Annotated in this window: 51 protein-coding genes and 2 pseudogenes; 34 read left to right on the top strand and 19 right to left on the bottom strand. The window is 36.9% G+C overall.

Annotated elements, in window-relative coordinates; all coding sequences use genetic code 11:
• Positions 1 to 143: 143 nt before the first annotated feature.
• Positions 144 to 779, bottom strand: coding sequence for a PAQR family membrane homeostasis protein TrhA (gene trhA / locus ACP3VS_RS17230; RefSeq protein WP_031418145.1), 636 nt, complete (start codon positions 777 to 779; stop codon positions 144 to 146).
• Between the two features lie 274 nt (positions 780 to 1,053).
• On the opposite strand from trhA, the gene ACP3VS_RS17225 reads away from it, so the two are divergent.
• From ACP3VS_RS17225 to msrB, 5 genes are all read left to right on the top strand, one after another.
• Entirely contained in the window at positions 1,054 to 1,896 is an 843-nt protein-coding gene (locus ACP3VS_RS17225) for a DegV family protein (protein WP_031418146.1), read from the top strand.
• A 198-nt stretch (positions 1,897 to 2,094) separates the two neighbouring features.
• The gene (locus ACP3VS_RS17220; protein ID WP_227256843.1) at positions 2,095 to 3,024 is read left to right on the top strand and encodes a GDSL-type esterase/lipase family protein; all 930 of its coding nucleotides are present in this window, start codon (positions 2,095 to 2,097) and stop codon (positions 3,022 to 3,024) included.
• A gap of 4 nt (positions 3,025 to 3,028) precedes the next feature.
• Positions 3,029 to 3,610 carry a YpmS family protein gene (locus ACP3VS_RS17215; RefSeq protein ID WP_012294355.1) on the top strand — a complete coding sequence of 194 codons (582 nt, stop codon included), beginning with the start codon at positions 3,029 to 3,031 and terminating at the stop codon, positions 3,608 to 3,610.
• A gap of 12 nt (positions 3,611 to 3,622) precedes the next feature.
• Positions 3,623 to 4,156: a peptide-methionine (S)-S-oxide reductase MsrA gene (gene msrA / locus ACP3VS_RS17210; RefSeq protein ID WP_012294356.1), complete on the top strand. Its 534-nt coding sequence runs from the start codon at positions 3,623 to 3,625 to the stop codon at positions 4,154 to 4,156.
• Positions 4,149 to 4,577, top strand: coding sequence for a peptide-methionine (R)-S-oxide reductase MsrB (gene msrB, locus ACP3VS_RS17205; RefSeq protein WP_012294357.1), 429 nt, complete (start codon positions 4,149 to 4,151; stop codon positions 4,575 to 4,577). Before msrA ends, msrB begins: the two co-directional genes overlap by 8 nt.
• Positions 4,578 to 4,795: 218 nt before the next feature.
• Here the strand turns inward: msrB and ACP3VS_RS17200 are convergent, their stop codons facing one another.
• On the bottom strand, positions 4,796 to 6,637 hold the full coding sequence (locus ACP3VS_RS17200; protein ID WP_031418148.1) for a methyl-accepting chemotaxis protein: 1,842 nt from the start codon (positions 6,635 to 6,637) through the stop codon (positions 4,796 to 4,798).
• A gap of 247 nt (positions 6,638 to 6,884) precedes the next feature.
• On the opposite strand from ACP3VS_RS17200, the gene ACP3VS_RS17195 reads away from it, so the two are divergent.
• From ACP3VS_RS17195 to ACP3VS_RS17170, 6 genes and pseudogenes are all read left to right on the top strand, one after another.
• Complete coding sequence (locus ACP3VS_RS17195) at positions 6,885 to 7,103, top strand: YozE family protein (protein WP_031418149.1); 219 nt, start codon at positions 6,885 to 6,887, stop codon at positions 7,101 to 7,103.
• A 111-nt stretch (positions 7,104 to 7,214) separates the two neighbouring features.
• A complete protein-coding gene (deoD, locus tag ACP3VS_RS17190) occupies positions 7,215 to 7,922 on the top strand; it encodes a purine-nucleoside phosphorylase (protein WP_031418150.1) in 708 nt (235 codons plus the stop codon).
• Between the two features lie 550 nt (positions 7,923 to 8,472).
• Positions 8,473 to 8,712 carry a hypothetical protein gene (locus ACP3VS_RS17185; RefSeq protein WP_036161585.1) on the top strand — a complete coding sequence of 80 codons (240 nt, stop codon included), beginning with the start codon at positions 8,473 to 8,475 and terminating at the stop codon, positions 8,710 to 8,712.
• A 632-nt stretch (positions 8,713 to 9,344) separates the two neighbouring features.
• Positions 9,345 to 9,866 carry a hypothetical protein gene (locus ACP3VS_RS17180; protein ID WP_426389343.1) on the top strand — a complete coding sequence of 174 codons (522 nt, stop codon included), beginning with the start codon at positions 9,345 to 9,347 and terminating at the stop codon, positions 9,864 to 9,866.
• A 288-nt stretch (positions 9,867 to 10,154) separates the two neighbouring features.
• Positions 10,155 to 10,403 (top strand): annotated as a pseudogene (locus ACP3VS_RS17175) (CPCC family cysteine-rich protein); the annotation flags it as partial.
• A 476-nt stretch (positions 10,404 to 10,879) separates the two neighbouring features.
• On the top strand, positions 10,880 to 12,133 hold the full coding sequence (locus ACP3VS_RS17170; protein ID WP_426389342.1) for an S-layer homology domain-containing protein: 1,254 nt from the start codon (positions 10,880 to 10,882) through the stop codon (positions 12,131 to 12,133).
• 467 nt (positions 12,134 to 12,600) lie between these two features.
• Here the strand turns inward: ACP3VS_RS17170 and ACP3VS_RS17165 are convergent, their stop codons facing one another.
• From ACP3VS_RS17165 to ACP3VS_RS17150, 4 genes are all read right to left on the bottom strand, one after another.
• Positions 12,601 to 12,825, bottom strand: coding sequence for a hypothetical protein (locus ACP3VS_RS17165; protein WP_031418151.1), 225 nt, complete (start codon positions 12,823 to 12,825; stop codon positions 12,601 to 12,603).
• A 445-nt stretch (positions 12,826 to 13,270) separates the two neighbouring features.
• Positions 13,271 to 13,612, bottom strand: a complete 342-nt coding sequence (locus ACP3VS_RS17160) for a hypothetical protein (protein WP_031418152.1) — start codon at positions 13,610 to 13,612, stop codon at positions 13,271 to 13,273.
• Positions 13,613 to 13,933: 321 nt separating this feature from the next.
• Positions 13,934 to 14,056, bottom strand: coding sequence for a hypothetical protein (locus ACP3VS_RS17155; protein WP_257216131.1), 123 nt, complete (start codon positions 14,054 to 14,056; stop codon positions 13,934 to 13,936).
• Between the two features lie 706 nt (positions 14,057 to 14,762).
• On the bottom strand, positions 14,763 to 14,972 hold the full coding sequence (locus ACP3VS_RS17150; RefSeq protein WP_031418153.1) for a YjcZ family sporulation protein: 210 nt from the start codon (positions 14,970 to 14,972) through the stop codon (positions 14,763 to 14,765).
• A gap of 184 nt (positions 14,973 to 15,156) precedes the next feature.
• Here ACP3VS_RS17150 and ACP3VS_RS17145 point away from each other — a divergent pair, with 184 nt between their 5' ends.
• Positions 15,157 to 15,627, top strand: a complete 471-nt coding sequence (locus ACP3VS_RS17145; protein ID WP_036161589.1) for a GNAT family N-acetyltransferase — start codon at positions 15,157 to 15,159, stop codon at positions 15,625 to 15,627.
• A 62-nt stretch (positions 15,628 to 15,689) separates the two neighbouring features.
• On the opposite strand, the gene ACP3VS_RS17140 is transcribed toward ACP3VS_RS17145, so the two are convergent.
• Positions 15,690 to 15,962, bottom strand: a complete 273-nt coding sequence (locus tag ACP3VS_RS17140) for a hypothetical protein (protein WP_036168217.1) — start codon at positions 15,960 to 15,962, stop codon at positions 15,690 to 15,692.
• Between the two features lie 51 nt (positions 15,963 to 16,013).
• Complete coding sequence (locus tag ACP3VS_RS17135) at positions 16,014 to 16,547, bottom strand: GNAT family N-acetyltransferase (protein ID WP_230584402.1); 534 nt, start codon at positions 16,545 to 16,547, stop codon at positions 16,014 to 16,016.
• A 183-nt stretch (positions 16,548 to 16,730) separates the two neighbouring features.
• On the opposite strand from ACP3VS_RS17135, the gene ACP3VS_RS17130 reads away from it, so the two are divergent.
• The 3 genes and pseudogenes from ACP3VS_RS17130 (at position 16,731) to ACP3VS_RS17120 (ending at position 18,643) form a co-directional block, all read left to right on the top strand.
• Positions 16,731 to 16,865 carry a hypothetical protein gene (locus tag ACP3VS_RS17130; protein ID WP_257216129.1) on the top strand — a complete coding sequence of 45 codons (135 nt, stop codon included), beginning with the start codon at positions 16,731 to 16,733 and terminating at the stop codon, positions 16,863 to 16,865.
• A gap of 200 nt (positions 16,866 to 17,065) precedes the next feature.
• A complete protein-coding gene (locus tag ACP3VS_RS17125) occupies positions 17,066 to 17,395 on the top strand; it encodes a GNAT family N-acetyltransferase (RefSeq protein WP_426389340.1) in 330 nt (109 codons plus the stop codon).
• Between the two features lie 217 nt (positions 17,396 to 17,612).
• Positions 17,613 to 18,643 (top strand): annotated as a pseudogene (locus tag ACP3VS_RS17120) (serine hydrolase domain-containing protein).
• A 32-nt stretch (positions 18,644 to 18,675) separates the two neighbouring features.
• On the opposite strand, the gene ACP3VS_RS17115 reads toward ACP3VS_RS17120, so the two are convergent.
• Positions 18,676 to 18,981, bottom strand: a complete 306-nt coding sequence (locus ACP3VS_RS17115; RefSeq protein WP_012294372.1) for a hypothetical protein — start codon at positions 18,979 to 18,981, stop codon at positions 18,676 to 18,678.
• A 96-nt stretch (positions 18,982 to 19,077) separates the two neighbouring features.
• On the opposite strand from ACP3VS_RS17115, the gene ACP3VS_RS17110 reads away from it, so the two are divergent.
• Positions 19,078 to 19,638, top strand: a complete 561-nt coding sequence (locus ACP3VS_RS17110) for an AAA family ATPase (protein ID WP_197149017.1) — start codon at positions 19,078 to 19,080, stop codon at positions 19,636 to 19,638.
• Positions 19,639 to 19,665: 27 nt separating this feature from the next.
• Here the strand turns inward: ACP3VS_RS17110 and ACP3VS_RS17105 are convergent, their stop codons facing one another.
• From ACP3VS_RS17105 to ACP3VS_RS17095, 3 genes are all read right to left on the bottom strand, one after another.
• Positions 19,666 to 20,844, bottom strand: coding sequence for a Ger(x)C family spore germination protein (locus tag ACP3VS_RS17105; RefSeq protein WP_012294374.1), 1,179 nt, complete (start codon positions 20,842 to 20,844; stop codon positions 19,666 to 19,668).
• A gap of 323 nt (positions 20,845 to 21,167) precedes the next feature.
• Positions 21,168 to 22,547 (bottom strand): MATE family efflux transporter, encoded by a 1,380-nt coding sequence (locus tag ACP3VS_RS17100; protein WP_012294375.1) that lies wholly within the window; start codon positions 22,545 to 22,547, stop codon positions 21,168 to 21,170.
• Between the two features lie 17 nt (positions 22,548 to 22,564).
• Entirely contained in the window at positions 22,565 to 23,044 is a 480-nt protein-coding gene (locus tag ACP3VS_RS17095) for a DUF6530 family protein (protein WP_012294376.1), read from the bottom strand.
• Between the two features lie 672 nt (positions 23,045 to 23,716).
• Here ACP3VS_RS17095 and ACP3VS_RS17090 point away from each other — a divergent pair.
• The 5 genes from ACP3VS_RS17090 to ACP3VS_RS17070 all read left to right on the top strand — a co-directional run bounded on the left by ACP3VS_RS17090 (position 23,717) and on the right by ACP3VS_RS17070 (position 28,440).
• Positions 23,717 to 24,187 carry a peptide-methionine (S)-S-oxide reductase gene (locus ACP3VS_RS17090; RefSeq protein WP_036161596.1) on the top strand — a complete coding sequence of 157 codons (471 nt, stop codon included), beginning with the start codon at positions 23,717 to 23,719 and terminating at the stop codon, positions 24,185 to 24,187.
• A 28-nt stretch (positions 24,188 to 24,215) separates the two neighbouring features.
• Positions 24,216 to 24,719, top strand: a complete 504-nt coding sequence (locus ACP3VS_RS17085; RefSeq protein ID WP_198695970.1) for an NUDIX hydrolase — start codon at positions 24,216 to 24,218, stop codon at positions 24,717 to 24,719.
• 165 nt (positions 24,720 to 24,884) lie between these two features.
• Positions 24,885 to 25,223: a hypothetical protein gene (locus ACP3VS_RS17080; protein WP_036161603.1), complete on the top strand. Its 339-nt coding sequence runs from the start codon at positions 24,885 to 24,887 to the stop codon at positions 25,221 to 25,223.
• Between the two features lie 152 nt (positions 25,224 to 25,375).
• Positions 25,376 to 26,923 carry a histidine kinase dimerization/phospho-acceptor domain-containing protein gene (locus ACP3VS_RS17075; protein ID WP_426389336.1) on the top strand — a complete coding sequence of 516 codons (1,548 nt, stop codon included), beginning with the start codon at positions 25,376 to 25,378 and terminating at the stop codon, positions 26,921 to 26,923.
• A complete protein-coding gene (locus ACP3VS_RS17070; protein ID WP_426389335.1) occupies positions 26,920 to 28,440 on the top strand; it encodes an ATP-binding response regulator in 1,521 nt (506 codons plus the stop codon). The genes ACP3VS_RS17075 and ACP3VS_RS17070 overlap by 4 nt, the downstream gene beginning before the upstream one ends.
• Positions 28,441 to 28,467: 27 nt before the next feature.
• Here ACP3VS_RS17070 and ACP3VS_RS17065 read toward each other — a convergent pair whose 3' ends face one another.
• A complete protein-coding gene (locus ACP3VS_RS17065) occupies positions 28,468 to 29,334 on the bottom strand; it encodes a DMT family transporter (RefSeq protein WP_012294381.1) in 867 nt (288 codons plus the stop codon).
• Between the two features lie 215 nt (positions 29,335 to 29,549).
• Between ACP3VS_RS17065 and ACP3VS_RS17060 the strand changes: the two genes are divergently transcribed.
• From ACP3VS_RS17060 to ACP3VS_RS17050, 3 genes are all read left to right on the top strand, one after another.
• A complete protein-coding gene (locus tag ACP3VS_RS17060; RefSeq protein ID WP_012294382.1) occupies positions 29,550 to 30,020 on the top strand; it encodes an Lrp/AsnC family transcriptional regulator in 471 nt (156 codons plus the stop codon).
• Between the two features lie 575 nt (positions 30,021 to 30,595).
• A complete protein-coding gene (locus tag ACP3VS_RS17055) occupies positions 30,596 to 30,880 on the top strand; it encodes an ArsR/SmtB family transcription factor (protein ID WP_375142630.1) in 285 nt (94 codons plus the stop codon).
• 49 nt (positions 30,881 to 30,929) lie between these two features.
• Positions 30,930 to 31,313, top strand: coding sequence for a VOC family protein (locus tag ACP3VS_RS17050; RefSeq protein WP_012294384.1), 384 nt, complete (start codon positions 30,930 to 30,932; stop codon positions 31,311 to 31,313).
• Positions 31,314 to 31,361: 48 nt separating this feature from the next.
• Here the strand turns inward: ACP3VS_RS17050 and ACP3VS_RS17045 are convergent, their stop codons facing one another.
• Both ACP3VS_RS17045 and ACP3VS_RS17040 read right to left on the bottom strand, forming a co-directional pair.
• Positions 31,362 to 31,541, bottom strand: coding sequence for a hypothetical protein (locus ACP3VS_RS17045; RefSeq protein WP_031418165.1), 180 nt, complete (start codon positions 31,539 to 31,541; stop codon positions 31,362 to 31,364).
• A gap of 82 nt (positions 31,542 to 31,623) precedes the next feature.
• On the bottom strand, positions 31,624 to 32,466 hold the full coding sequence (locus ACP3VS_RS17040; RefSeq protein ID WP_031418166.1) for a copper amine oxidase N-terminal domain-containing protein: 843 nt from the start codon (positions 32,464 to 32,466) through the stop codon (positions 31,624 to 31,626).
• Between the two features lie 141 nt (positions 32,467 to 32,607).
• Here ACP3VS_RS17040 and ACP3VS_RS17035 point away from each other — a divergent pair, with 141 nt between their 5' ends.
• The gene (locus tag ACP3VS_RS17035; RefSeq protein WP_171821090.1) at positions 32,608 to 32,772 is read left to right on the top strand and encodes a hypothetical protein; all 165 of its coding nucleotides are present in this window, start codon (positions 32,608 to 32,610) and stop codon (positions 32,770 to 32,772) included.
• A gap of 130 nt (positions 32,773 to 32,902) precedes the next feature.
• Here the strand turns inward: ACP3VS_RS17035 and ACP3VS_RS17030 are convergent, their stop codons facing one another.
• Positions 32,903 to 33,385, bottom strand: a complete 483-nt coding sequence (locus ACP3VS_RS17030) for a DinB family protein (RefSeq protein WP_012294388.1) — start codon at positions 33,383 to 33,385, stop codon at positions 32,903 to 32,905.
• A gap of 91 nt (positions 33,386 to 33,476) precedes the next feature.
• Positions 33,477 to 34,094, bottom strand: a complete 618-nt coding sequence (locus tag ACP3VS_RS17025; RefSeq protein WP_012294389.1) for a LysE family translocator — start codon at positions 34,092 to 34,094, stop codon at positions 33,477 to 33,479.
• Positions 34,095 to 34,338: 244 nt separating this feature from the next.
• Here ACP3VS_RS17025 and fabZ point away from each other — a divergent pair, with 244 nt between their 5' ends.
• The 3 genes from fabZ (at position 34,339) to ACP3VS_RS17010 (ending at position 36,379) form a co-directional block, all read left to right on the top strand.
• The gene (gene fabZ, locus ACP3VS_RS17020) at positions 34,339 to 34,764 is read left to right on the top strand and encodes a 3-hydroxyacyl-ACP dehydratase FabZ (protein ID WP_031418167.1); all 426 of its coding nucleotides are present in this window, start codon (positions 34,339 to 34,341) and stop codon (positions 34,762 to 34,764) included.
• 140 nt (positions 34,765 to 34,904) lie between these two features.
• Positions 34,905 to 35,237, top strand: coding sequence for a hypothetical protein (locus ACP3VS_RS17015; protein WP_031418168.1), 333 nt, complete (start codon positions 34,905 to 34,907; stop codon positions 35,235 to 35,237).
• A gap of 395 nt (positions 35,238 to 35,632) precedes the next feature.
• Positions 35,633 to 36,379 (top strand): polysaccharide deacetylase family protein, encoded by a 747-nt coding sequence (locus ACP3VS_RS17010; RefSeq protein WP_031418169.1) that lies wholly within the window; start codon positions 35,633 to 35,635, stop codon positions 36,377 to 36,379.
• Between the two features lie 56 nt (positions 36,380 to 36,435).
• On the opposite strand, the gene ACP3VS_RS17005 is transcribed toward ACP3VS_RS17010, so the two are convergent.
• Positions 36,436 to 36,708, bottom strand: a complete 273-nt coding sequence (locus ACP3VS_RS17005; RefSeq protein ID WP_012294394.1) for a hypothetical protein — start codon at positions 36,706 to 36,708, stop codon at positions 36,436 to 36,438.
• A 797-nt stretch (positions 36,709 to 37,505) separates the two neighbouring features.
• Between ACP3VS_RS17005 and ACP3VS_RS17000 the strand changes: the two genes are divergently transcribed.
• The 6 genes from ACP3VS_RS17000 (at position 37,506) to ACP3VS_RS16975 (ending at position 44,875) form a co-directional block, all read left to right on the top strand.
• Positions 37,506 to 39,020 (top strand): S41 family peptidase, encoded by a 1,515-nt coding sequence (locus ACP3VS_RS17000; protein WP_031418171.1) that lies wholly within the window; start codon positions 37,506 to 37,508, stop codon positions 39,018 to 39,020.
• Positions 39,021 to 39,091: 71 nt separating this feature from the next.
• Positions 39,092 to 39,994 carry a CobW family GTP-binding protein gene (locus ACP3VS_RS16995; RefSeq protein WP_031418173.1) on the top strand — a complete coding sequence of 301 codons (903 nt, stop codon included), beginning with the start codon at positions 39,092 to 39,094 and terminating at the stop codon, positions 39,992 to 39,994.
• A gap of 444 nt (positions 39,995 to 40,438) precedes the next feature.
• Positions 40,439 to 41,125 carry a CAP domain-containing protein gene (locus ACP3VS_RS16990; RefSeq protein WP_012294395.1) on the top strand — a complete coding sequence of 229 codons (687 nt, stop codon included), beginning with the start codon at positions 40,439 to 40,441 and terminating at the stop codon, positions 41,123 to 41,125.
• A 222-nt stretch (positions 41,126 to 41,347) separates the two neighbouring features.
• Entirely contained in the window at positions 41,348 to 42,781 is a 1,434-nt protein-coding gene (locus ACP3VS_RS16985) for a spore germination protein (protein WP_426389330.1), read from the top strand.
• Positions 42,778 to 43,806 carry a GerAB/ArcD/ProY family transporter gene (locus ACP3VS_RS16980; RefSeq protein WP_426389328.1) on the top strand — a complete coding sequence of 343 codons (1,029 nt, stop codon included), beginning with the start codon at positions 42,778 to 42,780 and terminating at the stop codon, positions 43,804 to 43,806. The genes ACP3VS_RS16985 and ACP3VS_RS16980 overlap by 4 nt, the downstream gene beginning before the upstream one ends.
• On the top strand, positions 43,796 to 44,875 hold the full coding sequence (locus ACP3VS_RS16975; RefSeq protein WP_426389327.1) for a Ger(x)C family spore germination protein: 1,080 nt from the start codon (positions 43,796 to 43,798) through the stop codon (positions 44,873 to 44,875). Before ACP3VS_RS16980 ends, ACP3VS_RS16975 begins: the two co-directional genes overlap by 11 nt.
• A gap of 40 nt (positions 44,876 to 44,915) precedes the next feature.
• On the opposite strand, the gene ACP3VS_RS16970 is transcribed toward ACP3VS_RS16975, so the two are convergent.
• A complete protein-coding gene (locus ACP3VS_RS16970; RefSeq protein ID WP_099805155.1) occupies positions 44,916 to 46,265 on the bottom strand; it encodes an MATE family efflux transporter in 1,350 nt (449 codons plus the stop codon).
• Between the last annotated feature and the right edge of the window lie 112 nt (positions 46,266 to 46,377).

The following is a 46,377-nucleotide window of genomic DNA, read 5'->3' as shown; positions in this document are numbered from 1 at the left end:
GGCAACAGAAGATCCAGTGAGACAGAAATAAGGCACTTCCTGTTCAAAATTGAACAAGAAGTGCCTTATTTTTATCTTAAAAAGGTTCGCTTTTATGAAAACATAGGTTTTTCAGTGCCCTCTTATGAAGGGAGCGACTTTTTTTATAAATAGAAGTATACACAAGCGTACATGGAAGCACAGCCAGCTAGCACAAAAAGATGCCATATTGCATGGTTATAAGGTAGAGAGCGCCAAGCATAAAAGATGGCACCAATCGTATAAAACAGCCCACCCGCTAGCAATAAAGCAAAGCCGTAAAAGCCTAAGTATAGATAAACGGGCTTAATAGCAAAAATGATTAACCAGCCCATGCCAATATAAAATATTAAAGATAGGACTTCAAAACGATTGATGAAGAAACATTTAAAAAGAACACCTAGGACAGCCAATGTCCAAATAATACATAACAAAGTCAAACCTAATGTGCCACCAACGGCAATTAATAAAAACGGCGTATACGTACCAGCAATTAAAATGTAAATGGACGAGTGGTCCAAAATAGCGAAAAAGTGTTTATATTTTTCTGGCATACTGTGTAGCAGTGTGGACATTAGGAACAGGATGATGACAGAGGTGCCAAAAATACTAAAAGTAGTAATATGTAGAGCATTTCCTGTTTGCACAGCTGTAACCAGTAAAACAACTAGTGCTGGAATACTTGCAAGAAAACCAATACCGTGTGTAATGGCATTCCACAGCTCTTCCTTCCAAGATTTATAGTCAAATGAATCAATCATTTACAACACTCCTTTCGTTCATGTATTTACTATACCCCAATAATTTATATATGAACATTTACATTTGTCATATATTTCATATCAAAAATGTCATAAGGCTGTCATATTCTTTTAGGGGCTTTGATAGACAAGAGTTAAAGGAAACGCTATAGTATCAAAGGTAGCGTTTACATTCTAAAGAAATCAAGGCTTAACCTAATGACAAATGTCATGTTTACATAATGATTCATTAGTCTATATAATAAATTTTAATGAAGTAAAAGGATGTGTCGAAGTGGGACGAATTCATATAGTAACGGACTCAACTTGTGATTTAACTAAAGAAGAAGTAGCACAGCATGGCATACATATCGTGCCATTAACAATTCAAATTGATGGTGAAACATATATAGATGGTGTGGATTTAGAGCCACAACCTTTTTTAGGCTTAATGAAAAATGCTAAAAATTTGCCGAAAAGTTCGCAGCCTGCACCAGGGAAATTTAAGGAATTATATGATGAGTTAGGCAAAGATGGCGATCAAATTATATCCATCCATATGACAGGTGGTATGAGTGGCACGGTGGAGTCAGCACGACAAGCAGCTCAAATGACAGACGCCGATGTGACTGTGATTGACTCACGCTTTATTGCAATTGGTCTAGCTATCCAGCTACGTGAGGCTATAAAAATGCGCGATGCTGGAGCAACGGTTGAGGACATCGTGGCCCGTCTGGATAAAGTACGTGCAAACACACATTTGTATGTGATTGTGGATACCCTTGAGAATCTAATTAAAGGCGGTCGAATTGGTAAAGGAAAGGGCTTTATCGGCTCATTGCTGAACATCAAAGTTATTGCCAACCTAGAGGGTGGCGTTTACAATCCTGTTTCCAAGGTTCGTAGCCATAAACAGGTTGTGAATTACTTATTTAAACAATTCCAAGCAGATACGGCTGGGAAAACAGTTAAAACGGTCGGTATTTCTCATGCAGATGGCCTCATCACAATGGGTAATCCATTAAAAGAGTTAATCGAAGGAACTGGTTTTGATAAAGTTGAGATTGCCTTTACATCCCCAATTATTTCGACACATACTGGACCAGGTGCAATCGGATTTATTTATTTTGCAGAATAATAGTGAGGAGCTACTACATAAGTAAATGTAGTGGCTTTTTTTCATTTTTTACCTTTTAGCTGGATGCTTGTTCGGCATTTGGAAAAGAGGAAATTTGACAACAACACAAAATTATGGAGAACAGAGGGTAAGTCACTTTTCATTAGGGTATGAACTATTCTATAATAGAAGGTACAGAAAGGGATGGAAGGTGGTCAAATGGACATTTGGCGATTTATGTTGTCATGTTTGATCGTCTTAGTACTAAGTGGTTGTGCAATATCAATCGATGAGCCGAATCCGCAAGCAGAGCCTGACGGCGAGCAAGCAGAAACGGAGCAAGATATGACGCAGGATGAGCAACAAACAGTAGAAGAGGAAAAAACCTCCAAGAATATGTTGACGCAAATTTTTGAACATTTTTTTGAGCCATCAGCAGAGGATTTATCGCAAATTGATGAAGAAAATGCAAAGCAACTGCATTACTTGGCACTGGGAGATTCATTAACAGATGGTGTCGGTGATGAGTATAGTCAAGACGGTTATGTAGGAAGATTAGCAGATTCATTGCTTACGTGGCCTTCGATTTCCGAGGTGGATGTTGATAATCGTGGCAAACGGGGCAGACGTAGTGATCAGCTACTAAAATTAGTGAAAAAAGGGCATTATGATGAAGAGTTGCAGCAAGCGCAGCTCATTTCTTTAACAATGGGTGGCAATGATGTCATGAAAGTGGTTAAACAGGATTTGTTTAATCTGAAGCGTGACGCATTCGATAAAGAATTGCGGACCTATAAGCAGCGCTATAGCAAAATCGTTGAAGGAATTCGTGCAAAAAATCCGACAGTGCCTATCCTACTCATTGGATTCTACAATCCATTTTCGATTGTGACCAATGAGGCGAATGAATTCGATACAATTATCACAGAATGGAATAATGTGATTGAGGAAGTAGCGAGCGAAGATTCCAATGCATGCTACGTATCGGTGGAGGATTTATTTGATTCAAATGAAGAGCTCGTCTATCATACAGATTTTTTCCACCCCAATGCAAAGGGATATGAAAAAATGACAGAACGTATACTAGCAGCAATGGAGCAGTGTGGTATGGAAGAAAAGATTAACAAGGCAATAGGCTTCGAGGAGTGACAAAATGAATAAATGGAAAGTCGCGTTTTTCGCCTTAGCAGGCACAGTGCTTTTTGCAATCCTCCTCGTCGTTTTTTTAGCAACTAGACCAGTAGATGGAGTCGATGTTGCGAAGAGTTCAGCAGGTGAAAGTGAAAGCAAAGGGAATGTACTCGTGGTGCAAACCACAACAAAGGAATTAGAATCGATTTCCAAAAAATATTTAAAGGATGCAGCAAAAGGCTCGCCTTTACCACTTGATTTTACAATCGGCGATGATATTCAATTACGAAGCACACTTACCGTGTTTTATACGGAAATCCCGATTTCCATGAATTTTGATCCAATTGTGGATGACAAGGGCAATATTATTTTAAAGCAGACGGGAATGAATGTCGGGCTATTAAACATTCCGCCGGAGACGACCATGAAAATTATGCGGGATTCGGTGGAATTCCCTTCTTGGATTACCGTGAACCCCAATAAAGCAGAAATCTATATTGATTTATCGCGAATTAACATAGCATCAGGATCACGTGTCCGTGCTAAAGAATTAGACTTACCAAATGACAAAATTTTATTAGAAATTATTGTTCCTGGTGAATAAGGAGTGAAATGAATGGCAAAGCAATATGCAACATTTGCAGGAGGCTGTTTTTGGTGTATGGTCAAGCCATTTGACGAAACACCTGGCATTGAGTCGGTGCTATCAGGCTATACAGGTGGACATGTTGTCAATCCAACCTATGAGCAAGTGTGCTCAGAAACTACCGGACATGTAGAAGCCGTGCAAATCGTATACGATGATGACCTTTATAGCTATGAGCAACTACTATCCATCTATTGGACCTTAATAGACCCGACAGATGCAGGAGGCCAATTTTACGATCGTGGCGAATCCTACACAACAGCCATTTACTATCATAATGAAGAACAACGTCAACTAGCAGAGCGTTCAAAGGCTGATTTAGAAGCCTCTGGAAAATTTGATAAACCGATCATGGTGAAAATCTTACCTGCTAGCACATTTTACCCGGCTGAGGACTATCACCAATATTATTATAAGAAAAATCCAATGCACTATGAACGCTATTCGGTTGGAAGTGGTCGCCGAGCGTTTCAAGAGCATCACTGGGGGAACAAACATGAATAAAGAACAACGTTTAAAAGAACTCACAGACATGCAATATTATGTGACACAGGAAAATGGGACAGAACCACCATTTCGTAATGAGTTTGATGAGCATTTTGAAGAGGGCATCTATGTAGATATTGTCTCTGGGAAACCACTATTCAGCTCATTGGATAAATACAACTCAGGCTGTGGCTGGCCAGCATTTACAAAGCCCATCCAAAAAGAAGAAGTAACTGAACACTTCGACACTTCCCACGGTATGCGTCGGGTAGAGGTACGCAGTAAAGAAGCAGACTCCCATCTAGGACATGTCTTCCCAGACGGCCCAAGTGAACTAGGAGGCTTACGCTACTGCATTAACTCAGCATCCCTACGTTTCGTAGCAAAAGAAGATTTAGAAAAAGAAGGCTACGGCCAATTCCTATCATTATTCAAATAAAATATCATCCTAGCAAGAGCGACCTTGCTAGGTTTTTTTGTGCATTAACTAAGTAGAGGATAGAATGTGTGAAGTGAGGATAGAACGAGCGGATAGCACCTCTGACCTTGGCTGATTCACACCTCGCCATATTGAAGCATCTCCTCCTCAAAAAATAAGAGGGAATCCTTTCATTGGAAGGATTCCCTCTTAAATTTACAATAACGTTTAGAAAAAACTTAAACTTTAAATGCTCCTACTAGATTTCGCAGGCTGTCAGCTTGTTGAGCAAGCTCAGTGGCAGCCGCGTTGATTTCCTGCATGGAAGCGGAGCCCTGTGTGGCAGCGGCGGCGGATGTTACGGTGTTAGCCGCGGACTGCTCAGCATAGGCATTGACGTGAATGAAGTCGCTCGCTACGGCATTGCTAAAGTCAAGTGTAGATGCAATTTTATCCACCATGGCTGCAATTATCGTTGTTGTTTCTTGTGTATGCGATAAAATGTTGGCCAAAGATTGATTGGTTTCATTGGTTACTTCTACGCCTCGAATGACCGTAGTGACTCCTTCATGGTTTTGAGCAATAATAGATGTAACTTCATCTTGAATAGATGTCACGATAGCAGTTACTTCCTTGGCAGCACTTTGGGATTGCTCAGCTAGTTTTCGAACTTCATCCGCTACCACGGCAAAACCTCGACCATGCTCGCCAGCTCGAGCCGCTTCAATCGCTGCATTTAAAGCTAGTAGATTTGTTTGCTCGGAAATGGCTGTAATGGTACCAATGATTGATGTAATGTCGGCAGATTTACGACCTAAAGCCTCGACCGTGGATGTTGTGGAAGCCATAGTTTCTTCGATTGATTGCATAACAAGCGAAGATTGCTCCACAGAAAGGCTTCCTTCATCGGCTGCTTGCTGCATGGCTATAGAGGCACGATGTACGGCACTGGCTTGTTCGTTCAATTGATGCATAGAGTGCTCTAAATCACTCATTTTTTGTTGTGCACTATTCATACTAGAAATGGTATTATCACTATCGCTTGCAATATCTGCAGTCGCATCCGCAATATCTTGAATGGTACGAGCATTTTCATCTGCTAGCGACATGAGCTCCTGACTACTGCTTGATACATGATCAGCCAGTTCACTTACACGTCGAATTAAATTGGAAATGGATTCAATCAACGTATTTGTGGAAGCAGCAATAATGGAAAATTCATCATGATTTCGCACTTTCACACGCCTAGTCAAATCGCCTCCTGCCTGAGCAATATCAAGGATGGAGTCATTAATCGCTTGTGTATTACGTTTCAAAGATTTAAAGAGCATAAAACCAAACATAACAATGGCTAAAAACCCTATAATAGATACGATAAAGAATGTAGTGATCGAAAGGTTTACTTGTTGATTAAGCTTGTCTAATTTAGCTTTATTCGATTCATCCATTACAATATTTATGGATTCAATATTATTATCAATATGGGTTTTCATTGTTTCCCCAGTAGCCCCCATCATAAGCTTACGGGCCTGCTCAAGACCAAGTTCATCACGCATAGTCATCACTTTTTTTGAATAATCCAAGTAATTTCTATAATACTGGTCAATGGCCTGTATATGACCAAGCTCAACTTCCCGATCCTGAAATTGTTCATTTAAAGCCGTTAATTTTTTATTAATAGTATCAATTTTCAAATGATATGAAGTAGAATAAATGCCATTACCTGTAATTAAGTAACTTTGTTCCAAATTCGTCAGCCTTGCAATCTCATACGCAAGTTGATTTACTGTTAACTGCTCTAAGACATTCTTCTTAGTGAAATCCTCCATCTCCTGCTGAAGCTTCTGTATATTGACATAAGACAATATACCCATTACACCATTAATTACAATAAGAAGTGCGAACATCATAAGCACTTTTCCTCTAATTAAATGGTAAAAACGTTGTCGTTTTACTCTATTAGGACGGGGATTGATCCCGTTTTTCTCTTGTATAGAAGCTTTCTTTCTCTTAAAAAAGCTAAAAGTGAAGAGAGTCGGGCGTTTTTTTGCTGCATCATGAATATTCTTAGTCTTTTTCATCGCATCACCTTCCTAATTTTTAGTAATCGATTTCCATTTTATCTTATTTTACTAGATATTTCTATTATTTTTTCTAAAAATTTAAATTTTTCTGATAGCTATAGCTGTGACAAAAGTCAGGATTGTCCAAGAAAATAGTGCTAAAACCTTGGATAGGTAATATATCTTAGTAGTGGAAATTATGACGAATAACGGTTTTTCTGATACACTATCGAAAAGTAAATGCAAGAAAAGGGGAAATTGTGTGATGAAAAAAAGTTTTTATTTATATGTCCTAACATTTCGGGGCGGCGACTGGTCAGACCCTAAGGTACGGTTTGCAGAGGAAATGTTTCATGAGCATAATTTTCCAAAGCAAAGCACAGACTTTAACGAACTATCCAACTACATTGAATCCTATGCTACAGAAAATTTAACAATTGAAGCTTTTGATCATTTGTGGGAATTATATGAGGGACAGGCATAATTGTACGAAAACTATAAATAATTTTTTAGTTGCTAGACGTCTAGCATTGCGTAAATGACAGAAACACAGTATTATTTATAGTGATAACTGACAGAAAAGAGGGATTGCAGTATGAGTGTTCATATTAATGCAAAAAAAGGTGAAATCGCTGACACAATTTTACTTCCAGGAGATCCACTTCGTGCAAAATACATCGCGGAAACATTTTTAGAGGATGTAACTTGCTACAACGAGGTACGTAATATGTTTGGTTATACGGGTACGTATAAAGGCAAACGTATTTCAGTACAAGGAACTGGTATGGGTGTGCCATCTATTTCAATCTATGCGACAGAATTAATGCAAGAATATGATGTTCAAAAATTAATCCGTGTAGGTACTTGTGGTGCAATTCAAAAAGATGTGAAAGTGCGTGACGTGATTTTAGCACAAGCAGCAACATCTGATACACGTATGAACCAAATCATTTGGGGTGGAGCTATCGACTTCGCACCAATCGCAGACTTTGACCTATTATTGAAAGCGTATAACGCAGGGAAAGATGCTGGACTTAACTTACAAGTAGGGAATATCTTCACAGCAGATTTATTCTACTCAGATGAGCATCAAAATGAAAAATTAGCACAATACGGTGTACTAGCTGTAGAAATGGAATCAGCAGCTCTTTACACATTAGCCGCTAAATTTGGCCGTAAAGCACTTTCTGTTCTAACAGTAAGTGACCACATCATTACAGGTGAAGTAACAACTTCAGAAGAACGTCAAACAACATTCAACGACATGATGGTTGTCGCATTAGAGGCAGCTATTCAAGACTAGTTGATATAACAGCGTTTTCAACATGTATGAAATACCTTAATAAAAGCAACCGACCAAAAAACGACCATTTTTGTAAAATGGAGTTAAAGTAGTCGGTTGCTTTTTCTTTATCTTTCATAGTTAAGTGACTATAGGTATTAATCGTTTCTTGAATGTTAACATGTCCAAGTTGCTCCTGAACATACTATCCGGATGTGCAGGGAAACCGTTTGTTTTTGTGAATAGTAGATTTATTGAATTGTTATCGTCATCTTCCAAAGGTGTCCAAGCTTCCCCTGATGCGAGTTGTAACTTCTGGTCCTTTGTATATTGTTTTATTTCTCTCATTAACTCGATAGGGACATTGACAAACGTATCTCTTTGTTTTTGTGTTACCTAAGAAAAAATTTTTTACTTCTTCATCATATTAATTACACAGGAAAAAAAGGTAACCATTCTTGAAAAGACAATGATATACTTTCTTCTCTTCTAGAATCAACAAGTGGTAGTAATGAAACTAGCGGTATTCGAATTGAATGCAGAGTATAAAAAAATCTGGAGGAGTTTATATATGACTATTAAATGGAATATAGAACAAATTATTTTCGATACTCTATATGAAGCTGACACATGGGCAGATTCCATAGCAAATGAAATATATGGAAGAATTTATAATGGATATGATACTCCAGATTACAAGATAGCATATTCTCTTGCTTTTAGATTAGCTTCAATAAAAGGATGTAGGATTTATACGGAATGTAGTATAGAAGATAGATATAAAGTATGGGTCATTTTTGAAAATGAATAGTAAAAAGGTGAAAGTTCTATTAGTTTAAAATTAGTATAGACTGACATTGACATAGTCAAGTAATTAATACTCAGTCACCAAAATAACAACCAGGAGCTCAATTGAATGTGAGTACCTGGTTATTTTTTGTTTAATATTTTTTTACTTCAAATGAAGCAATTTTATCATGTACAATATATTCTGTTACTTTTTATAAGGAGATATTGTTTCTTTAAAATCTGTGTTTTCTATTATAGCTGTAATAATTGCTTGCTCTTCAAACAGTTTTCATTGACTAAACCCTTTTGTCCTAGCCTCCTTTACATTACTCTTGAATAGTAGTTAAAATTCCATCTTCAAAATACAAATATTTATAATCATAATAAATCCATTGCTCACTTACACCATATGTAGTAGTTGTTTCATTAAAGGGGCAAGCATTTATCGCATTTTACCTTATGTCTAATAGAGGGCGTTCAGCACCTTTTTATAACTGGCTGAACGAGCGTGACCATAGAACACACAAAAATAAATAACAGACCAAAACCTAGAAAAATGGCTAGAATCACAAATGGATAGTTATCCAAAATAATCTTGTTCATTGTATTATAAAGATAATGGAATAGAAATAGGAAGAAAGGAATGGAGATTATATGTTCAAGGATATTCAAAAGTTGTTTGATGATTACAATTTATTTGCTAGACAAATTGCAAATGTAAGATTATCAAATTTGTCATTTCTTGTATATGAATTTAGAGATAATTATGAAATGCAAGTAGATATAATATTTGCAGAAAAAAGTCAATTTGATAATATTCAAGAGGCATTTTCTGCAATATTAAAAAAAGAATTGTTTGATGGAGAGGAGTGGGATATCCATGATGAACCAAATCCTTCTGATGAACAATGGCTAACCGCGCTAGAAAATTTCTGGATTAATAATTATTCCCCCCCCAAAAACATTTGTATTGAGTTAGTGAACCAAGGTGAGTTTCTATGTAGATTTCAAAATGAATTAGCATATCTTAATGTAACAGAACCAATTGTTAAAGAACTTTTAACTAAATTAAATCACATTGAAACTATTCAACTAATAAAAGGATATACATATGACTACATATTTGGACAGTCTGATAGTCATTATTTTGTGTTTGAATGGGGGATATATGATTAGTTTATTGACCATGTCTTGATGGTTTTTTGTTATTTATTTTTTATTAAATATTTGTGAATGGAAAGTGCACAGTGAACGTCCAATGCTTTTCTATAATTAGTTAAATTAACCTAATAGTCTTCCACAATCATTAGTGCATAGTGAACCATCTTTAGATAATTGGCTTGAAAATTAATGGAAATAGTTATCCAAATGAAAGTTGTATAGGGTATTATTAAACTTACTGAGTAGTTTAGTAAGTGTTTTGTAGAAAATGACATAGAAATGAGTCGAGAGGTAAGGTGTACCATGAACAAAATTACGTGCCCCTGTTGTGGCTATAGAACATTGGATAGTGATGGTAGCTATGATATATGCCCAATTTGTTTTTGGGAGGACGACCCTTTTCAAAAAGAAAATGAGTACGATTTAGGTGCTAACCATGTGCCCCTTGTTGAAGCACAAAAAAATTATATTAGGTATGGTGCTTGTGAGAAAAGGTTTGTTAAAAATGTTCGAAAGTCTAATGAACAAGATAAAAGAAATCCGAATTGGAAGGCATTTAAGGATGATTTATATGAGCTGGGATTAGTTTGTAGAAGGTTTAAAGAAGGGGTGTATAATATTGCAGATTTAGAACATAACTTATCTTTGATTGATAGTTCAAAAGAGATAAACAAAATTATAGAACAAGCTATGAATGATATAGAAATGATTAGGTTTTGCACTTCTGACTATAAGCAAAGAGACGAAGCGATAGAGGTTGTTGAAAAATTGTTAAAACGGTTGAATATTACGACGATAGAAACCTAAGATTAGATTTTAAATTAAAAGGGTTTCACGTAATAAACTATAAAATACCACACCATGATGGGTGGTTTTTCTTTTGTATTCATTTCGACGGTGTATTATTTGTAATGTAAGTAGATAAAAGGGCATAAAAGAATCTATTTTTAATAGTCTATATTTCTTATTCAGGGGATATATGGTAACTTTGGTATGTACATATTTTTAAATAAAAGGTGAGGTATGAAATGTTACATAAGAAATCATCGAACAATAATTTAATGATTAAAGCACTAGCAGCGAGTGTTATGACAGCTGCTATGGTTATTCCAGTTGCTACTGAAAATGTTCAAGCAGCACCAGTTACAAAAACAACGTTTAAAGATGTAGCTAAATCTCATTGGGCATATGAGTCCATTAAACAGGTCGCTGAAAAAGGGTTAGTAACAGGATATGAAGATGGTACATATAAGCCATCTGCTCAAGTTACACGTGCAGAGTTTGCAACATTCCTATCACGCGTATTCGATGGCAACAACCGTACACCATCTAAATTTTCAGATGTTGGAGCTTCACATTGGGCAAATGACGCTATTCAAGAAGGACTAGCAGTTGGATTCATTAAAGCTAGTGATTTCTCAAATAACAAATTTGAACCAAACAAAGCAATGACACGTGGCGAAATGTCTCGTTGGCTTGCGAATGGGTTAGCCCATGCAAATGCTGATTATGGCAAAGCGATTGAGGAAATGGCAAATTCAAGCCTTACAATTATTCCGATTCCAGAATTTTATGGTGGAGGGGTAAATAAGAAGGATCTACCGTATATCGGGGTAGCACTTGGTACTGGATTGCTTTCAGGTTATGAGGATTTCACATTCAAGCCAAATGGCAATACAACGCGTGCAGAGGTAGCAACTATCCTTATCCGCTTCATGGATGCAATGAAAAAAGCGCCATCTGATTTCACAGGGTTAAAAGAGCTTCGTGAAGTTGCTAGCACAGGAACTAACATTTTAACAATTTCTAACTTCAAGAAAACGAAATATACGGGATATGAAGGTGTTCTTGGAAAACCACATACTCATTTGAATAAAGGAGTAGCAACAATTGAACGAGCAATTGTAATAGATACTACTGGTTCCAAAGCAAAAGGAATCTATAAAGATATGTTCTTTAATGAATTTACGTCACATTATAATGGTTTAAATAGAAATTTTTATACAGTTATTTACGAATACACTTTAACCCCAAGTCGAGATGTTAGTTTAAATGGAATTGCCGATGGTTCTTTAGAAGGCTATGCGTCATCATTTCGTGTTGATGAAAGTAAAAGCGAACAATTTAATATTTCAACACCTAAAAATGTATATGAAAATGTTTTTAAAAAGGGTGAGAATTATCGATATTGGGCAAAAGGTAGTTTCTTAAATCGACCAGGACATTCAATAACGGGGCGAGCAGACGATAATAGTTTTTACTACTATGAAATACCCAAATAGAAATGACAATTTAAGATATTTACAGAGACTAATTAAATAACAACAAAGACCACTACGTTATGGGTGGTCTTTAAGTTTTTTTAACCGAAATAAGGCGACTTTTTGCGACCAAAAAGCGACTAACATCTTATATTTGGTTAACTTAATAAAAAAGTAAACAATTTAAGTTGCATTTTAAATAGTGTAGAATGTTGTTAAATCAACATTCATGAAGTATCTTGTTCTTTAAAAAAGTACAAGTAATTCAACGACATGATGGTTGTCGCATTAGAGGCAGCTATTCAAGACTAGTTGATATAACAGCGTTTTCAACATGTATGAAATACCTTAATAAAAGCAACCGACCAAAAAACGACCATTTTTGTAAAATGGAGTTAAAGTAGTCGGTTGCTTTTTCTTTATCTTTCATAGTTAAGTGACTATAGTTAACTCCACTGTTCCTCTTTATCTTGTGCTACAATTTTTAATTAAATAACTTTTTCTTTAATCTCATCTGATATATATTTTATCTTCTCAAGTCTCTCAACTACGTAAACGTATTTTAGTTGAGTCGCTGTTGTGAATACACTCGGTAGGTCTTCATCTATACCATTGAATTTTTCGTATGCTAATGCAAGATTGTTATAGTCTTGTTGTACTTCGTTTGCTTTTCCTTCTGTTTTAGTAATTAAAGGATCGAAATCGCCATTCATTACTATTTGAATATATTCTTTTTCGTCTGCTGTAATTTCACGACTATAGGCTCCTACTATTTACACTCCTGTTTTTCTTCACCACATGCAGCTAAACAAGAGTGTAAAAGATGGGTGAAGGTTGTTCTTTGCGGGTTGAGACTAATCAATTGGATGGAATTTTTTTATGTTGCTATTTTAAAATTTAAGCTGGATGATAACAGGAATATAGAGGATGAGGTTAAGTTCGGAACCCGGATTAAGTATGGAAGTAATGAAAGAATTTCATCAAGTGCTGGGTGAGGCGATTGACCATCAAAAAGAAAGAGTAGCGTTGCCATAAGTAAAAATAAAAGGGCTAAAAAATAACTAAAGGTATAAAGAGTGCACTTCTTTATACCTTTAGTCCACAATAAGAGCCTGTTAAAAATAAGGCTCACACGTTTTTAAGCATAGATTTATAAAATTAAAGAATTTGCGTTAATTCTGAATTTACAAATCGTTGGGCATCGATAATTACACCTGAAGCTGTTCGACCGTACACACTGTATAATCCTCCAGTTTGATTAGGAACAATTTCAACCTCATATTGAGCAGAACCACTCACACTTGGAGTTACAAATGTAGAAGCGTTGGCATTAGCAGCAAAAGGAGTTGTTGATAATAACTGTCTCGTGCCGTTTAGTCTGAAAACCCTTACTACTCCTGTTAATAAACCTCCAGTGAGATTAAGAACTTTGATACGAACGCTAGAGGCATTAGCTGGTAGATTTCCTGTATTTTCAATTGGACCAGTAGTTAAAGGCATGTAATTTTCACCTCCTTTTAACTTAAGATTAATAATCTGCAGATTACATTTTCATAATATGCATTACGCTTCTACATTCTATAGACTTATTAATCAAGTTTCTTTAAAAACAAAGGTAAAGTGTGAATTGTTTAGTAGAAAATGTATTATTAGTGAATCTATAAACATAGGTGAATCCATATAAAAAGACAAAATACCCTAGTAGTAGCAAACTATAATATGGAGAGATCAAAACAAACCGGACATCTTGAGGAATAACAAAATAGAGCGATTAAAATACATCGCTCTATAAGCCTATTATGTATGTATGCTTTAAAGAAATTACTGGCTTCTTTCGAGTTCGTCGATACGTTTTTCTAATTTTTTGATTTTAGAATCAGCTGAAATAGCAAAGACAAATGACAAACAAGCAAAAGAAAAAGCCATAAGTGCAAAAGAGTCCATTTAAATACCTCCTATTATAAAGAAAAAGTGTTGTAATTAATTTACGGATGCAAATGGAAAAGGTTTCAAATTTACGATTGAAAAAGAGAAAGCTTCAGCGTCTTCACACGCTACAGCTCGAATTGAGATACAAAGGTTACCACCATCAAAAAAATGCGAGCAGAAATGGTTATAGGGGCAAAAACAGCACAATACGGAATTGGGGTTACTTGACTAAAGGCAACTGGTGGCATAAGCAAACCACTTATGATGTGATGAATAAGATAGTGGTGAAATGGTAAATATCTTTTTGAAATACAGAAGCAATCCTACAAGTTCTGGGGCAATTAAAAAGAGACCACCTTTTTACTGGCAGTCTCCTTTAAAAGCAGTCGACTTTTGACCAAAAGCGACCAACCTCTTATATTTAGTTAACGTAATAAAAAGGTAAACAATTTTAGTTGTATTTTAAATAGTGTAGAATGTTGTTAAATCAACATTCATGAAGTATCCTGTTCTTTAAAAAAGTACAAGTAATTCAACGACATGATGGTTGTCGCATTAGAGCCAGCTATTCAAGACTAATATCGTAATTTGTGAAGCAACCGACAAATGTTAGTTGGTTGTTTTTCTTTTTTTTCTTAGTGAAAATCCAAGGGCCACCTGGCTGTAAAGGACCCTTGGGTGATTGACAAAAGAAGTTATAGTTATCTCTTATCACTAATGATTAGCAATCTTCTTTTTGCATGAATGTTGCGCCAACAATGATGAGTAGAATGAATAGAATCACGATTAAGACAAATGTTGAACTATTACCTTTGCCATGGTCCATGCAGTAGCCCATGTTATACTCATTACCATAACCGCTGTAACAGCAATTGTAATTACCTACACTACCATAATATCCTGCATTTCCTACGTTTCCGTAATATCCCATGAAAACCTCTCCTTTCTTCAATTTATAGTATGTAATTTGTCATTGAAGGGAGTGGGGTATTCGTCTAATGTCAGCTAAAAAAGAGTCACGGATAGATAAGGTCTATCCTGGATACATAAATAAACGCCAATGTACTCCAATTTGAGGTACTATAAAATTAGCAAAAGAAAAGGAGAAATAAAAAATGTTTACCTTTCATAAAAATGATAGGACATTCGTGGAAATCGAAAAGGATATTATGAACTCAAATCAGGAATATAATTTAATCGCCTATGATCAAAAGGTTCTTGGGAATGAGGATATTCTAGCTATACATGAAGAAACAGAAGAATTACAGGTTGAAAGATACTTGGTAAAAAAAGGGGATGACTTTCTAGCTATTTTGGATTATGGCATGTTAAGCCCTCGTCATCAAAAACCTTGGATCAGTCTATTGGCGGTCCATAAAAAATATCAAGGTTTAGGATATGCCAAAAAAATATACATGATGTACGAGGAATTAATGAGAAGTCAACGAGCAAACTGTATTCATATCGCAGTACATTCTACTAATAAAGGCGCTGTCAACTTCTGGACTTCGCTTGGTTTTATACAGTTTGACGAGAGAATTTACGAAGATAAAGTTATCCTAAGCTTTGAGAAGATTTTAATTTAAGCATTCTAACTTTACTCCTGTTTATTTTTAAAGAAGTAAAATATAAACAGGAGTGGTATATATTAAAATTTTTTGAATACACCGACGAGAAGTATAACCAGCCCAATGAGAAATAAAAAGGGGAACAAGATGACCATGAGTCCTACTGCTGCAAAACCGTCGCCTTCTTTTATGCCATACAAAATAGAAACCACCCAGGCAAACAGTGGTGCTATGACTACCATTAAAGTGATTCCCCAAATAATGAATGTTGTTTTCTTCGATTTACCCAGACATATAATGAAAACGATAGATACGATTAACACCAAAGCAATAACAACAACGCCAATCGCCAATTTCAACCCTCCTAATCTGTAGTTAAAGGCTGCCAATTCATTTGGGTGCTTTTATGCATCCCATAATAGTTCTACTACTTTATTGACATCATCCCATTCATAAACTAGCTCCTCTACTACTTTGCCCCCAATATTGATGTCTAGGCTTGTTAAAAGCTTTGCGCCAAAATGTTCGTAGAAATATTTTGATGTATTGTCAGCCAACACCTCTACATATATTTTGGAATAGTTTTTCTGCTGAAAGAAAAGAAATAGTTCTTTCAATAAAAGCTTACCTAGTCCGTTCCCTTGATAGGCTTCTAGGAGATAGAGTGTTTCTAAATAAATGGAATTGGGAATAGGTGCTGTTTCTCTTTGAGTCGCAGAAGAAAAGCCAATAATATCTCCGTCGTCATTTTCAGCTACAAGTATAAATTTTGTAAGATCTTCGAGATGACGTTCCCATAAAAGTGTTCGTTGTGTATAAGATAATTTTTCTAAAAATTCATCTGGAATTATATCTTTATAGGTTGTTCTCCAACTATCGACATGTACTGTCCCAATACCTGTAGCATCTTCGACGATTGCCTTTCTAATTTTCATCATGAACCCTCCCAACATCTATCTTTTAAGTAATATAACATACCATTATTTGGATGGATAATATAAAATAGGAGATACGTATCGTGCAAATTAGTGCAGAAACCTACAAACACCGCAATCATTCGTTATTTCTTGGTACAAGAATAAGAAACACATACATATCACTTATGAAATAGGAGGTTTACCATGAGTAGCAGCTATCAGGTAAGAGACAGCTATTTTATGATTGTTGATCCACTTTCAGTGATTATGATCGGCATGACTTTTTTATTTCTACTAATGTTTGTTTTAGTGTTGTGGAAAAAAAGAAACAACGTATAACATGCCTCGACTATATCCTTATTAAGGGAGTAGGGATAATTCATCCATCCCAACGCTTTTATGAAATAAAACAAGGTCTATCTGTATAACCATAATAGAAAGGTAGAGTGCATTGGAAATTATTCAATCTTATCCTATTCAACCCGCAGTGAAAGTATTATTATCCTATGCCACATCCAAAGCAAAGGTGGATCAGGCATATGATTTGTATGTACATTCCCTGGCATAGAAATTTATATGGCTATTACATGGATCAAGAACTTGTTGGCTGTATAGGAATTGAAATAGGTGATGCACATCCGTGTGTCATTAAACATATAGCCGTATCGCCAGCGCATCGTGGGAAAGGAATTGGGCGTAGGATGGTTCAGTCTATTCACCATCATCATTCATTTTCTTCCATTTATGCCGAAACGGATAGAGATGCTGTGATTTTTTATAAAAAGATAGGATTTCACATGACAAGTTTAGGAGAAAAATACCCAGGTGTGGAGCGGTTTGCCTGCCTATTAACGGGTCCTACATTGTAGCATACAGCTTTCAATTAAATACGTCATAAATTATCCATCTACATAGGGAAGAAAGGAGCGGCATCTATTAAAAAAAAGATTTTCGGAGTGTTAGTAATTGGTCCCTTTACCTTATCCTTAAGAGAGAACAATGTGAAACGTCATCGTTATGGGGAAATTTATGGTGCGGTAGTGAACAGTTATTTAAAAAAAATTTAATTAAATTAGGAGAAAGTGGATGAATACAAATTTAGATAACATCATACTGGACATTCAACAGAAGATTAATTTTTCAGGTACCGTGCTTGTAGAGAATCCAAAGCAGGGTATCGTAGTCAACCAAAGTTTTGGGTATGCAAATCGTTCTGAGGAAATCAAAAATCATGCAAAAACTCGTTTTGGTATTGCCTCTGGCTGTAAGATTTTTACTGCAATAGCTATTTGTCAGCTAATAGAACAAGAAGAACTTTCTTTTGACACTAAACTATGTGAATGTCTCAATCAGTCATTTCCACATTTTGATAAGGAAATAACGATTAATCATTTACTGACGCATACATCAGGGATATCAGATTATTTTGATGAGGAGGAAATGGATGATTTTGAAGAGTTGTGGATTGAAAATCCAATGTATCAGCTTCGAACATTGAGTGATTTTTTACCTTTATTCCAAAATCGTCCTATGAAATATCAAGTAGGTGCTAGATTTCACTACAATAATGCAGGTTATATTTTATTAGGATTAATTGTTGAGCATATATCAGGTATGGTCTTTTCAGATTACATTCAACAATTTATTTTTGATCGTGTAAAGATGACGGAATCTGGCTATTTCTCATTGGACGCTCTACCTTCTAACACGGCCTTAGGCTATATCGACAATGCAGATGGTACATGGAAAACAAATATCTACTCATTACCTGTCAAAGGTGGTTCTGATGGGGGAGCATTTGTCACAGTAGGTGATATGGCGAAGTTATGGGATGTGCTCTGATGAACTTTGAACTACTAAATGAAGCTTTAACGAAGCAACTTCTATTAGCACATGTAGAAATGAGTGAAAGTAGTGGTTATGGACATGGCATCTGGATTAAGAAAAATAGTCATCAATCTATTTTGAAATATCATGTTATGGGGTACGATCCTGGAGTATGCTTCCACTCGGCATATTATCCAGAATCCTCTTTCAAGGTAGTGATCTGTTCCAATCAATCAAATGGAGCAATCGATATGATGAGAGGGATAGAAGAGGGGTTATTTTTAATTTAAGAACTTTGAATTGTACGTAGTCCCTAACAAATTTAAGGGGAAAACCGATTTTGTTTTTTTAGTTTTTTCTGCTTATATGTAATATAAGAGGTTTTCAAGGAAGCATAACTACCAATAGCTGCATAGCCATAAAACCAGCCCATAAACAAGCCAGCTAACAGGTGGTGGCGATGGCTGATGAAGACGGAAATGAGTAAGCCGATAACTAAAGCGATGAAGGGAACCCAAAAAGGTTTAATATGGCATAGCTTTTTCATCAACTGTGTTAGCATCATCACCACTGGAACAGCGATGACGGCATCCCAAAAGTTCGTATGTATTAGTGGGAAATGTTCCATTTATTTTTCACCTCGATTAGAACTATTTACAACTATTATTTGCTGTGAAAATTATTTTATACTCAAAAATTAAGAGCATTTTCTAGGAGGTAACAAATGAAATTTGTCCTTATATTTGGTCCTCAAGCTGTTGGGAAAATGACAGTTGGGCAGGAATTAGCCAAAATAACTAATTTAAAGCTATTTCATAATCATATGACAATTGATTTAGTTAGTCATTTCTTTGACTACGGTACGAAAGAGGGGAAGAGATTAGTCAATTTATTTCGACAGGAGATTTTCAAAGAAGTTTCAGCTAGTCATTTATATGGATTAATTTTCACATTTGTTTGGGCGTTCGATGTTCAAGACGATTGGGATTATGTAAAGGGGGTTACTGAGCTTTTTGAATCCAAAGGGGGCAAGGTATACTATGTAGAGCTTGAGGCTGCTTTAGAAGAAAGACTGCATCGCAATAAAGGCTCGAATAGACTGAAGCATAAGCCTTCAAAAAGGGACCTTATTTGGTCTGAAAATGACTTGTTAACCTCAATAGAGAAAAACAGATTGAACTCTTTAGAGGACGAAATCCAATTCCCAAACTATATAAAGATAGACAGCACAAATTTAAGTGCGGAAGATGTAGCAAAAATAGTCCAAGAGCAATTTCACTTATAAAAAAAACGCTTGGCTCCCAAGCGTTTTTTATTCAGGAGAACCCTGTCTTTTAACTTTAATGATTTCTGAAAACGTTTTGCGTCCTGGATTTATTTGCTGAACATCAATAGATATTTTACGAATAGAGTTCTCTTGTAAAGGAATTTTTCCTTCTTTTTCTATTTTTCTCCATGCTTTGACGTTATCTCGATAGAGTACCTCTGATAATCGAAAAATATCTACATCTAATTTTAATCCCTCCGTATAGGTTTCTCTGATTTCCTTTTTCACTTCCTGAATAATTTGTTTTTTCAATTCCTTTTCGCTGACTTTCCCTTTAAAGCCTTGGACGGTTGCATGAAGTTTTAATTCCACATCAAAATAAACATCCTCTTTATTTACAATAGGTATTTTTTCTACTTGTAATTTATTAATACTAACGGTCAACTCCTCGTTACCGTCAGTTCTTAATTTAAAGGTGATTTCACCTCGGTTTGTGTAATTATGCATCCATTGATTACCTCTAGCAGCCTCATCCTTCAAAAAACCTTTTACGCCGTCTTTCGACAAAATACCGACACCTGAAAAATACGTTTCTTCTACCTTTTCATCGACCGTTTGCCAATCTTTTTTGATGGAGACATAAGGTACAGTCACTTCGTGGTTTGGCTCATTTAACCCAATAACGATTTCTCGTAAATTTTTTGGTTCAATAAACGTTTCTTGTTCTGTTGGGTTGATTGGATTACTTAGTTTTGAAGAAGACAGTGAATTTTTTAATATTGGTGAGACAAGGAGGACATCGTTCACTGATTCCTTTGTGCAATACATCCAAATTTGATATCTTGTATCTCGAAAGCGAATAAACGTATCAATAACTGGGATAAACCGCTCATTTTCCATGGCTCTCTCTGAGAAGATAATATATCTCATATGCCCCCAAAAAATTTGCTGGTCAGACGATCGGTACAATTTGTAGATAGCTTCTTCTATGGTTTTTCCCTTGGCATGACCAATTTCAGCAGGTTCAGTATTTGACCTGGGTTGAATGGATTTAGCGACATCTGCAAAATTAATAATTTGTAAATAGACCTCATATTCATCATTAACGTAATCAACACCGACTGCATTGATATAGTACATTCTTTGTGGCTCTGTAATATCCCAGCAACCTGCGAGCAGGGTTGTAAGAAAAATCATCACTATAAATTTGAAGGTTGTTTTCATGGTTTCTCCACTCTCAAGTAGCTATTTTATAATAATAGCTTGGACAAAAGGTGGTGTTTTTATAAAAAAAAGTAGGGTAATTCAATATGTTTTAATTGTCTATTAAACCTTGGGGTAAAATAAATCGAAGAAGATGAAAAAAATATTTTTTTATTTGTAACTTTTTTAAACGATATACGCCTAATTCATTAGTAGAATACAAAAAACTAAAGCAAGGTAGTAAAATTCACTTTTCACAAGATGACCAGGGCTCACTGACGAGCACCTGGTCATTTTGTGTTTATAGAAAAAAGGACATGAGCTCTTTTCATGTCCTCAATCCTTTAATCGTTAAGCATTGCTTTTAATGTTCGTTTTTGCCAGCCTAGCTTGAAGTAGGTATATTGCATAATGAAATGTACACAGAAGGTAATTGGGTAGGCGAGCCATACACCATTTAAGTCTAGTGAAGTGTGGTGGGATAATAGGAACGCTAACGGTACCTGAACTACCCAAATAGTAATAACTAAGAAAATTGTAGGCCATAAAACGACGCCTGTTGCACGCATCGTAGCTGAAACCGTTTGTGTATGACCGAAAATTAAATAACTCCAAAAGGCGATATATAAATAATTTTTGGCAATGAGTACAGTATCATGTGAATCGATAAAAAAGGCCAAAATTGGCTCAGCAAATAGATACATGATAAGTATAATCGCACCACCTAAAAGATAGTTAATACGAACACCCATTTGGCGAATTTTTTTAATCATTTCTGTAGAATTCGCTCCTAATGCTTGAGCGACAAATACAGATGTGGCAATAGCAATACTCATCGCAGGTACCTGTGCATAACTAGCCACCTGATTCACAACACCATAAGCTGCAGTTGCATTGGAGCCATAAACGTTAACAAAGCCTATGACAGCTATTTCTGCCACAGATATAGCAACCATACTAATACTAGATGGAATCGCTAGCTTTAATAATGAAGCTAAAATATCTTTCTTTAATTTAAAATGCTGTAAAATAGATTTGTCTAAACGGAGTAAATGCTTGGTTTTATGCAAATATGCCAGTAACAGAATCATTGTTACTAGGTTTGATAGCACAGACGCATAAGCAGCGCCATTTAAGCCAAATGCAGGCAGGCCAAACCAACCGAACAGTAATGGAGGAAGGAAGGCGATATTTAACACAACACTGATTACTAAAAATAGGAATGGTGTTTTCGAATCACCAACTCCACGCATAAAGGTTGTATACACCATATACCAGAACATAATTGGTAACGTGAAGAATAAAATTTGGGCATAGCTAATACTCATATCTAATATATTAGCCGGTGTTTGCATAAAACGTAAAATCCATTCAATAAAAAAGCCACCAAAGATTGCCACAACAATGGATAAAATCGTTGTGAAGGCGAGCGTTACACCAACAACCTCCTTCATCCTAGCATGATTACCAGCCCCGAAGGTTTGCCCCACTAAGATGGAGCTACCTGATCCAATACCAATGGCAAATGCCATTAAAAAGAAGAAAAATGGAAAAAAGGCTGAAATCGCTGCTAATGCATCGACACCCAAATTACGCCCCACTAAAAACATGGCAAAAACCTGCCCAACGGATTGTAGGACATTTGCCAACATAACCGGAATTAAAAAATTTAAAAAGGCCTTCCGAAGCTTTTGATCGTCTTGTAACATTTGTGCATTCATCATTATGTTCCTCTTGAGTTTTAATAACCCATTTCTTTTAAGATTCGTGACAATGTGCGTAGTCGTTCACCGATTAGCTCACCATCATTATTTAACGCTTGCTGAAAGAGCTGAATATCTTCATGGATTTGCTCATTTTCTGTACAAACCTCCACAGTCATGGCATCGCCCTGTAAGCCTACACGCTTAATCACGGGGTTTTCTTCATCATATAAATGCTCATAGCGATAGGCCTCTTTAAAATGAAGTTGCGCCTCACAGACTAAAATAGCAAGGTCAAGCACACGATGTAGGGGAAGCTCTTCTGATTGACGAGACCATTTGCCACCTGTATGACGCCAAACCTTTGCTGAAATATCCACCTTGCCTCTGTCATTCCACTGAGCTAAGCCGAGAGAAAGCCCTTGAGCATCAGTTTGATAGGCTGTACGTCCATCGATATTGGCATAGTTTTCGGCAACAATTACGGGTTTATGTTTTAAATGTGTGGGGATGTTCATGAAAAAAACTCCTTATCATTTGGATTTAGTAATTTACTAAATTACTGCTTTAGTAAATTTAGCATTAGCAACTTCATAAGTCAATCTTTAGTGGAAATAAACTTTATTGCATTGGCTAGCGACAAATTAACGGTGATGAAGCTAATTGTATTTCTACGTTTTCCCTTCTTTTTTGAATCATATGGAGATGGACGATTTATGCTGCTAGGCATTAGTAAATAGAATGATAACGAAGTATTTATAAAGGGAAGGAGTATGTACAAGTGTAGGTGTAGGGAAATACATATTTTAAAAAGTATGCTGAATGTTCTGGACTATGTCTTGTGGATTATAGCAAACTTTAATTTCGTCGGTCTTCTTCACTTATGTTCGAGGGAAGCATTTAGATGATAATCAAAAAGTTCTTAATAGAATGTTTAGATAAGCTGTAACTTTTTCAGGATGAAAACAACTACTGTAATAGTAGGATACAAAACTAAAGCAAAGTAGTAAGCTTCACTTTTTCACAAAAGGACCAGGTTTCCCAACATAGTGGGTATCCTGGTCCTTTTATGTTGAGAGAAAATTGCCTGTAATTTGGTGCAATTTCATGGTAGTATGGAATAAAAATTTAGGAATTTCTTACAAAAATATAGATGGGACTATTTTTTACTAAAAAGGGGGGGAATGAGATTGGAAGTAGTATACTTTGCAGGTGGTTGCTTATGGGGAGTTCAAGCTTTTATAAAAACGTTACCAGGCGTTGTGTTTACAGAGGCAGGAAGAGCCAACGGAACAAGTTTTACACTTGAGAGTGATTACGATGGGTATGCCGAATGTGTAAAAACAGGATTTGATCCGTCCGTTGTATCCATCAGGGAATTAATGGGGTATTTTTTTGAAATGATTGATCCTTACAGTTTGAATAAACAAGGACAGGATGTAGGCGAGAAATACAGAACCGGCGTTTATAGTGAAAATCCGGAACACTTACTTGAGGCACAGGCGTTTCTTTGTAAGAGAAATGATTATGATTTGATTGTTGTTGAAGTATTACCTCTTACAAATTATGTAAGAAGCGCAGAGGAACATCAAGATAGGTTAGCGAGGTGTCCAAACGATTATTGTCATATTCCAGTAGAACTATTAAATAAGTATCAGTAAGAGAGATTATTATTTTAGGAGGAAATAATTGACAACCACTTATGTGAATTGGGGAGAATCCATCGTTAAATTAACTTGGGAAAAAAATAACTTATTGCCCCCACATCATCTAATAACAAGTGTTCACGGCTTTTGTTTTCAAGGGGATCAATTAGTATTGGTGGATGTAAATCATCGAGGATGGGATTTTCCAGGAGGACATATTGAACCGGGTGAAAGCCCAGAGGATTGCTTAAAACGGGAAGCACTGGAAGAGGGCTATGTGGAAGGGGAATGTAAGTTGATAGGGCATATTATCGTTGACCATAGTGAAAATCCATTATGGACAAAAAATAGTCCCTACCCTAAAATTGGCTATCAACTATTCTACAAAATGACGATAACAAATCTGCTCCCATTTGAGGGAGAATTTGAATCTGCTCAACGTATGTTTATAAATCCGAATGATATTGCTTTTTATTATCACAAATGGAATATTCTTTATAAGGAAATATTGGATTGTGCACTACAGCAAAGACCTTCAAAACAGTAAGGTTTTTTCATTTTCAGCAGAGTTAATGGTAGACCATACACGGCTCTTCTAAATGTTTAAAATGAAACAGACGTGCCCAGTTGGAGATGAACATATACAGCGTTTTCATAAAAATGAAACCTTTACCAATAATTTTCGTAAATTGAAAAGAGAGGGGGGTTTTTAATGAACCGAAAGTATTTTATTATGATGGTTATTGCATTTATGATAGAATTCGTCCTAACTTATTGGATTGCCTCCGTATTTTCTGTCAGATTTATTGAGGTCATGTTTTTCACAGGGGCTGCCTTTACATTAGGAACGCTCTACTTTACAAGTAGTGGAGGAGCTATGTCAAGGTTTTTTGCAGCACAATCTGGAGCCATAACAGGCATCATCCAGGAGCGAGATCGATTTCAGTTTAAAGCAGGTCCTGTATTTATAGCATCACTACTATTCGTACTGATAGGTTTGGTATTCTTTATCTTACTTGTTACAGGCATCATACCACCGCAGAAGATATAGTATTTATGGGAAATCAAGATAGTCTCTAGACTGTCTTGTTTTTTTTAGGGCAAAATGGGTTGTTCAGATTTTGTATAAGTTGAGTTGGTAAAATAGGTGGTTATTGAATCACTCTACCATTTTAGATTTAGGAGGTGTTATGGTCATTCACTATGAAACATAGAATTATGGCTATCATTATATTATTTATAGTGTTGTTAACAGGTTCTCGTATGTTGTGGCTCCATTCATTTACGCAGCCAGATCAACCATCTGCAATAAAGGGGCAAATCGATGTCCGTGATTTTGATTTTCAACATGATGCATTAACACTTGATGGCGAATGGTCCTTCCATCCATCACAGTGGTTGATGGATCATCAATCCTCCAACCACTCATACATACAAGTCCCAGATGGTTGGGACAACGTTTTTCGGAAAGGAGAGCAAAGCCCATTTGGATACGGCTCTTATCAACTAAAAATACTGGTTAATACAGAAGAGGCAAGAACCTTTAGTTTAAGAGTTCCAAGTATTCGCAGTGCTGCAGAAATATATGTAAACGATCGCTTAATTGCGAAATCAGGAGAGCTAGGTGAAAATCGAGCGCAAACAATGGCTAAAAATATACCCTTTACAGCATCATTTGAGATAAATGGTGAAAGTGAAATCGAACTGGTCATTCAAGTAGCCAACTTTCAAGATCCTCGTAATGGGGGAATTGTACGCTCTATAAAATTTGGACAAGAAGATGTGATCAATCGGGAGACACAATTGTCCATCACGATGCAGTTATTCGTGGCAGTGGTCTTGGTCCTGCATGCCATTTACTCTGTTATCCTCTATTTAGTTGGAAATAAAGATAAACGCCTACTATTCTTTTCGATCTTAACCGTAAATATCATGTTTTATTATTTATTAGGAAGTGATGATAAACTTCTTTCATTTTGGTTTCCCATCAATTATGATTGGGGATTTATATTAGTCCATCTTTCTATGGTAGGCATTGGCTACTCGTTATTGCAGTGTATAGAGCACTGGCTACCGGCACATTTACAGCACTATAAACGGATGTACACTTTTTTCTGCTTGGTGGCAATCCTATTAGCCTTTACTTTACCGATACGTTATCTTGTTTCCATACAAGCTTTTTATATGGTTATTTTAGGGGCTCCCATAGTGATTACTTTGATTTTGATGACCGGAAAATCCATCAAGGATATTCGCAGTAATGTCTTTATTTTATTAGGCCTAGTGGCTTTTGTGAATAGTATCCTTTGGGATGTCATGCTGCTGATTACAGGAATTAAAGTCATTTCTTATCCATTTGATTTGATGGTGACAATTGCCTGTTTAGCGACATTGTGGTTTAAAGATTACGCAAAGGTACATGCCGATACGAAGAAGCTTGCTCATAAATTGCAAGAGACTGATAAAATTAAGGATGAATTTTTGGCAAGTACCTCTCACGAATTACGGAATCCACTTCATAGCATCATCAATATGTCCAAAGCGGTACTTGATCGTGAAGCCAATCGGTTAACTGCAAAAAGTGTGACTGATTTAGAAACTGTCCTGTCCGTAGGTAATCGGATGTCTTTGTTGTTAAATGATTTGCTGGATGTCGTAAGTTTGAAAGACAATACACAACAATTACAACTAAGTAGGGTTTCCATCCATTCCATTGCTGTGGGTGTTTTTGATATGCTGCGCGCTTTATGATTGAGGGGAAGCCTGTTCAGTTTGTCCTGAAAATACCTGAAGATTTTCAAAGAGTGCTAGCTGATGAAAATCGTGTGATTCAAATTGTCTTTAATTTAGTGCATAATGCTGTGAAATTTACGAATGAAGGGTCGATTACAATCTCGAGTTATACACGCAATGGAATGGCGAACATCGTCATTACGGATACAGGCATCGGTGTGGACGATGAAACCATGCGTCGAATATTTGAACGATATGAGCAAGGGACGATCAGTAAAACTATGGTAGAAGGAGGGTTTGGGCTAGGACTAAACATTTGTAAGCGGCTCATTGAATTGCATGGCGGTACATTGAAAGCCCAATCTATTGTTGGACAAGGCTCGACCTTTACATTTACATTGCCCTTAGCGGTTGAATCGAATGTCCAAGAGCCACTTGAAAAGGGACGACAAAGTGTTAGCAAGATTCCAGAGCGCATAACACCTTTACAAACTGACTTGGAACATGAACAGAGTACGGAGTTTAATCATCCGCGTATATTGGTAGTGGATGATGAGCCTATTAATTTGCGGGTCGTTGAGACCATTTTAGCGAATGAACAGTATGACATTGTTACGGTGACAAGTGGTATAGAAGCGCTAGTATGTATTCAGTCACACGAGTGGGATTTAGTTATTTCAGATGTGATGATGCCGAAAATGTCAGGGTACGAATTAGTTCGTCTTATTCGGAAGCAATTCTTCATCACCGATTTACCTGTATTATTACAGACAGCGCGTAGTCAACCCCAGGATCTTGAAAATGGTTTTTTAGCAGGTGCAAATGATTATGTGACCAAGCCTGTCGATGCCCTAGAGCTACGATCACGAGTAGCGGCTTTAATAAAGGTGAAGCGATCTATACAGGAGCGTCATCGTATGGAGGCTGCTTGGCTGCAGGCACAAATTGAGCCTCATTTTCTTTTTAATACGTTAAATGCCATTTTAACGTTGAGTGAAATGGATAGTGAGCGAACAAGTAGATTAGTAGAGGCACTCAGTGATTTTTTAAGAGAATCCTATAATTTTCAAAATGTTGAAGCACTTGTGCCGTTAGAAAATGAACTTACGTTAATTCAAGCTTATCTCTATATTCAGCAGGAGCGCTTCGGCGATCGTATTCAGGTTAAATGGGATTTAGAGGCATCTACAGATGTGCTTATTCCATCATTAACGATTCAACCCTTAGTTGAAAATGCCTTACAGCACGGTATTTTAAAACGTACAGAAGGGGGAACGATCCATATTCGGATTTATGAAAGGGAATCACAACTTGAAATTACGGTTTCGGACAATGGTGTTGGCATAGATGAACAACGATTGTCCCAGTTGCTTCAGACAAAACAACAGCCATCCGGAAGCATTGGCTTAATGAATACCCATCTTCGTCTTCAACAGCATTACGGGCAAGGATTGCACATTACGAGTAAGCTTCATGAAGGAACGGCTGTTTCTTTTGTGGTTCTTGTAAAGAAGCCTGTAAAACAAAATGCATGACACTTCAGTGTGCCATGCATTTTTTCTTTATATAATCGCCTGCGGAACTTTTGCTTTAAACTGAGTGAATAAATAGCATCCCACAATGACGATAAGTCCACCAATTCCCTGAAGCCAAGACATATTTTCTCCAATAAATAAATAGGCGAGAAGGGCGGTGAAAATTGGATTGAAGTTTAAAAAAATCCCCGATGTTGTCGCGCCTAGCTTCTGTACACCGATATTCCAAAATACCATACAAACAACGGTTGAGATAATACCCGTATATAGCATGGAAAGAATGAAAGATGTATTGACATTTGTGAAGGTGAAATCTGTGCTCGTAAATGGAAGGAGCATCAGCACACCAAATATTCCTGCATAAAAGGTAGCCATTAATGGTGAGGTTGTTTGCATAGCCCATTTACTACAGACGGAATACAGTCCCCAAACACACACGGCTGCCAACATCCATAAATCACCTGTATTGAACTGGAAATCCAGCAATAGCTGCCAATCTCCTTTTGAAAGAACGAGAACTACTCCGAACAAGGATAAAATCATTGCCGATAACTGCCACTTTGTTATTTTTTCTTTAAGCAAGACAAACGAAAACAGGGCAATGGATATTGTATTCATAGTAGAGATAAGCCCAGCATTAGTAGATGTCGTACGCTCCAATGCTAAAAATTGAAAGATATTAAAGAAAGCAACCCCAGTAACCCCCATCAACATTAACGGAACAATGGCTTGTTTTGGAGGAACTAATTTTTTTTCTTTCCACCAAACTAAAGGGACAAGGACAATGACAGCAATTAACCATCTGACCGTTGTCAATGTCAAAGGTGATGCATGTGCAACAAGCGTCTTGGCAACAACAAAATTTCCACCCCACAGTAAACTTGTGATAAGCATTAGACCTATATACAATTTAACCAAAGCTCGTAACACCCTCTTTTACCTTTATGTATACTAAGAATCATAGCATTAATTGTCAATTTACTGTATAATATTTTGTGAAAGTGATTTTATTTGAAATAAACTAAAGTTATTGTGATTTTATAAAAATAATCTTCGGAAAAATAGCTTCGTAAATACATAACGAAAAATAATCGAAAGGGGACACAGCTATGGAGGATAGCAAAACGAAAGGTCTAGACAGTATGGATCTTCAAATTTTAGATATTTTGCAGAGAGAGGTTCATATTAGTAATGCCGAATTGGCTAGACGTGTAAACTTATCGCCACCAGCGACACATACAAGAGTCAAACGATTGGAAAACGAAGGATACATCGATCAGCAAGTTGCTATTTTAAATCAGGAAAAACTAGGATTTGATTTACTGTGCTATGTTTTTATGAGTACGGATATCCATCAAGCGAAGGAAATAGAAGAATTGGAAACGAGCTTAAAAACGATGACAGAAATATTGGAATGTCATTGTTTAACAGGTGCCTATGATTACTTATTAAAAATCGTCATTCGAGATCGACAAGAATTGAATCGATTTATTCGGAAATTAAATAAGTTAGGGATCTCTAGAATTCAAACAAATTTATCGTTACGGGAAATCAAATATTCCACGGTGTTACCCTTATAAAAATACAGCAGTGTGAGTGTTCTACTCATGCTTGCTGTGTTCCTCTTCATGAGAGCTTTTACTCACATGGATTTACTAATACCTGTTTCGTTTTGAATGTCCATGGTGCAATTGTGGAAATTATTTCCTAGTTGGGAGGACAACGAATAAGCGTTAACATTGCTGGTTTAAACCCAGCAAACCAAGCACTATACCAGAAATTGAATAGTCGCATCGCATTACGACAAATATGTAGATAATGATAACAACACAAGACGACATTTTATTTGGCTTAGCGGTTTGGTGTATTTTAGCTGATGTTGTGAATATCTAAAGCGTGAATAATGAGCAGTTGTACAATTTTGCAAAATTGCCCTAGTGAATAAGCATTGCAACAGATATCCATTTGGTAGCTTTTCTTTAATGTGATAGTGCACGACTAACGCCATGTGCTTTAATGGTGATTATAAGACTTAGCTGTCCTCGACAGGTTTTCTAAAAAACGTGTCGGCGACAGCTTTTTTTGTGTGTTTTTGCAAATGATAGACGCTAAAAAATTTAAAAAGAGGGCAAAAAAAGTTGTCTATACTCGTTTTATGAAATGGGACAAAGATGCTATATTTAAAGCACTTGCGAACTCGACTAGGAGGCTTATCATAGATGAACTATGTGAACGAAATGAAATGACCTTGTATGAGCTCACGGTTCATCTACTTTTGAAGTATGAGCTTTCCATAACGAGACAAGCAATTGCTAAACATCTTGTTGTTTTGGAGGGGACCGGGCTTGTCACTTTCATGAGGAAGGGCAACTACCGAATTGTTATGTTTTACAATGAGCCACTTATTGAAAGAGTGGGTAGAATAATTTTACGAACATGAACAGGTGGAGGCAAGCAAGTTGCGTTAACTAGCAGAGGAGGCTATTCAAATGAACATTATTGTGAACAGTATTTTTGTAACAGACCAAGCAAAGGCATTGTCATTTTATACAGAAAAGCTTGGATTTGTAAAAAAGGAAGACGAACCATTAGGAAAACATAGATGGCTGACGCTTGTATCGCCAAATGATTTAGAAGGAACTGAGCTTTTACTGGAGCCGGATGAACATCCTGCCGCAAAGGATTACCAAAAGAGAATATTTGCTGAGGGTATTCCTGCCACGATGTTTGGTGTAGCAGATATTCACGAAGAATACAAGCAATTATTAGAAAAAGGCGTAGAATTTACGATGGTGCCAACAAAAGTGGGAGCGGTCACAATAGCGGTCTTGGATGATACTTGTGGCAATCTTATTCAGATTATCCAAAAATAATTCATATTGAAAGCGTGTTTAGAGTCTAGTCCAAACACGCTTTTTTTTTTATTTGTGTATTGCTAAACCTCGGTCAACATTTAACAAGTCGAGGTTTTCTTTTGGTTGTGCATTCACGGTCTGTTCTTTAGCTTCAGCTTCTTCGCTTGGCGGTGCTTCCTCTGATGAACAGGCTGCTAAAGCAAATAATAAAAATAATACCAAACTAAATGACAGTAATTTCTGCATGAGGCAAACCTCCATCCATAAATCGTTGATATGAATATTTTGCACATTTTCATACAGAATATGTTTAGTTTACTGTTATTTTTTAAGCAACGGTGTTGCTAATAATTTTGTTGAATCCGTTGTTAGTGGCCGCATTAATAAGCTTTTGAATAGACTCCTTGTTAATATCTGAGAATATATACCAACTATCATTACTAACATCATGGAGAAGAACAGTAGGATAACCTTCTAATAATTCATCCGGGAATGCCTGATTTAATGAGTACATATCGAACTGCTGAACACTTTTATTGTCAGCGTTTAAAAAATCATATTGTCCAAGCTTATAATAAGATCCAGGTACGTCCAGATTTAATTGCCAAGAATAGTCTTTAGGAGCTTCTACTTTAGCTCCTTTTTGCTGAAAAATCTTGAACATAGCGTGATGATAGCTATTGCCCTTCATTTCTTGAATAATGCCACCCATCGTCATGTGATATTCATAGTGAAGGGCCTTGATTTTTTGATTGTTTAATAATAATGGCTTAGTGGCAATAGTGACAGTACTTTGTTTGTAATCAACTTGACTGCCGAATGTTTCCGCAATAAAGCGAAGCGGTACATAAGTACGATTGTTTTTAAGATATGGTGTTGCATCCAAGTGCTCGGCCTTACCATTTTTCATGACGGTCTGACTGTTTAATGTTAACAAAACAGTTGATTGGTTCATGGTAAGAGTAATTTGTGAATCCTTCCATTGAACCTGTGCACCTAGATTTTCACTAATTACTCGCAAAGGTACCATGGTACGATTGTTTTTGACCTCAGGTGCTGCATCTGTTTTCACAACAACTTCGTCAATCATAAGCTGAGGTGTTGCTGCGTCAGCAGGGGAAGCTGTCCATAATACAGAGGTTAATAATAAGCCTGTAAAGATTTTTTTCATGGAAATTATCCTCCTTTATTTTTACGACCTTATTTTACCATAAAATTCAATTACGATTGTGATAGTTTACTATTTATTAATTTTTAACAGTGTATAAACCGGTTTTGAAATCGAATACTAATCGTGAAAGGAGGTTTTTTTGTGAAGTTTTTAACTTGGGGCATAGTAGGTGCAGCATTGTTCGCTGCTATGAAAGGTTACGGGAAATCAAGTCAAGGACAGAAGGATAGCTACCAACAAACGACAACACCTGTTCAATTAGTAGCTAATGCGAATCCTTTGACAGCTAATACACCGAAACAGTAAGAGGCGTCACGGCTTATAGATTATGTTGATCTATAAGCTTGTTATATTTTACATAAAAATCCTATAGTTGCTTGATAAAGATAGATAGAATATTGGTTGATGTCAATCACCCTTAAGTGGCAAAAGGATTTTAAGAAGCTTCCTGCTGAGACTCCTTTAGAATCCGATGAATCGTTAAGACAGCCTGTATATGCATGCCCTCATGGAAAATAGTCCGCCATAACACTTGTTCAATGGTTTGCATGCCCATCTCAATAGGGGAAAATTCTTCCATCAGTCGATGACCATATTGTTCCTTTAGCTGTTCTGGCTGCTGTGCCAATAATATTTTTAATGCCTCAAAAGATGGCGTATTTTCATCAAAATCATCAGGTGAGGTGCCGAACCCAAACCAGTGAACGAAAGAATTTAATTCCTCTTGTTTTTCTTTCGTTAGAGCCTCTATCCATAAATATTGATCAAGATATAAATGGCCCATATTCCAGCGGATATTATTGCGGAAGCCAGTTGGAATGATATGGGCCTTTTCCTCTGTTACATCATCTAGTACTTGTAGTAACTCGCTCCGGTAATGCTGTAGTTGTTGAAATAAATTTTCTTGTCGCTGATTCATTGTAAAACCTCCTTGAAGTATGTATTAGCTATTTTCACCTAATTTCCTGCAAAAAAAAGAAGAACTCTGATGAGGGTTCTTCTAGTCACATTTATTTACTTTGTGTTTGCAAAGCTAGTCTTACACCGAGACCGATATAGACAAAGCCAACTGTTTTTTCAAGCCAACGGGAGCTGCCACTTGCTTTTGTAAAGATTTTTTCACCGATAAAGCTTGTCACAACAGCTAGTAAAATAGTATACAACGCGCTCATTACTACGAAAGTAATGCCAAGTGTCAGCAGCTGGACTGTAATAGATGTCTCATTATGCTGGATAAATTGTGGTAAAAAGGCAAGGAAAAATAAGGCCGTCTTTGGATTTAGTATTTCTGCTAAAAAGCCTTGGCGGAATGATGTACTCGCAGGGCTTTGTTCCACAGTAGGTTGTTCAATTTTCTTCGGTTTCGTAACAAGCATCTGTATCCCTAAATATACAAGATAAGCTACACCAACATATTTCACCACTTCAAAGGCTGTGGCAGATTGCATTAAAATAGCTGATAGACCTAAAACGGCTGCTAACGTATGGACTAAGTCACCGAGGCCGATACCTAAGGCTGTGTAAATGCCGTTTTTCTTACCACTTTTTAGCGTTTGTGTAATGGTGATAATAACTGCAGGTCCTGGAATTAAAAATAATAAAAGAACTATTGCGATAAAAGATAACATGCTTACCATCCTATTCTAATAAACTAATCATTCTAGGGTGAATGCATGACATATTATATTCTAGTGACTATAGAACTGTCGATAAAGAAATATTGAAAAAGGAATGAAAAAATATTCAGAAAATATTTGAACGAGGTGGTATATTCAGATTGAATGGAATTTTTATGCATGTAACGATATTATTAGTACCAACTAATAATATTTAATGATAGAATTAGGTCATTAAAAAATGGGAGGTATCTTCATGTTAACTAGTCAACAAATTCAAGAAATTTTGCCACATCGCTATCCATTCCTTTTAGTAGATCGCATTGTGGAATTAGAGGAAGGGGAACGTGCGGTAGGTCTTAAAAATGTGACCATCAATGAGGAGTTTTTTAATGGACATTTTCCTCAGTATCCTGTAATGCCAGGTGTGCTCATTGTGGAGGCATTAGCCCAAGTTAGCGCTGTAATCATGCTGACGAAGGAAGGCAATGAGGGAAGACTAGGATTACTGGCAGGAATAGATGAATGTCGCTTTAAAAAACAAGTGAAACCTGGAGATCAATTACGACTTGAAGTTGAAATTACACGCATAAAAGGCTCGATCGGTAAAGGGAAGGGACTCGCAACAGTTGATGGAGAAATGGTTTGTGAAATGGAGCTTGTGTTCGCGTTTGGTAATTAATGTACGCAATGAAGGGACAATTTTGCCATGTACAGCGCTTATAGCTGAAGCTTCTTTGTGAAAATGGTCATTAGATGCCTCTAAGCGCACTACACCACTAACTTTCTTTCATATAGTAAATGGACAAACAGCAAACATTTATGAGAGAAAGAGGGGTTTGGGTCGCTGTTTTTGAACGAAAAGAAGGGCTGTTAAGGGCTGAGGATGCATTGGATAATGATTTTTGTGATCGATTTGTACAAAAAATGCATAAACAGATTCACCATAAAAACGCCATCGAGCTATCTATCAGGGCTATTTTGTTTTTTCATCAACAATATACAAAGCTAGAGCTAAGGCTATATAATCCGTATTTTATGGCAGCAGGCGTATCAAATTATGCGTTTAAAGCCAATTTCTATAACATTGAGCGGGGTCATTTTGTCCATTTTTATGTTGATTGCTTCCGTTTTAAATGGCTTGTCCAAATGTAGTATTAGCGATATTTTACAACTTATCAAAATGAAGATGAGCATTATTCAGAGCATCATTGAACATTTACATTTTTAGCTTCTTAAAATGCCAGAACATCATGACTCGAATAAATGCTCCAATGGCTTATCAAAAAGCTGTTTAACGCTTCACCATAGTCTACATACGACCAAGTCTAATAGGTCGAAGCGAAGGTTATCAAAATGCCTATAGTCGAAATCTTATTATAATGGACGAGCTTAATTTAAAAGATTTTGGTGGTGTTGGAAAACCTATCTTCACAGCCATTATCTCTCAGTTATGTTAAATGCATTTTTAATATTTATTGAAACGTAAGCATTTTTTTGCGAATTCCTCAAATAATAAAGTACGAAAAAATTTTGGGGGACGTGAAGATTTGAAAAAAGTATTACTGTTTTTACTGCCACTTTGTTTGGTTACGGTGTCATTTTTTTATGTCAAGGCGAGTACTTATGACAATAAAGGGAGAAAGTATTATGAAGAAGCGGGGCAAATACTATGGGAAATCCAAACGGAGGAGAAAATCATTGCTCTTACTTTTGATGATGGACCACATCGCACCTACACAGCGGATGTTCTGGATGTTTTGGATAAATATCAAGCAAAAGCCACTTTCTTCATTGTCGGTCAACATGCAGAAAAAAACCCTGAGCTTATTTCGAGAATGTACGATGAAGGGCATGAATTGGCCAACCACACCTATACGCATCCTTTAAAAACAAATGTCTCGAATTTGATGAAGGAAATTGATCAAACCAATGCAACTCTTTACAGTATTACCGGCTTTAAACCAACATTATTCCGTCCGGTGGAAGGGCAATTCTCAGATGCAATGATAGATGCAATTGCCAAAGAGGGCTATAAAGTGGTGATGTGGTCCTGGCATTTGGATACGCTTGACTGGAAAAGTCCAGGAGTTAATCGAATAGTGAAGACCGTATTAAAAGGAGTAAAGGCAGGTAATATTGTGTTATTCCATGATGGTGGAGGTAACCGAGCACAAACTGTGAAGGCACTGGAGCAAATATTACCGGAGCTTGAAAAACAGGGTTATCGATTTGTGACGGTTTCAGAATTGCTTGAAGTGCAGATGGCGCATAAAAAATTGGAAAAAAAACAGTAGTGTTGAGAGTCTTCTTTCAACACTACTTTTTATGGTGCGATCTCTTTATGTAAAGGTTATTTTAACAATTTTTTGATGTGCTTCAGCTCACTAATTAAGTAATCAATTTGCTTCTGCATAGTATCAATTTGAACGTTCGACTGACTGTCTCCATTATTATTTTGAGAAGTATCCTTATTAGCGTTGACAAGTGCCTCTAGTGCGAGACCTGATGCAATAGTCTGTAGGCCATCTCCTAGTGTTGAAATGGCAGTACCAATATAAGCTAACTTAGCCGCATAAATTTCTAGGGAATCATTGTTTTGATTGGGCTTATTATTTCTTCCCATTATTTTTCCTCCTTATGTTTGCCATTACTTGCATCATATGCGTGAGGAAGAGAAAAGGAGAACGATTTAATTGATTCACAGGAAATGGTAAAATTAACAGAACGACAACATATTGGAGGAGCGGTCATTGACATATATATAGATCGTTGAGATGGATAGACAATTGTTGGGGGGAATAGGCTGTTATTGAAGGAGCAAGAAAAATGGGTTCCTGCATTTCCCTGTTAATTGGAATAAACGATTAGTAGGCTTTCTTATATGTGGAAGTTACGACGGAAAACGTCTTAGTCGCAGCCAGCAAGCTATGCCTCTCAGTTGACCTGGTTCAAGATTAAAAGCATGGAAAAGTTGATGGAGAAATCGCCGCCACCCTATGAGGTCTTCTCTGTCATCTATAATGGACAGCTTATTTCTTTTCACCGATTAACGGTTCATTCGGTCTATAAAAAGCTTCAGCACAGTATTAGGAGTACCTGTGTAAAAAAATGTCCATGATTTGAAACTTTTTGAGTCATTGGCACGTTATATTCTTATAGTATTTCTATGAGTCAATTGATTTTTTAGTTGACTGCTACTAGGAAATGAGTAAAATTAGAAGGCAGTACCATTATATACCTAAAGCTTTTATAGGGAACAATGGATTCATGAGCATTAGGATGCTAGATGGTTGGAAGCATGATCAGACAAGGTCTGTCATAAAATTTGGACAGTCTTTTTCTTTTCGTCTTCTGTATAACCTGTTAAGATGGTAATAGTGTGACAACAAGTTAGTGTATATGAGAGTGGTGACAATCAAGATGGATGAACAGAAAAAAGAAAGTACAGAGCAGCAGCAAGAGCCAACGCCTGCTGAAATCAAGCCAGCAGGACAATTTATACAATTAAAACCGTTTAAATTCATCATGCTAATGTTCTTTACAATTCTTATTACTGCCGGCTTAACGATTTTTGCGTTAACATTTGGTGATAAGAAAGTGGTAGAAGTGAAAGTTCCTGTAGAACGTGAGGAATTTACGAAATTATATGAAGCATTTGATTTACTGAAAAATAACTATTACAAAGATATTGAGGATGAAAAAGTAGTTGATGGTGCTATTAATGGCATGTTCGATGCATTAGGCGATCCGTACTCTGATTTTATGGTGAAGGAAGAAGCAGACCAATTTAACTCTGGTTTATCTTCAAGCTTCCAAGGAATTGGTGCAGAAATTCAAGAACGTAATGGTTATATTACAGTTGTGTCACCGATCAAAAATTCTCCTGCTGAAAAGGCAGGCTTATTACCAAAAGATATCATCTTAACGGTCGATGGGAAAAGCATTCAAGGCTTCAGTGCTACAGAAGCAGTTGCGTTAATTCGCGGCGAAAAAGGAACATCTGTAAAATTATCAGTGAAACGTGGCGAAAATACTGAGCCTATACAAATGACTATTGTTCGTGATGAAATCCCAGTAGAAACTGTATACGGTGAGATGCTTGATGGCAATATTGCCCATATTCAAATTACATCGTTTAGTGAACAAACTGCTCAAGAGCTTGAAAAAATCCTTGTTGAGTACGAAGGCAAAGGTATGAAGGGGATTGTTTTAGATTTACGTCAAAATCCTGGTGGCTACTTAAAGGCTGCAGTGGATATTTCTAATTTATTTGTACCAGAAGGCAAAGCCATTGTGCAGGTACAAGAAAAAGATGCAGAACCAGAAGTCACAAATGCGATTGCTGGTAAAAAATACGATTTACCAATCACTGTTCTAGTTGATGGTGGTAGTGCTTCTGCCTCTGAGATTTTAGCTGGTGCCTTAAAAGAATCTGTTGGTGCAAAGGTGGTTGGTGAAACATCCTTTGGTAAAGGCACAGTCCAAAATGTCACTCCGTTGAAGGACGGCTCTAATCTGAAATTTACTACAGGTAAATGGTTAACGCCGAACGGTAACTGGATTAATGAAAAAGGGATTACTCCTGATGTTAAGGTTGCTTACCCATCATATGCCTCGTTACCATACTTGAACGCTTCTATGGAAATGAAGGCAGGTATGCAATCAGACACTGTGAAGGCGGCAGAAGAGATGCTTCAAGTACTAGGGTATGAACCTGGTGAAGTAGATGGTCTTTTCGATGACAATACAGCGCGTGCAGTAGAACAATTACAAGCTGCGAATAATCTTGAAGAGACAGGTGTTTTAACAGGAAATACAACGTATGCATTAATGGATGCGTTACGTGCAAAAATGAAAGCTGATGATCCTCAGTTGTTAAAAGCGAAAGAGCTTCTATTAGGTACAGCTGAAAAGGCTGAGGAAACTACAAACTAACAAATACAGCTGTCGCAACAGTCGTCTTTCACGGCATCTGCGACAGCTTTTTTTATAGGAGGAAGAAGAGAATGAAGGATGTATACCTATTTAGTGGCTTTTTAGGGAGTGGCAAAACATCAATGCTGACAGATGTAATTCGCCAACTAAAAGAAAAAAATTTAAAGCCCGCCGTTATTATGAATGAACTTGGCAAGCTACCATTTGACTCACAGGCCGTGGAAAAGGATATTCCACTCAAAGAGATGCTAGAAGGCTGTATTTGCTGTTCAGGTGCTGAAAAAACGGAGGCACAAATTCAATCTCTTCTATTAGATAGTGATTTTGATGTATTAATAATTGAAACAACTGGTGCTGCTCATCCAGTTGAGGCATTAGATGCGGTGTATTCACCATTGTTTGCTGATCAGCTTAATGTCAAAGGCATTGTTACAGTGGCAGATTCTAAGCTATGGCTTCACCGTGATACTCTGACACCACAAGTACGTTCTCTATTTATGGAACAAATTCGCCATGCTCACTTATTACTAGCGAATAAAACAGATCTTTTAACAGAGGCAGAGCAAGCGCAAGTAGTCTATGAGCTACAAAGCTTAAATCCCCATGCCTTTATTTTGCAAACGACAAATGGACGAGTACCTTTGTCATTGTTAGAAAGCTTAAAGGCAACCGCACAAATGGATAAAACTGATATTGTAAAAGCGCCGATAGCCTCTATGCAACTTGGCTCGCGCTTAGTAGAATTCGCTGATATGGAGTTTACACAGGAGCAATTTGAAGAATGGGTACGTGCCTTACCTGAAACAATTTATCGAATGAAAGGATATGTACCGATTGAAGGAGTTAAAAATCCAATGCTATTCCAATATGCATATGGCATGGTTCAATGGCTACCGGAATATATAAAAATGCCAGCGAAACTTGTTATTATCGGTGAAAACGTAGGATCTCTTCCTGTCATTGGCATTCAATAAAGAAAATGTAAACCTGTGGATATTTGCACAATTTAGACAATGTGTAGATTACGCAGGTTTTTTTATTTTTATGTAAAGAGAATGTAACGTGTCTGTAATATGTTTGTAATATAAATGGTGAGAAGAGCCACTAGAAGTAGTGATATCTCAATTCTGGGGGCTTTCGATAAGGATATTTAGAGGGACTGAATCAGTGAATAACACATACATTTTGGACTCGCTTTCGGGGCAAATTTACGATAATATTAGCTAGATTTAAAGGGGTGTCAACCCTCTTTCAAACGTAAGTATTTCATAGATTGGTTAATCCTACTAAAAAATATAGCAAAAAAACGTAGATTTTTCGCGTATTTATTTCCGCGTTGGGGTAGTTAGCAAATGCTGGTAAGAATTGAATGAAAATTATCCTTTACGATAAATGGCATAGAAGGAGGAATTGCAAACATGAAAAAAACACTAACTGCAATTTGTGCAACATTTCTTTTAGCAGCTCCAATTCAAATAGCTTCTGCTGCTACAAATACAACAGAGGGGAATTCAGTAAAGCAAACAACAAACTGTAAAGTTTATTATAAATGGTCTAACAATCATAAATGGAATATTCAATTCCCGCAGGCATCTACACCATCTAATGAGACGCCTTCAACAAATACTAATAATACGGCAGCAACGCCAAACAATAATCAATCATCACAAAACGAAAAACCAGCAACACCACCAGCTAGCTCTACACCTTCAACAACAACTTCAGATGTGAACGCATTTGAACAAGAGGTAGTAAAATTAACAAACGCTGAACGTACAAAAGCTGGTTTATCACCATTACAAACGGATGATAAATTAATGGCGGCAGCTCGCGAAAAATCACAGGATATGCAAAGTAATAACTATTTCTCACATACAAGCCCAACATTCGGTTCACCATTTGATCGTATGAAAGCTTTAGGGATTACCTATAAAAGTGCAGGAGAAAACATTGCACAAGGTCAACGTTCACCACAAGAAGTAGTGCAAGCGTGGATGGATTCACCTGGTCACCGTGCTAATATTTTAAATGGTAAGTTTACGCATATTGGTGTAGGCTACGTGAAATCAGGTAATTACTGGACGCAACAATTTATTACTAAATAAGATTTGTGTTCAAGAAAATGTCTTATAAGTCTACTAGGCTTATAGGGCATTTTTTTGATGGCATGAAGGTAGAAAAGTGGGATGTACAGTTACAGCTAAAAATATTTTTCAGTAAGATGCCAAGATGATATCGTCAGGGCATCTTTTTGGGCGATGAATCCCTCTATAACGCGTTTGAAATAAGCGAAAAATGCTTATACTCTCAAGTAGAGGAGGCGTTTTATGGATAGAGTGGAATATATGATGAAAAGCCTGCAAAAAGCATTCTACCATTCCTCTGATTTGACAGTCAGACAGGTAGATTGGCATGAAGGAAATACTGCTATTTTATGCTTTTACACGTCTCTTGTAGATGCGAAGGAAGTGCAAAAAGTTCTAGATACCATTTATGCACGTTTAGATTCCGATAAACCTTTTTGGAGTGAAACATTAATTACAACATTAGACAATTTTTCATTACCCCTCGCCATTGAGCGAGTATGTCAGGGAGAAACCATCGTTATTTTGCCTGAAACAGGAAAAATGCTGGCACTTACTATAGTGAATGAAGTTCGTCGAAATCTCGAAGAGCCGAGTAACGAAAGTATTTTGCGCGGTTCACATGAAGGTCTGATTGAACGTGTGGATACCAATTTAGCGTTAATACGTAGGCGTGTCAATAATCCTGCACTGGTAGTAAAATCATTTACGATTGGTCGACAAACGAAAACAAAAGCCTATTATCTTTATATGGATGGGGTAATAAAGCCAGAGACATTACAAGAGATAGAGAAGCGGATTGCAGCTCTTCAAATAGATTATTTTTATAGCTCTGGTCAATTAAGTGATGCGTTAGAGGATTCGGTGTTATCTCCCTTTCCACAATTGTTAAATACGGAGCATCCAGATCGTGTAGTAGCCAATTTAGTAGAGGGTAAGGCTGTAGTCATGACGGATATTTCACCGACGGCTTTCATTGGTCCTGTTACTTTTTTTTCTTTCTATCAAACGCCAGATGACTATAATGGTCGAGTTGTCGTCGGTTCTTTTTATAAAATTGTTCGTCTTCTGTCATTTATAACTGCCGTTTTTTTGCCCGCTTTTTATATAGCGATCATTAGTTTTCACTTTGAAGTCCTACCTTTGGAATTAAGTAATCAAGTGAAAAACGATGTCAATGAAATTCCTTATCGACCATTGATTGAAGCGTTGATTCTAGAGATTATTATGGAATTAATTCGAGAGTCAAGTATTCGATTACCACAATCGGTAGGACAAACGATTGGAATCGTAGGGGGGTTAGTAATAGGGGATGCTATCGTAAGTGCGGGATTAGTATCCAATTTAATGGTAATAGTCGTCGCCTTAACGGCTATTTCCAGCTATGTTGTCCCGTCGGTTGAATTAAATAGTACCATTCGGATGATACGTTTTCCCTTTATGGTGCTAGCCTCTTTGTTTGGGTTTTTAGGGATTGTCGTGGGGGTTGTCATATTACTCATTCATCTTATTAATTTGACGTCTTTGAAACAGCCTTATTTTTCGCCTATCATTCCTTTTCAACCGAAGGCTGTGCTGAAAATTTTTTTACGCTGGCCGTTTATCAAGCCGACCGTGCAAGTCACATCTTTCCATCCACCAAAGGATGAACAAGCCAAAAACGAGGATACACCATGAATGTTTCCTTGACGAAGGCGCAGTTCTTTTTACTATTATTTATATTTCAAACGGGTGTTGTCTACATCGCCTTTCAAACGCCGTTAATTAGCTCCAGTAAAAATAGCTCATGGTTAATTTTTATTGTAGCGAGTGTGATACATTATGGGCTACTTCTATTTTTTGAACGGTATCATTCGTATTTCTATTTAAATGTTTTTTTTCGTTGGGTTTATCAAATCTATTGGCTGTTATTGACCGCTGTATTTATTGCCTATATGAGCTATGTTTTGGCATCGTGGGTATTGCCACAAACGCCTGAGTGGATAGTCGTTGTCATTATTGTTGTTCTATCGCTATATGCCAACTTAAGTCGACCCGAAACGGTCATCAATATTGGTGTGATGTTGATTCCTATTATTTTCCTATTCGTCACTTTTCTAATGCTAGCGATACCAGATTTAACTTGGAGTAATCTTTTCCCCATAGAATGGAATCATACAAAACAAATAGGAGCTGGTTTGATTCATAGCATCTATGCGTACTTTGGGATTGAAATGTATCTAATTTACCGACCATTTTTACAAAAAGATTTACAGGTAAAAGGAAAGCCCTTATTGATGTATCAGCTAGTTATTTTTGTGTTTTATTTTATTTCAGTTCTTTTTACACAAATGTTTTTCTCAATCGAAGAAATCAACCTCATACCGGAGCCCATTATGTATATTTTAAAATCCCAGGAAGTTACATTTGTCAAGCGACTTGATATTTTTTTCGTTTATATTTGGCTTTCTTGGTCAATTGTCACCGTCATGATTTTTGGTCTATCTTTTCGAATGCTTCATTTTGTGAAAAAAAAGCAGCATCCAAATAGTCGTATTATTGTGTATCATATTTTTCTAGCCATCCTACCACTCTTTGTCATGCATTTTCGAAGCATTGAGTTGATCAAAAATTCCTTACACTATGTATTTATCTTCTTTACTTTCTTATTACCCATAGTCATTATCGGTTGGAATAAATGGAGGGGAAAAAGTGTATCGTAAAGGGCTAATGATTGCCATGTCGTTCTTACTGCTAGCTGGATGTTGGGATGAGCGCCTTTATAAAAACTCTTCCGTTGTGACACTCGTAGGGATAGAAGGATATGTTGGAGCGTATAAAGGTTATTATGCCTATCCGACTTCGATGACTCAAGACACGGAAATTATCGAAGCAGAAGGATTGTCACCCCGTGAAGTCCGGACAAATGCAAATTTAAAAGTGGAGCAAACACTTGATTTATCGGAGCTATCAACGATTCTAATTTCTGATCGTACAGCGAGAGAATCGATCTATGAACTATTGGATATTTATTTTCGGGACCCCCAAAATCCTATATCTATTAAAATGGCGCTTACGGATGGGGATGTCAAACCGTTTGTAGATTTGACAAAAGATTTAACGAATAGTTCTGGAAGCTATTACCAAAGATTTATTGAAAGTTCAGAAGATAATACCTATTTTCCGAAGGTCAATTTACAAGAAGTAGGTTCGATGCTTTTTGATCAGACAATTGATATAGCTTTGCCTTATTTTCAACTTAGTGAAGATAAAAAGCATGTGGTGGCAGGAGGCTTAGGTTTATTTACTGGACCAAGCTTTACGGGCACTGTATTAACACCGTCCCAATCCTTAACGATGCTGCTATTAATGAATCAAAAAAGTAAAGCGGCACGGATGAGCTATCTGTGGCAAAAGGATGGGAAAGTCAATCCGATTACTGTCGATGTATTAAAGGTGAAGCGTAAATGGACTGTCAATGAGGAATTGCGAACAATAGATATGAGCTATACCATTGATGTGGAGGTTGAAGAATTTCCGCACGATCATTTATATAAGGATGAAATTTTTCAGGACGTACAACAAATGATAGAGGAAAAAATGCAAGCTGAATTTGAAGAAGTCTTGCGGATTCTTCAAAATCAAAAGTCTGATACATTAGGGATTGGTCGTTATATTCGGGCTTACCATCCGAACATGTTTAAGGAAGAAGATTGGCATACAGAATTCTCCTCTTTATTACTCAAACCGAAAGTGGATGTAAAAATCATTCGAACAGGAGTTTTACGTTAAAAAATCGCCTTTCCTAGAACTTAGGATAAGGCGATTTTTATTAGGCAGCAGTCACTCTTTTTTGAACAAGTAGCAAGCGAATCAATAGTGTAGCAGCGCCAGTAGTCAATCCTGCAACGAGTCCAATCCAATAGCCAAAAGGCCCTAAATCTGTGTGGGTCGCAAGCAAATAACCAACTGGTAAACCAATTACCCAGTAAGAAATAATGGCCATAATAAATGTTATCATTACATCTTTATAGCCTCTTAAAGCACCTTGTACAGGGGCTTGGATGGAATCTGATAGCTGAAAAATAGCGGCAAAGACTAAAAATTGCACGGCATATTCAATTACGTTACTATCTGTCGTATACATGTGCGCAACGGGTTCACGGAAAATAAAGAGTATACAAGCAGAAATAAAGCTAAAGATGATGGCAGTACCCACACAAAGATAACTATATGTACGTGCATCTCGCATGCGGCCTGCACCTATTTCAAAGCCCACTAAAATGGTGACACCCATCGAAATGCTTAGGGGCACCATATAAAGGAGGGAAGTGAAGTTAATCGCAATCTGATGGGCAGCAATAATGGTTGTGCTAAAATTACTCATCATCATTGTGACGGCTGAAAAAATACTTGTTTCTGCGAAGAGTGAAATGCCAATCGGCACACCAATCAGCAAAATTTCCTTCCATTGTAGCCATGCAGGCTTGCGCCAATCGTGAAACATACGAAATCGTTCAAAAGGCACTCGTTTTGCGATAATCCAAGCAGTAATGAAGAAAATCAGCCAGTAAGTAATGGCTGTGGCTACCCCGGCTCCAATTCCACCAAGCTCGGGTGATCCGAATTTTCCGAAAATAAAGATGTAATTTAATACGATATTTATCGGTGTTGTCATTAAGGTAATGATCATCGTGACACGTGTTTGTCCGAGTGCATCAATGAAACAACGCATAACAAAAAATAAAAATAGTGGTAATAGACCAGCGCACATCGCATAGATGTAGCCCTTAGCTATAGTATGTACAGATGTTTCTAAGCTCATTTTGCTAAGTATCCAATCGATGCCAAAGAAAAGTCCGATGAAAATAATGATGGACAGTGTAATGGCGACATAAATGCCTTGTTGAACAGCCTTTTTAGCATCCATTTCCTTTTTTGCCCCAACAAGCTGGGAGACAATCGGTGTTATGGCTAGGAGAATGCCAGATAGTCCTGTATAAATCGGCATCCAGATGGAGGAACCAATCGATACACCTGCTAAATCAGACGTCCCATAGCGACTTGACATTAACACATCAAAAAAAGAAACAAGGTAGATGGCTACTTGTGTCACTAGAATAGGGATAATCATTTTTAAAAGTAGTGCGTATTTTTCTTTCAAAGTGGATGTTTGATACATGTATGATACTTCCTTCATTAACATAATGAACAAGTATAGCATATGTAAAGAGAGAAAAGCTGAAATTTTATGGCTTCATCTATATCTTTTCGTTGGCATATAGTAAAATAGA

The sequence above is a fragment of the Lysinibacillus sp. VIII_CA genome, from assembly GCF_049943995.1.
GTDB lineage: Bacteria > Bacillota > Bacilli > Bacillales_A > Planococcaceae > Lysinibacillus > Lysinibacillus pinottii.
This window is presented reverse-complemented; position numbering and strand designations above follow the sequence as displayed.

Excerpts from the sequence above, each read along its gene's own strand:
- ACP3VS_RS17075 (WP_426389336.1), top strand. The coding sequence starts at position 25,376 with ATGAAACATAGAATTATGGCTATCATTATATTATTTATAGTGTTGTTA.
- ACP3VS_RS17095 (WP_012294376.1), bottom strand. The coding sequence starts at position 23,044 with ATGAACATCCCCACACATTTAAAACATAAACCCGTAATTGTTGCCGAA.
- ACP3VS_RS17005 (WP_012294394.1), bottom strand. The coding sequence starts at position 36,708 with ATGGGAAGAAATAATAAGCCCAATCAAAACAATGATTCCCTAGAAATT.
- ACP3VS_RS17215 (WP_012294355.1), top strand. The coding sequence starts at position 3,029 with ATGAATAAATGGAAAGTCGCGTTTTTCGCCTTAGCAGGCACAGTGCTT.
- ACP3VS_RS17015 (WP_031418168.1), top strand. The coding sequence starts at position 34,905 with ATGAGAGAAAGAGGGGTTTGGGTCGCTGTTTTTGAACGAAAAGAAGGG.
- ACP3VS_RS17105 (WP_012294374.1), bottom strand. The coding sequence starts at position 20,844 with ATGAAAACAACCTTCAAATTTATAGTGATGATTTTTCTTACAACCCTG.
- ACP3VS_RS17170 (WP_426389342.1), top strand. The coding sequence starts at position 10,880 with ATGTTACATAAGAAATCATCGAACAATAATTTAATGATTAAAGCACTA.
- ACP3VS_RS16980 (WP_426389328.1), top strand. The coding sequence starts at position 42,778 with ATGAATGTTTCCTTGACGAAGGCGCAGTTCTTTTTACTATTATTTATA.
- ACP3VS_RS17030 (WP_012294388.1), bottom strand. The coding sequence starts at position 33,385 with ATGAATCAGCGACAAGAAAATTTATTTCAACAACTACAGCATTACCGG.
- ACP3VS_RS17130 (WP_257216129.1), top strand. The coding sequence starts at position 16,731 with ATGAGTAGCAGCTATCAGGTAAGAGACAGCTATTTTATGATTGTTGAT.
- msrA (WP_012294356.1), top strand. The coding sequence starts at position 3,623 with ATGGCAAAGCAATATGCAACATTTGCAGGAGGCTGTTTTTGGTGTATG.
- trhA (WP_031418145.1), bottom strand. The coding sequence starts at position 779 with ATGATTGATTCATTTGACTATAAATCTTGGAAGGAAGAGCTGTGGAAT.
- ACP3VS_RS17040 (WP_031418166.1), bottom strand. The coding sequence starts at position 32,466 with ATGAAAAAAATCTTTACAGGCTTATTATTAACCTCTGTATTATGGACA.
- ACP3VS_RS17145 (WP_036161589.1), top strand. The coding sequence starts at position 15,157 with ATGTTTACCTTTCATAAAAATGATAGGACATTCGTGGAAATCGAAAAG.
- ACP3VS_RS17195 (WP_031418149.1), top strand. The coding sequence starts at position 6,885 with ATGAAAAAAAGTTTTTATTTATATGTCCTAACATTTCGGGGCGGCGAC.
- ACP3VS_RS17220 (WP_227256843.1), top strand. The coding sequence starts at position 2,095 with ATGGACATTTGGCGATTTATGTTGTCATGTTTGATCGTCTTAGTACTA.
- ACP3VS_RS16995 (WP_031418173.1), top strand. The coding sequence starts at position 39,092 with ATGAAGGATGTATACCTATTTAGTGGCTTTTTAGGGAGTGGCAAAACA.
- ACP3VS_RS17200 (WP_031418148.1), bottom strand. The coding sequence starts at position 6,637 with ATGAAAAAGACTAAGAATATTCATGATGCAGCAAAAAAACGCCCGACT.
- ACP3VS_RS17000 (WP_031418171.1), top strand. The coding sequence starts at position 37,506 with ATGGATGAACAGAAAAAAGAAAGTACAGAGCAGCAGCAAGAGCCAACG.
- ACP3VS_RS17060 (WP_012294382.1), top strand. The coding sequence starts at position 29,550 with ATGGAGGATAGCAAAACGAAAGGTCTAGACAGTATGGATCTTCAAATT.
- deoD (WP_031418150.1), top strand. The coding sequence starts at position 7,215 with ATGAGTGTTCATATTAATGCAAAAAAAGGTGAAATCGCTGACACAATT.
- ACP3VS_RS17160 (WP_031418152.1), bottom strand. The coding sequence starts at position 13,612 with ATGCCTTTAACTACTGGTCCAATTGAAAATACAGGAAATCTACCAGCT.
- msrB (WP_012294357.1), top strand. The coding sequence starts at position 4,149 with ATGAATAAAGAACAACGTTTAAAAGAACTCACAGACATGCAATATTAT.
- fabZ (WP_031418167.1), top strand. The coding sequence starts at position 34,339 with ATGTTAACTAGTCAACAAATTCAAGAAATTTTGCCACATCGCTATCCA.
- ACP3VS_RS17050 (WP_012294384.1), top strand. The coding sequence starts at position 30,930 with ATGAACATTATTGTGAACAGTATTTTTGTAACAGACCAAGCAAAGGCA.
- ACP3VS_RS17135 (WP_230584402.1), bottom strand. The coding sequence starts at position 16,547 with ATGATGAAAATTAGAAAGGCAATCGTCGAAGATGCTACAGGTATTGGG.
- ACP3VS_RS16970 (WP_099805155.1), bottom strand. The coding sequence starts at position 46,265 with ATGTATCAAACATCCACTTTGAAAGAAAAATACGCACTACTTTTAAAA.
- ACP3VS_RS17045 (WP_031418165.1), bottom strand. The coding sequence starts at position 31,541 with ATGCAGAAATTACTGTCATTTAGTTTGGTATTATTTTTATTATTTGCT.
- ACP3VS_RS17125 (WP_426389340.1), top strand. The coding sequence starts at position 17,066 with ATGATTTGTATGTACATTCCCTGGCATAGAAATTTATATGGCTATTAC.
- ACP3VS_RS16985 (WP_426389330.1), top strand. The coding sequence starts at position 41,348 with ATGGATAGAGTGGAATATATGATGAAAAGCCTGCAAAAAGCATTCTAC.
- ACP3VS_RS17025 (WP_012294389.1), bottom strand. The coding sequence starts at position 34,094 with ATGTTATCTTTTATCGCAATAGTTCTTTTATTATTTTTAATTCCAGGA.
- ACP3VS_RS17115 (WP_012294372.1), bottom strand. The coding sequence starts at position 18,981 with ATGGAACATTTCCCACTAATACATACGAACTTTTGGGATGCCGTCATC.
- ACP3VS_RS17055 (WP_375142630.1), top strand. The coding sequence starts at position 30,596 with ATGAAATGGGACAAAGATGCTATATTTAAAGCACTTGCGAACTCGACT.
- ACP3VS_RS17150 (WP_031418153.1), bottom strand. The coding sequence starts at position 14,972 with ATGGGATATTACGGAAACGTAGGAAATGCAGGATATTATGGTAGTGTA.
- ACP3VS_RS17080 (WP_036161603.1), top strand. The coding sequence starts at position 24,885 with ATGAACCGAAAGTATTTTATTATGATGGTTATTGCATTTATGATAGAA.
- ACP3VS_RS16990 (WP_012294395.1), top strand. The coding sequence starts at position 40,439 with ATGAAAAAAACACTAACTGCAATTTGTGCAACATTTCTTTTAGCAGCT.
- ACP3VS_RS17180 (WP_426389343.1), top strand. The coding sequence starts at position 9,345 with ATGTTCAAGGATATTCAAAAGTTGTTTGATGATTACAATTTATTTGCT.
- ACP3VS_RS17185 (WP_036161585.1), top strand. The coding sequence starts at position 8,473 with ATGACTATTAAATGGAATATAGAACAAATTATTTTCGATACTCTATAT.
- ACP3VS_RS17065 (WP_012294381.1), bottom strand. The coding sequence starts at position 29,334 with ATGCTTATCACAAGTTTACTGTGGGGTGGAAATTTTGTTGTTGCCAAG.
- ACP3VS_RS17155 (WP_257216131.1), bottom strand. The coding sequence starts at position 14,056 with ATGGACTCTTTTGCACTTATGGCTTTTTCTTTTGCTTGTTTGTCATTT.
- ACP3VS_RS17100 (WP_012294375.1), bottom strand. The coding sequence starts at position 22,547 with ATGATGAATGCACAAATGTTACAAGACGATCAAAAGCTTCGGAAGGCC.
- ACP3VS_RS17165 (WP_031418151.1), bottom strand. The coding sequence starts at position 12,825 with ATGAATGGCGATTTCGATCCTTTAATTACTAAAACAGAAGGAAAAGCA.
- ACP3VS_RS17070 (WP_426389335.1), top strand. The coding sequence starts at position 26,920 with ATGATTGAGGGGAAGCCTGTTCAGTTTGTCCTGAAAATACCTGAAGAT.
- ACP3VS_RS17110 (WP_197149017.1), top strand. The coding sequence starts at position 19,078 with ATGAAATTTGTCCTTATATTTGGTCCTCAAGCTGTTGGGAAAATGACA.